The sequence below is a fragment of the Pseudoxanthomonas sp. SORGH_AS_0997 genome (assembly GCF_031453535.1).
GTDB lineage: Bacteria > Pseudomonadota > Gammaproteobacteria > Xanthomonadales > Xanthomonadaceae > Pseudoxanthomonas_A > Pseudoxanthomonas_A winnipegensis.
Genome location: NZ_JAVIZI010000001.1, coordinates 283,806 through 339,425, shown reverse-complemented (window position 1 = coordinate 339,425; position 55,620 = coordinate 283,806). Strand labels below are relative to the sequence as shown.

General features: G+C 70.6%; 51 protein-coding genes and 1 pseudogene (2 of these 52 running past the window's edge). 27 read left to right on the top strand and 25 right to left on the bottom strand.

From position 1 onward, the window contains the following. The 3 genes and pseudogenes from nadC to QE438_RS01535 all read left to right on the top strand — a co-directional run. Positions 1 to 721, top strand: a pseudogene (nadC, locus tag QE438_RS01545) (carboxylating nicotinate-nucleotide diphosphorylase); it begins 144 nt to the left of the window's first position. 84 nt (positions 722 to 805) lie between these two features. After that, positions 806 to 1,873, top strand: coding sequence for a DUF2272 domain-containing protein (locus QE438_RS01540; RefSeq protein ID WP_306993032.1), 1,068 nt, complete (start codon positions 806 to 808; stop codon positions 1,871 to 1,873). 43 nt (positions 1,874 to 1,916) lie between these two features. After that, positions 1,917 to 2,249: a DUF3301 domain-containing protein gene (locus QE438_RS01535; protein ID WP_130553893.1), complete on the top strand. Its 333-nt coding sequence runs from the start codon at positions 1,917 to 1,919 to the stop codon at positions 2,247 to 2,249. 33 nt (positions 2,250 to 2,282) lie between these two features. Here QE438_RS01535 and QE438_RS01530 read toward each other — a convergent pair whose 3' ends face one another. The 7 genes from QE438_RS01530 to QE438_RS01500 all read right to left on the bottom strand — a co-directional run bounded on the left by QE438_RS01530 (position 2,283) and on the right by QE438_RS01500 (position 7,737). Then, positions 2,283 to 2,522 carry a hypothetical protein gene (locus QE438_RS01530; RefSeq protein ID WP_306993035.1) on the bottom strand — a complete coding sequence of 80 codons (240 nt, stop codon included), beginning with the start codon at positions 2,520 to 2,522 and terminating at the stop codon, positions 2,283 to 2,285. 154 nt (positions 2,523 to 2,676) lie between these two features. Beyond that, complete coding sequence (locus QE438_RS01525; protein WP_130519878.1) at positions 2,677 to 3,120, bottom strand: ClpXP protease specificity-enhancing factor; 444 nt, start codon at positions 3,118 to 3,120, stop codon at positions 2,677 to 2,679. Positions 3,121 to 3,220: 100 nt separating this feature from the next. Beyond that, complete coding sequence (locus tag QE438_RS01520; RefSeq protein ID WP_130523470.1) at positions 3,221 to 3,850, bottom strand: glutathione S-transferase N-terminal domain-containing protein; 630 nt, start codon at positions 3,848 to 3,850, stop codon at positions 3,221 to 3,223. A 163-nt stretch (positions 3,851 to 4,013) separates the two neighbouring features. After that, positions 4,014 to 4,760, bottom strand: coding sequence for a cytochrome c1 (locus QE438_RS01515; RefSeq protein ID WP_130519873.1), 747 nt, complete (start codon positions 4,758 to 4,760; stop codon positions 4,014 to 4,016). Beyond that, positions 4,753 to 6,018: a cytochrome bc complex cytochrome b subunit gene (locus tag QE438_RS01510; RefSeq protein ID WP_130519871.1), complete on the bottom strand. Its 1,266-nt coding sequence runs from the start codon at positions 6,016 to 6,018 to the stop codon at positions 4,753 to 4,755. The genes QE438_RS01515 and QE438_RS01510 overlap by 8 nt, the downstream gene beginning before the upstream one ends. Next, on the bottom strand, positions 6,018 to 6,638 hold the full coding sequence (gene petA / locus QE438_RS01505) for a ubiquinol-cytochrome c reductase iron-sulfur subunit (RefSeq protein ID WP_306993040.1): 621 nt from the start codon (positions 6,636 to 6,638) through the stop codon (positions 6,018 to 6,020). Before petA ends, QE438_RS01510 begins: the two co-directional genes overlap by 1 nt. 187 nt (positions 6,639 to 6,825) lie before the next feature. Next, entirely contained in the window at positions 6,826 to 7,737 is a 912-nt protein-coding gene (locus QE438_RS01500) for a lytic transglycosylase domain-containing protein (protein ID WP_306993042.1), read from the bottom strand. Between the two features lie 200 nt (positions 7,738 to 7,937). On the opposite strand from QE438_RS01500, the gene miaB reads away from it, so the two are divergent. Then, the gene (gene miaB, locus QE438_RS01495; protein WP_306993044.1) at positions 7,938 to 9,368 is read left to right on the top strand and encodes a tRNA (N6-isopentenyl adenosine(37)-C2)-methylthiotransferase MiaB; all 1,431 of its coding nucleotides are present in this window, start codon (positions 7,938 to 7,940) and stop codon (positions 9,366 to 9,368) included. Then, positions 9,365 to 10,183, top strand: a complete 819-nt coding sequence (locus QE438_RS01490; RefSeq protein ID WP_306993046.1) for a shikimate 5-dehydrogenase — start codon at positions 9,365 to 9,367, stop codon at positions 10,181 to 10,183. The genes miaB and QE438_RS01490 overlap by 4 nt, the downstream gene beginning before the upstream one ends. Here the strand turns inward: QE438_RS01490 and QE438_RS01485 are convergent, their stop codons facing one another. Then, positions 10,184 to 10,960, bottom strand: a complete 777-nt coding sequence (locus QE438_RS01485) for a helix-turn-helix transcriptional regulator (RefSeq protein ID WP_306993048.1) — start codon at positions 10,958 to 10,960, stop codon at positions 10,184 to 10,186. Between the two features lie 121 nt (positions 10,961 to 11,081). On the opposite strand from QE438_RS01485, the gene QE438_RS01480 reads away from it, so the two are divergent. The 8 genes from QE438_RS01480 to QE438_RS01445 all read left to right on the top strand — a co-directional run bounded on the left by QE438_RS01480 (position 11,082) and on the right by QE438_RS01445 (position 18,698). Then, positions 11,082 to 12,488, top strand: coding sequence for an FAD-binding oxidoreductase (locus QE438_RS01480; protein ID WP_306993050.1), 1,407 nt, complete (start codon positions 11,082 to 11,084; stop codon positions 12,486 to 12,488). Between the two features lies 1 nt (position 12,489). Then, positions 12,490 to 13,410 carry a class I SAM-dependent methyltransferase gene (locus tag QE438_RS01475; protein ID WP_306993052.1) on the top strand — a complete coding sequence of 307 codons (921 nt, stop codon included), beginning with the start codon at positions 12,490 to 12,492 and terminating at the stop codon, positions 13,408 to 13,410. A 7-nt stretch (positions 13,411 to 13,417) separates the two neighbouring features. Then, complete coding sequence (locus QE438_RS01470; protein WP_306993054.1) at positions 13,418 to 14,392, top strand: PhoH family protein; 975 nt, start codon at positions 13,418 to 13,420, stop codon at positions 14,390 to 14,392. Positions 14,393 to 14,404: 12 nt separating this feature from the next. After that, the gene (ybeY, locus tag QE438_RS01465) at positions 14,405 to 14,902 is read left to right on the top strand and encodes an rRNA maturation RNase YbeY (RefSeq protein WP_130523466.1); all 498 of its coding nucleotides are present in this window, start codon (positions 14,405 to 14,407) and stop codon (positions 14,900 to 14,902) included. Beyond that, positions 14,899 to 15,483 (top strand): hypothetical protein, encoded by a 585-nt coding sequence (locus tag QE438_RS01460; protein WP_306993056.1) that lies wholly within the window; start codon positions 14,899 to 14,901, stop codon positions 15,481 to 15,483. Before ybeY ends, QE438_RS01460 begins: the two co-directional genes overlap by 4 nt. An 81-nt stretch (positions 15,484 to 15,564) precedes the next feature. Next, entirely contained in the window at positions 15,565 to 16,428 is an 864-nt protein-coding gene (locus tag QE438_RS01455; RefSeq protein WP_130519850.1) for a transporter associated domain-containing protein, read from the top strand. Positions 16,429 to 16,445: 17 nt separating this feature from the next. Beyond that, on the top strand, positions 16,446 to 17,615 hold the full coding sequence (locus tag QE438_RS01450) for a DUF4105 domain-containing protein (RefSeq protein WP_306996192.1): 1,170 nt from the start codon (positions 16,446 to 16,448) through the stop codon (positions 17,613 to 17,615). Positions 17,616 to 17,822: 207 nt separating this feature from the next. Next, entirely contained in the window at positions 17,823 to 18,698 is an 876-nt protein-coding gene (locus tag QE438_RS01445; protein WP_307184154.1) for a peptidylprolyl isomerase, read from the top strand. 60 nt (positions 18,699 to 18,758) lie between these two features. On the opposite strand, the gene QE438_RS01440 is transcribed toward QE438_RS01445, so the two are convergent. Next, positions 18,759 to 19,253, bottom strand: coding sequence for a DinB family protein (locus QE438_RS01440; protein WP_306993058.1), 495 nt, complete (start codon positions 19,251 to 19,253; stop codon positions 18,759 to 18,761). Positions 19,254 to 19,287: 34 nt separating this feature from the next. Continuing rightward, complete coding sequence (locus tag QE438_RS01435) at positions 19,288 to 20,199, bottom strand: DMT family transporter (protein ID WP_306993059.1); 912 nt, start codon at positions 20,197 to 20,199, stop codon at positions 19,288 to 19,290. Here QE438_RS01435 and QE438_RS01430 point away from each other — a divergent pair. Next, positions 20,198 to 20,320, top strand: coding sequence for a hypothetical protein (locus QE438_RS01430; RefSeq protein ID WP_307184040.1), 123 nt, complete (start codon positions 20,198 to 20,200; stop codon positions 20,318 to 20,320). The two genes, QE438_RS01435 and QE438_RS01430, sit on opposite strands and share 2 nt — an antisense overlap. Before the next feature lie 78 nt (positions 20,321 to 20,398). Further along, complete coding sequence (locus QE438_RS01425) at positions 20,399 to 21,334, top strand: LysR substrate-binding domain-containing protein (protein ID WP_130519842.1); 936 nt, start codon at positions 20,399 to 20,401, stop codon at positions 21,332 to 21,334. Between the two features lie 8 nt (positions 21,335 to 21,342). On the opposite strand, the gene QE438_RS01420 is transcribed toward QE438_RS01425, so the two are convergent. The 6 genes from QE438_RS01420 to QE438_RS01395 all read right to left on the bottom strand — a co-directional run bounded on the left by QE438_RS01420 (position 21,343) and on the right by QE438_RS01395 (position 27,988). Continuing rightward, positions 21,343 to 21,690 (bottom strand): GFA family protein, encoded by a 348-nt coding sequence (locus tag QE438_RS01420; protein WP_130533697.1) that lies wholly within the window; start codon positions 21,688 to 21,690, stop codon positions 21,343 to 21,345. A gap of 69 nt (positions 21,691 to 21,759) precedes the next feature. Further along, on the bottom strand, positions 21,760 to 22,980 hold the full coding sequence (locus tag QE438_RS01415; protein WP_130519839.1) for a GGDEF domain-containing phosphodiesterase: 1,221 nt from the start codon (positions 22,978 to 22,980) through the stop codon (positions 21,760 to 21,762). A 53-nt stretch (positions 22,981 to 23,033) separates the two neighbouring features. After that, positions 23,034 to 24,308, bottom strand: coding sequence for an HD-GYP domain-containing protein (locus QE438_RS01410; RefSeq protein ID WP_306993061.1), 1,275 nt, complete (start codon positions 24,306 to 24,308; stop codon positions 23,034 to 23,036). A 184-nt stretch (positions 24,309 to 24,492) separates the two neighbouring features. Next, positions 24,493 to 26,343, bottom strand: a complete 1,851-nt coding sequence (locus QE438_RS01405) for an ABC transporter ATP-binding protein (RefSeq protein WP_306996194.1) — start codon at positions 26,341 to 26,343, stop codon at positions 24,493 to 24,495. Positions 26,344 to 26,446: 103 nt separating this feature from the next. Then, the gene (gene rraA, locus QE438_RS01400) at positions 26,447 to 26,926 is read right to left on the bottom strand and encodes a ribonuclease E activity regulator RraA (protein ID WP_306993063.1); all 480 of its coding nucleotides are present in this window, start codon (positions 26,924 to 26,926) and stop codon (positions 26,447 to 26,449) included. A 24-nt stretch (positions 26,927 to 26,950) separates the two neighbouring features. Beyond that, on the bottom strand, positions 26,951 to 27,988 hold the full coding sequence (locus QE438_RS01395) for a lipid A deacylase LpxR family protein (protein ID WP_306993065.1): 1,038 nt from the start codon (positions 27,986 to 27,988) through the stop codon (positions 26,951 to 26,953). A gap of 150 nt (positions 27,989 to 28,138) precedes the next feature. Between QE438_RS01395 and QE438_RS01390 the strand changes: the two genes are divergently transcribed. Together QE438_RS01390 and QE438_RS01385 are read left to right on the top strand one after the other, a co-directional pair. Continuing rightward, positions 28,139 to 28,987 carry a DUF72 domain-containing protein gene (locus QE438_RS01390; RefSeq protein ID WP_306993068.1) on the top strand — a complete coding sequence of 283 codons (849 nt, stop codon included), beginning with the start codon at positions 28,139 to 28,141 and terminating at the stop codon, positions 28,985 to 28,987. Between the two features lie 41 nt (positions 28,988 to 29,028). Further along, positions 29,029 to 29,973: a DMT family transporter gene (locus tag QE438_RS01385; RefSeq protein WP_306993070.1), complete on the top strand. Its 945-nt coding sequence runs from the start codon at positions 29,029 to 29,031 to the stop codon at positions 29,971 to 29,973. A gap of 10 nt (positions 29,974 to 29,983) precedes the next feature. Here QE438_RS01385 and QE438_RS01380 read toward each other — a convergent pair whose 3' ends face one another. The 4 genes from QE438_RS01380 to ubiM form a co-directional block, all read right to left on the bottom strand. Beyond that, on the bottom strand, positions 29,984 to 31,057 hold the full coding sequence (locus tag QE438_RS01380) for a sensor domain-containing diguanylate cyclase (RefSeq protein ID WP_306993071.1): 1,074 nt from the start codon (positions 31,055 to 31,057) through the stop codon (positions 29,984 to 29,986). Between the two features lie 90 nt (positions 31,058 to 31,147). Next, positions 31,148 to 31,891, bottom strand: a complete 744-nt coding sequence (locus QE438_RS01375; protein WP_306993073.1) for a pseudouridine synthase — start codon at positions 31,889 to 31,891, stop codon at positions 31,148 to 31,150. Between the two features lie 360 nt (positions 31,892 to 32,251). Continuing rightward, on the bottom strand, positions 32,252 to 34,180 hold the full coding sequence (locus tag QE438_RS01370; protein WP_306993074.1) for a DEAD/DEAH box helicase: 1,929 nt from the start codon (positions 34,178 to 34,180) through the stop codon (positions 32,252 to 32,254). Between the two features lie 134 nt (positions 34,181 to 34,314). Beyond that, positions 34,315 to 35,469, bottom strand: a complete 1,155-nt coding sequence (gene ubiM, locus QE438_RS01365) for a 5-demethoxyubiquinol-8 5-hydroxylase UbiM (RefSeq protein ID WP_306993076.1) — start codon at positions 35,467 to 35,469, stop codon at positions 34,315 to 34,317. A gap of 156 nt (positions 35,470 to 35,625) precedes the next feature. Here ubiM and QE438_RS01360 point away from each other — a divergent pair, with 156 nt between their 5' ends. The 3 genes from QE438_RS01360 to QE438_RS01350 are packed head-to-tail and all read left to right on the top strand — an operon-like array spanning position 35,626 to position 37,106. Continuing rightward, positions 35,626 to 36,138, top strand: coding sequence for a sigma-70 family RNA polymerase sigma factor (locus QE438_RS01360; protein WP_309731561.1), 513 nt, complete (start codon positions 35,626 to 35,628; stop codon positions 36,136 to 36,138). A gap of 33 nt (positions 36,139 to 36,171) precedes the next feature. Next, positions 36,172 to 36,822, top strand: coding sequence for a hypothetical protein (locus tag QE438_RS01355; protein WP_306993078.1), 651 nt, complete (start codon positions 36,172 to 36,174; stop codon positions 36,820 to 36,822). A 59-nt stretch (positions 36,823 to 36,881) separates the two neighbouring features. Beyond that, positions 36,882 to 37,106: an RNA-binding S4 domain-containing protein gene (locus tag QE438_RS01350; RefSeq protein ID WP_130529011.1), complete on the top strand. Its 225-nt coding sequence runs from the start codon at positions 36,882 to 36,884 to the stop codon at positions 37,104 to 37,106. Between the two features lie 18 nt (positions 37,107 to 37,124). On the opposite strand, the gene QE438_RS01345 is transcribed toward QE438_RS01350, so the two are convergent. The 3 genes from QE438_RS01345 to QE438_RS01335 all read right to left on the bottom strand — a co-directional run bounded on the left by QE438_RS01345 (position 37,125) and on the right by QE438_RS01335 (position 46,440). Further along, the gene (locus QE438_RS01345) at positions 37,125 to 37,349 is read right to left on the bottom strand and encodes a hypothetical protein (RefSeq protein WP_131658437.1); all 225 of its coding nucleotides are present in this window, start codon (positions 37,347 to 37,349) and stop codon (positions 37,125 to 37,127) included. After that, a complete protein-coding gene (locus QE438_RS01340) occupies positions 37,346 to 45,997 on the bottom strand; it encodes a glycoside hydrolase family 94 protein (protein WP_307184041.1) in 8,652 nt (2,883 codons plus the stop codon). The genes QE438_RS01345 and QE438_RS01340 overlap by 4 nt, the downstream gene beginning before the upstream one ends. A 263-nt stretch (positions 45,998 to 46,260) precedes the next feature. Next, a complete protein-coding gene (locus QE438_RS01335; protein WP_130519816.1) occupies positions 46,261 to 46,440 on the bottom strand; it encodes a CsbD family protein in 180 nt (59 codons plus the stop codon). A gap of 188 nt (positions 46,441 to 46,628) precedes the next feature. On the opposite strand from QE438_RS01335, the gene QE438_RS01330 reads away from it, so the two are divergent. The 4 genes from QE438_RS01330 (at position 46,629) to QE438_RS01315 (ending at position 50,488) form a co-directional block, all read left to right on the top strand. Next, a complete protein-coding gene (locus QE438_RS01330; RefSeq protein ID WP_306993086.1) occupies positions 46,629 to 47,876 on the top strand; it encodes an ectonucleotide pyrophosphatase/phosphodiesterase in 1,248 nt (415 codons plus the stop codon). Between the two features lie 26 nt (positions 47,877 to 47,902). Beyond that, positions 47,903 to 49,435, top strand: a complete 1,533-nt coding sequence (locus tag QE438_RS01325; protein ID WP_309731550.1) for an AlkA N-terminal domain-containing protein — start codon at positions 47,903 to 47,905, stop codon at positions 49,433 to 49,435. Then, positions 49,432 to 49,944, top strand: coding sequence for a methylated-DNA--[protein]-cysteine S-methyltransferase (locus QE438_RS01320; RefSeq protein WP_130519810.1), 513 nt, complete (start codon positions 49,432 to 49,434; stop codon positions 49,942 to 49,944). The genes QE438_RS01325 and QE438_RS01320 overlap by 4 nt, the downstream gene beginning before the upstream one ends. Before the next feature lie 163 nt (positions 49,945 to 50,107). Then, positions 50,108 to 50,488, top strand: a complete 381-nt coding sequence (locus tag QE438_RS01315; RefSeq protein ID WP_306993090.1) for a VOC family protein — start codon at positions 50,108 to 50,110, stop codon at positions 50,486 to 50,488. A gap of 664 nt (positions 50,489 to 51,152) precedes the next feature. Here QE438_RS01315 and QE438_RS01310 read toward each other — a convergent pair. Both QE438_RS01310 and QE438_RS01305 read right to left on the bottom strand, forming a co-directional pair. Continuing rightward, a complete protein-coding gene (locus QE438_RS01310; RefSeq protein WP_130516098.1) occupies positions 51,153 to 51,320 on the bottom strand; it encodes a 30S ribosomal protein THX in 168 nt (55 codons plus the stop codon). A 122-nt stretch (positions 51,321 to 51,442) separates the two neighbouring features. Continuing rightward, complete coding sequence (locus tag QE438_RS01305) at positions 51,443 to 51,850, bottom strand: MerC domain-containing protein (RefSeq protein ID WP_130516096.1); 408 nt, start codon at positions 51,848 to 51,850, stop codon at positions 51,443 to 51,445. 99 nt (positions 51,851 to 51,949) lie between these two features. Between QE438_RS01305 and QE438_RS01300 the strand changes: the two genes are divergently transcribed. From QE438_RS01300 to QE438_RS01290, 3 genes are all read left to right on the top strand, one after another. Further along, on the top strand, positions 51,950 to 54,007 hold the full coding sequence (locus tag QE438_RS01300) for a TonB-dependent receptor (RefSeq protein WP_306993092.1): 2,058 nt from the start codon (positions 51,950 to 51,952) through the stop codon (positions 54,005 to 54,007). A gap of 318 nt (positions 54,008 to 54,325) precedes the next feature. Continuing rightward, positions 54,326 to 54,766, top strand: a complete 441-nt coding sequence (locus QE438_RS01295; RefSeq protein WP_306993094.1) for a MarR family winged helix-turn-helix transcriptional regulator — start codon at positions 54,326 to 54,328, stop codon at positions 54,764 to 54,766. Further along, a protein-coding gene (locus QE438_RS01290; protein ID WP_306993096.1) for an MFS transporter crosses the window boundary here: on the top strand, positions 54,763 to 55,620 show its 5' portion. The gene runs 372 nt beyond the window's last position; only the first 858 of its 1,230 coding nucleotides appear in the window; it begins with the start codon at positions 54,763 to 54,765; the stop codon falls past the right edge of the window. The genes QE438_RS01295 and QE438_RS01290 overlap by 4 nt, the downstream gene beginning before the upstream one ends.

The window sequence follows — 55,620 nt, the reverse complement described above, 5'->3', positions numbered from 1 at the left end:
CAGGAGGCGGTGATCTGCGGGCGACCGTGGTTCGACGCCTGCCATCGCCAGCTCGATCCGCAGGTCTCCATCGACTGGCGCGTGGCCGAAGGCCAGCGCGTGGCCGCCGGCACCGTGCTGGCCACCCTGCGCGGGCGCGCGCGCACGCTGGTCAGCGCCGAGCGCACCTCGCTCAACTTCCTGCAGACCCTGAGCGGCACGGCCACGGTCACCGCGGCCTTCGTCGCGGCCGTGCGCGGCACCGGCGCGCGCATCCTGGATACGCGCAAGACGGTCCCGGGCCTGCGCCTGGCGCAGAAGTACGCCGTGCGCTGCGGCGGCGGCGACAACCACCGCATCGGCCTGTTCGACATGGTGATGCTCAAGGAAAACCATGTACGCGCCGCCGGCGGCATCGCCGCGGCCATGCGCGCGGCCCGCGCCCTGTACCCCGCAGCTGCCGCTGGTGGTCGAGGTCGAATCGCTGGACGAACTGCGCCAGGCGCTGGAACTGCCCTGCACCCGGATCATGCTCGACGACTTCAGCCCCGAGCAGCGCCGCGAAGCGGTGCGCATCGCCGCCGGCCGCGTGCCGCTGGAGGTCTCCGGCATGGTCGATCTGGACACCGTGCGCGCCGTGGCGCAGGACGGCGTGGACTGCATTTCCATCGGCGCGCTGACCAAGCATGTGCACGCCGTGGACCTGTCGCTGAAGCTGGGCCCACCGCCGCACAGCGCTTGATCGGCGTGGGGTTTCACGCGTCCTGGCCTGTGACTCTGCCAGCGTACGTAGTGAGAACTCACCTTCATCAAGGATCCGCAGACGATGCCGTTTCGCTGGACGCGCGTCCTGGCCCTGCTGCTGTTGGGCATCGGCACCCGGGCGCAGGCGATCGAGGTCTGCGACGCCCCGCCGCGCTTCGGCCTGAGCCAGGCCGCGATCGCCATCGTCCGCGCCGCCTGCGAGGAGCACCGGCAGTGGATGCGCCCCTTCATCGACCGTCAGGGCCGGCTGGCCTCGCTGCGCGTCACCGAGGCCGAAAGCGGCAACCTGGCCGATCATGGCCTGGTGCCGTGGCAGCGCGTGGCCGGCTATTGGCGCGAGAGCGGCACGCTGTCGCAGGTCGCAGGCGAGCCCGGCGCGGCCAGCTGCTGGGCACCGCCGGGCAATCGCTTCACGGATAACGACTGCCGCGCGTTCCTGATCGATACGCCGTGGTCGGCGGCGTTCGTGTCCTGGGTCATGACGCGGGCCGGCGTCATGAACTTCACCCGATCGCCGCGCCACATCGACTACATCCGCGCGGCATTCCGCGACGGTGGCAGCGGCGGCCCCTACCGCTTCACCGATCCAACGATCGAGAAGCCCGCGCCCGGCGACCTGCTGTGCTTCATCCGCAACCGCCGCCAGGTGATGGGCTTCGCCGGCCTGAACGCCGCCCTGGCCTCCCGCGCCGGCGTGCCCAACCAATCCCATTGCGACATCGTGGTGGCGGCCAATGTCGGCGGCGACCGCACCCTGCACCTGATCGGCGGCAACGTGCTCAACGCGGTGACCATGCGCCAGCTGGACCTGGACCGCAGCGGCCGCGTGGTCCTGCCGCTGCCGCGCGTGAGCGAGGACGGCGGCGATGCCACCGGCCCGGGCGCCGAATGCACGCCCGCCCAACCCGACCAGTGCAACTTCAACCGTCAGGACTGGGCGGTGCTGCTGAAGCTGCAGGTGGCCGACCCGGCGCCCGCCGCGCCTGCTGCGCCGCCGCCCGTGGATCCGCAGCCCCTGCCCCAGGCCCCGCCTGCGCCGGAGGCGCCGGGCCAGGCCCCGGCCCCGAATGCGCCGCCGGCCGCGGCACCGCCGGTCGAGGCACCGGCGCCCTTGAAAAGCGGCGAGTGATCCACGCCTGCCGCGCAGGCCCGCGCACCGCTAAAGTCGCGCCATGACTCCGATCCTCATCCTGATCTTCGGCGCGGCCGTGTTCTTCTGGTGGAACGCCTCGCGCGCCGCGGCCGAACGCGCCACCCAGGTCGGTCGCAACGCCTGCGAGGCGGCCGGCGTGCTGTGGCTGGACCAGAGCGTGCAGGCCACCGGCGTGCGCCTGCGCCGCGGCGAGGACGGCAGGCTGGGGCTGGAGCGCAGCTTCCGCTTCGACTATTCCCACGACGGCGTCGAGCGCCACACCGGCAAGATGGTGCTGCATGGGCAGCGGCTGGTGTCCTTCGTCGGGCCCACGCGCCCGGACAACACCGCGCAGTTCCCCAGCCTGCACTGACGCCGGGGCTTCATTCGGCCGGCGCCGCGCGTCTCAACCGCGGCGCGGTGGCTCGCCCTTGAGCACGCAGACCAGCACCAGCAGCGCCGTCACCACGCCGATCACGATCAGGTGCGCCTGCGTGTGATGGCCGTGGCGGAACAGCACGCTCGCACCGACCACCACGCCCAGGTACAGGAACATCGTCAGCCAGCCCTGCCAGCGGCACGGCAGGCCCCAGCCGAAGCCGAAACGCTTGGCGGGGAACCAGTAGTCGGCGTGGGGATCGGGCATGGCGGCTTCCCGGCGGCAACGGTGCAGGCTTACGGCAAACCATAACTCCGTCATTCCCGCGAGAGCGGGAATCCAGCGCCTCTGGCCTTGCCGCGTGAAAGGCGCTGGGTTCCCGCTTTCGCGGGAACGACGGTAGAGATTTTCTCGGCGTCCCTTACTTCACCACGCGCAGATGTGGGCGCTTGGCCGGCGGCGGCGTCGGTTCGTCCGGGGCCGCGCCATCGGGCGAAGGCGGCTCATCATCGTCGTGCGGACCCTGCCCGGCGGCGATGTCCTCGGGCAGCGCCATGCCCTGGCCGGTCTCGCGCGCATAGATCGCCAGCACCGCCGAGATCGGCACGTTGACCGGATAGCTCACCCCGCCGAAGCGGGCGCTGAAGCTGACCGTCAGGTTGTCGATGACCAGGTGCGCGACCGCACGCTGGGCGATGTTGAGCACCACCCGGCCTTCCTTGACCGCGCTGGAGGGCACCTGCACCCCGGGCTGGGTCGCATCGACCAGCAGGTGCGGGGTCATGTCGTTGTCGGCGATCCATTCGGCCAGCGCCCGCAGCAGATACGGGCGATGGCTGGTCATCGGGGGCACGTCTTCAGTCATGCCCGCAGTTTAGCCAAGAGCGAGGAACGAGGGGGAGAAGACGGCGGCGCAAGCGCCACCTGCTCATCCACGCCTCAGCGCTTCGGGCTCACTCCTGCCTTCAGGCCGGCAGATCGCGCAGCTTCTTTTCCTGCTCGGTCAGGCTGCGCACGAAGCCCGGATTGCGGAAGATGCGGTTGCCGTAATCCTCGATCGCCTTGCCGTCCTTGGGCAGGCCGACGTCCAGCGACTGCAGGCGCCAGATGATCGGGGCCATGGCGCAGTCGGCCAGGCTCATTTCCGGGTTGAGGAAGAACTTGCTGGCCTTGAACAGCGGCACCGAGGCGGTCAGCAGCTCCTTCAGGCGCTTGCGGCCGGCGTCGGCCTGGGCCTTGTTGCCCAGCTGGATGGCCTGCACCTGCGGCACCCAGTCCACCTCGATGCGCAGCATCGCCAGGCGCAGGCGCGCGCGGGAGAGCGGATCGACCGGCATCAGCGGCGGGTGCGGGTAGCGCTCGTCCAGGTACTCGCTGACCACCGAGGCGGCGTACAGCGTCAGGTCGCGCTCGACCAGGGTCGGCACGGAGTGATAGGGGTTGAGGTCGATCAGGTCCTCGGGCGGATTCTGCGGATCGACCGGCACCAGGTCGTAGCTGACGCCTTTGGCGGCCAGCACCAGCCGCACGCGGTGGCACAGCACATCATCCACGGAGGAGAACAGCGTCAGGGTATTTCGCATGCGGGCACTCATCACCTTGTCGGGCTCATCCAGCGGCCGGCATCCACCGGCCACGCCTGTTTCTGCCAGGCTTCCTGCCTGGACACCGCGTCGCGGCATGCCGCGAGACGCGATGAACATGAACATAGCAGGCAGCCGCCGATTTGCGCACCCCTGCTGGAGGTCATGACCCCGCTTAGTGGACGTCCTTCCAGAACTCCTTCTTCAGCAGGAAGGCCAGGAAGGTCAGCCCCGCCAGGAACAGGATCACCCACACGCCCATGCTCTGGCGCTTGAGCGCGGCCGGCTCGCCGGCGTACTCGAGGAAGTTGGTGATATCGCGCACGGTGCGGTCGAACTCGGCCGGACTCTCGGTCCCGGGCGAGGCCAGCACCAGCGCCTCGACCGGCTTTTCCTTGGTCTGGGGGTCTTCCGGGCCGAACTTGGCGTGCTGCAGGCCCTGCAGCTCCCACAGCGGGTTGGGCATGGAGGCGTTGGGGAACAGCTTGTTGTTCCAGCCCAGCGGCCGGCTCTCGTCCAGGTAGAAGGACTTGAGGTAGGTGTAGACCCAGTCCGGGCCGCGCACCCGGGCGATCAGACTCAGGTCCGGCGGCATCTTGCCGAACCACTTGGTCGCCCCGTCGTGCGGCATGGCCACCTGCACCTGCTGCCCCACCGGCGCACCGGTGAAGTTGAGGTTGGCCATCACCTGGTCCTCGGTCAGGCCCAGGTCCTGTGCCATGCGCGAATAGCGCAGGTACTTGAGCGAGTGGCAGCCCGAGCAGTAGCCCATGAACAGTTTGGCGCCGCGCTGCAGCGAGGCCTTGTCGCTCAGGTCGTTGCCGGCCTGCAGCGTCGCGCCGCCCTCGGCGGCCAGCAGGCCGGTGCTCAGCAGCAGGCCAGCGGCGAAGGCCGCCAGCCGCGGGAGAAGGCGCTTAGTCATGCGTGCTCACCCGGTCGGGCACCGGCTTGGTGCGTTCAAGGCCGAAGAACGTGTACACCCACAGGAAGATGAAGAAGCCGAAGTAGCAGCAGGTCAGCACCCGGCCGATGTAGGTCTCGGTGATGTCCGTGCCGGGACCCGACCCGATCTTGCCCAGGTAGACGAAGCTGAAGGCGAAGATCCCCAGCGCGATCTTGTAGGCCAGGCCGCGGTAGCGGATCGAGCGCACCTTGCCGCGGTCCAGCCAGGGCACGGTGAACAGGATGGCGATGGCCGAGAACATCACCAGCACGCCGCCCAGCTTGTTGGGCACCACGCGCAACATCGCGTAGTAGGGCGTGTAGTACCAGACCGGCTTGATGTGCTCGGGCGTCACCAGGCGGTTGGCCTCGGTGAAGTTGTCGTGCTCCAGGAACAGGCCACCGAAGGCCGGCGCGAAGAAGATGATGAACGCACCGATCACCAGCAGGAAGCCCACGCCGACCAGGTCCTTGACCGTGTAGTACGGGTGGAACGGGATCGTGTCGATCGGCGCGGTCTTGCTCCAGCGGTTGCCCTTGGGCCCGTGCTTGGTGTCCACGCCCTGCGGGTTGTTGGAGCCGACCTCATGCAACGCGCCCAGGTGCAGCACCACCAGCAGCAACAACACCAGCGGCAGCGCGATCACGTGCAGGGCGAAGAACCGGTTGAGCGTGGCGTCGCTGGGCAGGTAGTCGCCCATGATCCATTCGGTCAGGCCCTGCCCGATCACCGGGATGGCGCCGAACAGCGAGATGATCACCTTGGCGCCCCAGAACGACATCTGGCCCCAGGGCAGCACGTAGCCCATGAAGGCCTCGGCCATCAGCACCAGGTAGATCAGCATCCCTAGGATCCACACCAGCTCGCGCGGCTTCTGGTAGCTGCCGTACATCAGCCCGCGGAACATGTGCAGGTAGACGACGATGAAGAACAGCGAGGCGCCGGTGGAATGCATGTACCGGATCAGCCAGCCCCACTCGACGTCGCGCATGATGTACTCGACCGAGGCGAAGGCCTCGGCCGCGCTGGTCTTGTAGTTCATCGTCAGGAAGATGCCGGTGACGATCTGGTTGACCAGGATCAACAGGGCCAGCGAGCCCATGTAGTACCAGAAGTTGAAGTTCTTCGGCGCGTAGTACTCGCTCATGTGCTTGCGGTACATGGGCATCAACCCGGGCGCCCGCGCCGTGACCCAGTCGAAGACCCCGTTGGCCGCTCGCGTGATGACGTTGGACATCAGGCAGCTCCCTGCGGATCGACGCCGATGATGATGGTGTTGTCGTCCTGGTAGTGATGCGGCGGCACCAGCAGGTTGATCGGCGCCGGCACGCCCTGGAACACGCGCCCGGACATGTCGAAGCGCGACTTGTGGCAGGGGCAGAAGTAGCCGCCCTTCCACTGCGGATCGAACGGCTCGGGCCGGATCTCGGCGATGATCTCCGGCGAGCAGCCCAGGTGCGTGCACAGGCCGACCAGCACCGAGATCTCCGGCTTGATCGAACGGAACTCGGGATTGCCCTTGAGGACGTAGGCCGGCTGCTGGTCCTTGTTGGTGCTCTCCGGATCGCGCAGGCGACCGTCCAGGCTCGGCAGCGCGTCCAGGATCGCCTTGGAGCGCTTGACCACCCAGATCGGCTGGCCGCGCCATTCCAGCACCATGCGCTGGCCTTCCTGCAGCCCGGTGATGTCGGCGGTCACCGGTGCGCCGGCGAGCTTGGCCCGGGCGCTTGGATTCCATGACTTGATGAACGGGACGGCCAGAAAGCCTGCACCCACGGCACCGACGACTGCGGTGGTGGCCGTCAGGAACCGGCGGCGCCCCGCATCCACGGGCATTGTGACCTCGTCGTTGGCCATCCCTTACTCCGCGAAAACATCTTGAGGTAGCTGTCTGGCTGCCAGTGATGGGGCCGGTGGAACGGCCTCATCGCAAGAGCGCGTCGGAGTCTAACTGAATAAAAATTTTCGCCACAACAATCCCTTTCTGATCAATCAGTTGGAAAAGGAAAACCCGGCCATTCCGGTACTGCAGCGCAACATCCGTTCAGCGAAGACCGACCGTTCCCAGGTTGGCCCGGTAGCGTTCGGCCAGCACGCCCACGCGCTGCACGTAGCGCTGGGTCTCGGCATAGGGCGGCACGCCGCCGTTGCGGTCCACCGCGCCTTCGCCGGCGTTGTAGCCGGCTGCGGCCAGGGTCAGATTGCCCTGGTAGCGCTTGAGCAGCCAGGCCAGGTACTGCACGCCGCCGCGGATGTTCTGCGTGGCGTTGTAGGCATCGTCCACGCCGAAACGGCGCGCGGTGGCCGGCATCAGCTGCATCAGCCCCATCGCGCCGGCGCGCGAGAGCGCCAGCGGGTTGTAGGAGGATTCGGCATGGATGATGGCGCGCACGATCGCCTCTTCCACGCCGAACTCGCGCGCGGCCGAGGCGATCTCGCTCTCGTAGGCGACCGTGTTCAGCCGCACCGCGCCGAAGTTGAGGTTGGGATTGCCGCAGGCGTAGCAGGTCTCGATGAAGCTGTACTTGATCGTGCGGATGTCGGCGCTGGCCATCCCGCGCGGGCGAGCGCTGGTGTAGTTGCGCACCCCGTCCTTGATGAAGGAATAGACCTGGCCGCTGACCACGCGGCGCGGCGGCACGGCGGCGGGCTTGGCCACGGCGGCGGTCGGCGGCGGCGGGGCGGCCGGGACGATGGCCGTCGAAGGCCGCGACTCGACGCTGGGCGCCACGATGGCGGCAGGCGCAGGAGGTCTATGTGTCGGCGCGCTGGCCTGGGCGCGGCGCGCCGGCTCGGCCCGGTACTGGCTCACCACCGTGCAGGTGGCGCCGGAGACACGCTTGCTGACGTAGGCCGGGATCCCGTCGGCGCCGAAGCACTTGTACAACGTGCCGGCGCTGGCCGGCAGCGCGACCAGCGCGGCAGCGATCATCCCCAGTCGCAGCAGCCCCCTCATGGGCGCGAGTGTCCCAGCTTATCAATGACTTAACAAGCATTCGGCGCGCGGTCGGCAGGGCGACGCGCCGCTGGGACGCGGCACAGCGTTTGCCCTCCTCGGCCCCCGCGCGCGACTGCCCGGTGCGCCTGCCGTCCGGCGCAAGCCGCCAAGCCGCTAAACTAGTCGGCTTCCCCGCCCACCCGACTGGATTAAGCGCCATGACCGGGACGCCAGACGTCACCCTGCCCACCTCGGGCGACACCTCGCTCATCCCGCTGCCCTTCGTCGCCACCCGGCCGGCGCAGGTGCGCGGCAAGCTGTACATCAAGACCCACGGTTGCCAGATGAATGAGTACGACTCGGCCAAGATGGCCGACGTGCTCGCCCAGGCCGAAGGGCTGGAACTGACCGACCGGCCCGAGGAGGCCGACGTCATCCTGGTCAACACCTGCTCGATCCGCGAGAAGGCGCAGGAGAAGGTCTTCAGCCAGCTGGGCCGCTGGAAGGAATTCAAGACCGGCGGCCGTGAGGTCATCATCGGCGTCGGCGGCTGTGTGGCCTCGCAGGAAGGCGAGGCCATCGTCAAGCGCGCGCCCTACGTGGATCTGGTGTTCGGCCCGCAGACCCTGCACCGCCTGCCCGAGCTGATCCGCGCGCGGCGCGAACAGAACCGCCCGCAGGTGGACATCAGCTTCCCGGAGATCGAGAAGTTCGACGCCCTGCCCGAACCGCGCGCCGAGGGCCCCAGCGCCTTCGTGTCGATCATGGAGGGCTGCGGCAAGTACTGCAGCTTCTGCGTGGTGCCCTATACCCGCGGCACCGAGGTGAGCCGGCCGTTCGAGGACGTGCTGGTCGAGGTGGCGCAGCTGGCCGCCCAGGGCGTGCGCGAGATCAACCTGCTCGGCCAGAACGTCAACGCCTACCGCGGCCCGTACGGCGAGGGCGAGATCGCGGATCTGGGCATGCTGATCCGCACCATCGCCCAGATCGAGGGCGTGGGCCGCATCCGCTTCACCACCTCCCATCCGCTGGAGTTCTCCGACACGCTCATCGATGCGTATCGCGACGTGCCGCAGCTGGCCAACTACCTGCACCTGCCGGTGCAGGCGGGCAGCGATCGCATCCTCAGCGCGATGAAGCGCGGCTACACCGCGCTGGAGTTCAAGTCCAAGATCCGCAAGCTGCGCGCGGTGCGGCCGGACATCTCGATCAGCTCGGACTTCATCGTCGGCTTCCCCGGCGAGACCGATGCGGACTTCGAGAAGACCATGAAGCTGATCGAGGACGTAGGCTTCGACCAGAGCTTCTCCTTCATCTACTCGCGCCGTCCGGGCACGCCGGCGGCCGACCTGGCCGACGACACGCCCAGCCAGATCAAGCACGCGCGCCTGGAGCGCCTGCAGGCGCGCATCAACGCCTTCGCCGCGGAGATCTCGCAGAAGATGGTCGGCAGCGTGCAGACCGTGCTGGTCGAGGGCCCGTCGAAGAAGAATCCCAACGAGCTCACCGGCAAGACCGAGAACATGCGCTCGGTGAACTTCCCCGCGCCGCAGCGCCTGATCGGCCAGTTCGTCGATGTGCTGATCACCGAGGCGCTGACCAACTCGCTGCGCGGCCGCGTGGTCACCGACACGGAGCGGGCCGCATGACCGCGCGCATCAGCCGCGACACCCAGCTGTGCATGTCGCTGTCCGGACGGCCGGGCAACTTCGGCACGCGCTTCCAGAACTACCTCTACGACGCTCTCGGCCTGGACTACCTGTACAAGGCGTTCACCACGACCGACCTGGAGGGCGCGATCGCCGGCATCCGCGCGCTGGGCATCCGCGGCTGCGCGGTGTCGATGCCGTTCAAGGAGGCGGTGATCCCGCTGCTGGATGGCCTGGAGCCGTCGGCCAAGGCGATCGATTCGGTCAACACCGTCCTCAACACCGAGGGCGTGCTGCGCGGCTACAACACCGACTACACCGCGGTGGCCACGCTGATCGCCGACAGCGGGCTGTCGCCGGACACGCCGGTGGCGCTGCGCGGCAGCGGCGGCATGGCCAAGGCCACCGCGTGCGCGCTGCGCGACGGCGGATTCGCCCGGGGCTGGGTCGTGGCGCGCAACGCGGTGGCCGGCCAGCGCCTGGCGCGCACCGCCAGCTGGCAGTGGTCCGAGGACATGCGCGGCGTGACCGCCGGTCTGCTGGTCAACGTGACCCCGATCGGCATGGAAGGCAGTTCCGATGCCCAGTCGCTGGCCTTCACCGAAGCGGAAGTCGCCGCGGCGCAGCTGGTCTTCGACGTGGTCGCCATCCCGGTGGAAACCCCGCTGATCCGGCTGGCGCGCGCCCTGGGCAAGCCGGTGATCACCGGCGGCGAGGTGATCGTGCTGCAGGCGGTGGAGCAGTTCGTCCTGTACACCGGCGTGCGGCCCGAGCCCGAGCTGGTCGCCCGCGCCGCCGCGCACGCGCTGGGCTGATCAGCGCCGCGCGCGCCTGCGCGGATCGCGGGCAGGCGGCGCGCTTTCCGCACGCAGGCTGTCGACCAGCGAAAATACCCACGGCCTCAGCGCGACCAGCATGCCGACGCTGCGCCGTCGCTCCGGCGGCAGGCTGATGTCCAGCTCGGCCGCCTCCTTGAAGTCGACCACCAGCTTGTCCAACTTGCGCCGCAGCGCGGCGACCGACGCCTCGCCGAGTTCGCCGATTTCCAGGGCCAGGTGCGCCTCGGCCGCGGCGAAGTCGTCCTTGAGGAATTCGTGGCTGGCCATCTGCAGGTAGCGGGCGCGCACCGGCCCGTCGTCGCGCCATGAGAAATCGCGCGGCACGCGCAGGCGCACGTGGTTGCCCGGCAGCAGGTCGAGCAGGCGCAGACGATCGAGCTGGGCCAGCAGCCGCACCAGCTCGGGCGGCTTGAGTCCGAAGCCTTCGCCGATCGCCGCGGTACGCCAGCCCTGGCATAACAGGTGGAAGACGGTCATCAGCCGCGGCTCGGCCGCCAACGACCGCTCCTGGTGCAGGGTGAGATGGCGGCGCGACTCGCGCGCGCCGCGGGCCGTGCGCGCCAGCTCGAAGAAGTCGATGTCCAGCACCTCGCAGATCTGCTCCAGGCGCGCCAGGTCCATGCGCCCGCTGGACAGCACGCGCTTGATCGTCGGCTCGGACACCCCCAGCGCCGCGGCCAGGTCGGCATAGCGCCAGCCGCGTTCCTTGAGCAGGCGCTTGAGCGCGGTGAGCAGGCGTTCGCGGTCGGCCATGGCGATGGAGGAGTGTCACAGGAGGATGGACGGGATCATATTCCGATACTTGTCCGAACTTGTTTGCGGATCTTGATCCGCAGCGCGCAGGGTGCGCTCACCTCTCCAGCCAAGCATGCGCATGCCCGCCCTGCCCGCTCCAGCCTGTCGGCCCGCCGAACTGCTCAACGATGTCCATGCCCGCCTCAATCCCACACGGGCGCACGTGCTGCGGCCCGGCTCGGTGGCCGAGGCCTGCGCCGCGATCCGCGCCAGCGCGCGGGCCGGATCGCCACTGATCGCCGCCGGCGCGCGGCATGCGATGGGCGGCCAGCAGTTTCTCGCCGATGGCCAGGTGCTGGACACCGCCGCGCTGGACCGCGTCGTGGACTTCGACCCGGTGCGCGGCCTGATCACGGTCGAAGCCGGCATCCGCTGGCCCGCGCTGCTGGCCTGGCTGGCGGCGTGCCCGGGCAACACGGCGGGCTGGACGATCCGCCAGAAGCAGACCGGCGCCGACGACTTCAGCCTGGGCGGCGCACTGGCCGCCAACATTCATGGGCGCGGGCTGTGCCTGGCCCCGTTCGTGGAGGACGTGGAGGCGCTGGTGCTGATCGATGCGCAGGGCCAGCGGGTACAGGCCAGCCGCGGCGAGGGGGCCGAGCTGTTCGCCCTGGTGGCCGGCGGCTACGGGCTCTTCGGCCTGGTGGTGGAGATGACGTTGCGGCTGACGCCCCGGCGGACGCTGCGCCGCCAGGTGTCGCTGGCCCGCATCGGCGGCGTGCAGCGCGCGTTCGAGGACGCGATCGCCCAAGGCTGCACGTATGGCGATTTCCAGTTCGCGATCGATCCGCGTAGCGAAGATTTCCTCGATCTGGGCGTGCTGTCCTGCTATCGCCCGGTCGATGGCGTCGAGCCCGACGCGCCGCGCCATCTGCAGGCCGAGGACTTCGGCCGGCTGCTGTGGCTGGCCCACCACGCGCCCTCGCGCGCCTTCCAGGAATACGCCGATTTCTATCTGTCTACCGACGGCCAGCACTACGCCAGCGATGCGCAGCAGACCGGCGTGTATCTGGAGGACTATCACGCGGCGGTCGATCGCAGCCTGGGCCACCGCGGCTCGGAGATGATCACCGAGCTGTACGTGCCGCGCGGCGCGCTGGCGGGCTTCATGGGCCGCGCCGCCGACAGCCTGCGTCGCCACCACGCCCAGCCGGTCTACGGCACGGTGCGCCTGATCGAACGCGAAACGACCAGCGTGCTGGCGTGGGCACGGCAGGACTGGGCCTGCGTGGTGTTCAACCTGCACGTGCAGCATGGCCCGGCCGGCGTGCAGGCCGCGGCCGTGGCCTTCCGCGCGCTGATCGACGATGCGCTGTGGTTCGGCGGCAGCTACTACCTGACCTATCACCGCTGGGCCACGCGCGAGCAGGTGCAGGCAGCGCATCCGCGCTTCGCCGAATTCCTCCGCGCCAAGCACGCGCTCGATCCGCAGGGCCGCTGGCAGAGCGACTGGTATCGCCACCACGCCGCGCTGGTGACGCGCTGACATGGCCGGCCTCAGCACCTCGATGCTGCTCGCCGCCGCCGCGGTACGCGAGGCGCGGACGGATCGCACGCCGCCCGCGCAGCGCAACGCCGCCATCGCCCGTGCCTGCCTGCAGCGCGCCGGGAGCGGCGGCGATCGCCTGCTGCGCGCAGTCGATACGCGGCCTGGACGCGGCCTGCTGCGGCTGCTCGAGGCCGCCTGCCTGCCTGGCATCGGCGCGCACTACGCCTGGCGCAAGCGTCGGATCCGGCGATGGGCGCAACGGGCCTGCGCCGAGGGCGTGCAGCAGGTGCTGATCCTGGGCGCCGGCTTCGACGGGCTGGCGCTGGCGTTGCTGGACCAGGCGCCGGCGCTGCGCGTGTTCGAGGTCGATCGCGAGGCCACGCTGGCGATCAAACAGGCCGCGCTGCGCGCGCTGCGCCTCGACGATACGCGCCTGCGGCTGTGTCCTGGCGAACTCGGGACGGTGCCGCTGGCGCGCTGGCTGCGCGGATTGCCCGGCTTCGCGCCGGACCTGCCCACGCTGATTGTCGCCGAGGGCCTGCTGATGTGCCTGCCGCTGGACACGGTGCAGGCCCTGCTGCGGCAACTGGCCCGCGCCCTGCCCGATGCACGCCTGATCGCCACCGCGATGACGCTGCGCCACGACGGCGCGCCCGGCTTCGTCCGGCAGCGCCCCTGGGTGCGGCGCTGGCTGGGGCGGCGCGGGGAACCCTTCCGCTGGGGCGCGACGCGCCCGGCCCTGCCGACGCTGCTCGGCCAAGGCGGCGTACGGATGGACGGAATCGCCGACACCGACGATGCGGATGATCCCGACCCCGCGCCTGGGGAATGGCTGTTCCACGGCCGCCTGCTGCATCCGGACCACAGCGTTGCGGCCGCCTCTCCACACAGCCGACTCAGGGCCGCCGCGCTACCCTAGGCGGCCTATGACGACCCACCATCACGATTTCACCCTCGACCCCTACGACACCGAGCAGCTGGCCAACCTGGCCGGGCCGTTCGATGCGCATCTGCGCCAGATCGAACTGAAGCTGGGCGTGGAGATCTCCAACCGCGGCAACGTGTTCCGCGTGCAGGGCCCGGACCGGGCCGTGGCGGCGACCGAACAGCTGTTGCAGACGCTGTACGCCGAAGCCGCGACCGAGACCTTCGACGCCGATGCGATCCACCTGCGCCTCAACGAGGCCAACCTGGAGCATGTCGCCGCCGGCGGCTACGCGCCGCAGGACGTGGCGATCAAGGTCAAGCGCGGCACGGTGCGCGGCCGCGGACCCAACCAGGCCGCCTATCTGCACGCCATCGCCACCCACGACATCAACTTCGGCATCGGTCCGGCCGGCACCGGCAAGACCTTCCTGGCCGTGGCCATGGCCGTGGAGGCGCTGAACGAGGCGCGCGTGCAGCGCCTGGTGTTGGTGCGCCCGGCGGTGGAGGCCGGCGAGAAGCTCGGCTTCCTGCCCGGCGACCTGAGCCAGAAGGTGGACCCCTACCTGCGCCCGCTCTACGACGCCCTGTACGAGATGCTGGGCGTGGAGAAGGTGGCCAAGCTGCTGGAGAAGAACGTCATCGAGATCGCGCCGCTGGCCTACATGCGCGGGCGCACGCTCAACGATGCCTTCGTGATCCTGGACGAGGCGCAGAACACCACCGTCGAGCAGATGAAGATGTTCCTGACCCGCATCGGCTTCGGCAGCACCGCGGTGGTGACCGGCGACATGAGCCAGACCGACCTGCCCAAGCACATCCGCTCCGGGCTCAAGGACGCGCTGGAGGTGCTGCGCGGCGTGGACGGGATCTCCTTCAGCTTCTTCGGCGCGCGCGATGTGGTGCGCCATCCGCTGGTGGCGCGCATCGTGCGGGCTTACGATGCGCGCGACGACAAGGCCGCCGATCCGGCGTGAGTTGAAACCGACATGACCCAGGGTCCGATCCATCTGCAGGTCGCGGTCAGCTATGCGCTGCCGCGCGCCGGCCTTCCGTCCGCGGTGAGTTTCCGCAAGTGGGTCGCCGCGGCGCTCAAGGGACGCATCCGCGAGGCCGACCTGGCCATCCGCCTGGTCGATGCCAAGGAAGGCCGCGCGCTCAACCGGCATTACCGCGGCAAGGACTACGCGACCAACGTGTTGTCCTTCCCGGGCGAGCTGGACGAGACGATCAAGCTGCCCAAGGGCGTGACCATGCCGCTGCTGGGCGACCTGGTGATCTGCGCGCCGGTCGTGGCGCGCGAGGCGCGCGAGCAGGACAAGGCGCTGCTGGCGCACTACGCGCACCTGACCGTGCACGGCACCCTGCACCTGCTGGGCTGGGATCACGAGGACGACACCGAGGCCGAGGCGATGGAGCAGCTGGAACGCGAGATCCTGGCCGAGCTGGGCATCGACGATCCCTACGCGGCGGACGGCGCCGCATGAGCCGGCGCGCGCTCGCCACCGCGCTGCTGCTGTGCGCGCCGTTCGCCCTGCCGCGCGCGCATGCGGCCGAGGCCACGCCGATCGCCAAGCCCGACCTGGCCGCGCTGATCGAATGCCGCAAGGAGGTCCCGGACTTCCTCGCACTGGCCCCGGCCGTGAGCGACCCGCTCAAGGCCGTGGCGCTGGGCTGGAAGCCGCTGCCGCAGGTCAACCAGTTCATGACCGAATTCCAGCTGGCCGCGCCGATCACCGTCTTCGGCCATGCCACCGACCGGATCGCCTTCGCCGGCGACAGCATCATGGCGATCCTGGACCTGCCCGACCCGCGGCCGCTGGCGCACCAGCTGGAGCTGGAGACCGGCATCGACACGCCGGAGAAGGCCATCTTCGGCAAGCAGCTGCGCGCGACGACACGGACCGATCCGGCCAGCGGCCAGACCCTGATCCAGGCCATCATCCTCAATGTCTCCAACGTCGCCTCGCACCCGGGCAAGACGCTGGCCGGCTGCAGCTACAACCTGGACACCGAAGGCCCCGATCCGGCCCCGGCGGCGCCCGCCGCCCAGGCTCAGGCCCACTGAACGCGGCGTCAGCCGGCGCTCGAAACCGTTCTGCTAGACTGCCGGCCACGCCCGCGATTGCCGGGTGCCGTCCACCCCCCAATGTCTGAAGACGACAGTACAACCGCGTCGGAAATCCCTGAAAAACGACGCAGCTGGCTCGAACGCCTGAGCCAGGCGTTCTCCGGCGAACCGGAATCCCGCGAAGACCTGCTCGCGCTGCTGCGCGACGCCCAGCACAACGGCCTGCTCGAGGCCGACACCGTGACGATGATGGAAGGCGCCATGTCGGTGGCCGAACTCACCGTGGGCGATGTGATGGTCTCGCGCTCGCAGATGGTCTCCCTGGCCGTGGATACGCCCTTCCTGCAGCTGATGCAGCAGGTGGTCGAATCGGGCCACTCGCGCTTCCCGGTGCACGGCGAGAACAAGGACGAGATCCTGGGCATCCTGCTGGCCAAGGACCTGCTGCGCGGCGTGGTCGCCGACAACGGCCCGGGCACGGTGCGCGAGCTGCTGCGCCCGGCGGTGCTGATCCCCGAATCGAAGAAGCTCAACCTGCTGCTCAAGGAGTTCCGCCTCTCGCGCAACCACATGGCGCTGGTGGTGGACGAATACGGCGGCGTGGCGGGCCTGGTCACCATCGAGGACGTGCTGGAGCAGATCGTCGGCGAGATCGACGACGAGCACGACGAGGCCGAGGACGAGGCCTCGCGCATCGCCGCGCAGGCCGATGGCCAGTACGTGGTCGACGCGCTGACGCCGATCGAGGACTTCAACGAGCGCTTCGGCGCGGACTTCCCCGACGACGAGTACGACACCGTCGGCGGCCTGGTCACCGACGCCATCGGCCACCTGCCCGAGACCGGCGAGGAGCTGACGCTGGGGCGCTTCGCCTTCCGCGTGGCCAAGGCCGATGCGCGCCGCGTGCACGCCTTCCACGTCGGCGTATTGCCCGAGGATTGAGCTTGAAGACCACCGGCCTGCTGGCGCGCCTGCTGTGCGCGCTCGTGTTCGCGCTGCTGGCCTGTGCCGCGCCGGCCGCGCCGCGCATCGGCGTGATGACCATGCAGCCGGGCGAGGTATTCTTCGAACGCTTCGGCCATGACGCGCTGGTGGTCGCCGATCCGCAGACCGGCCAGGCCACCTCGTACAACTTCGGCTTCTTCGATCCGGACGAGCCGGGCTTCGTGCGCCGCTTCATCGACGGCAAGATGCTGTACTACTTGGTGGCGCTGCCGCTGCAGGAGGACCTGCAGAGCTATCGGGCCGAAGGCCGCGGCGTGTCGATCCAGTGGCTGGACCTGACCCCGCAGCAGGCGCAGGCGCTGGCCGATTCGCTGGCCTGGCGCGCGCGTCCGGAGAATGCGCGCTATCCCTACGACTACTTCACCAGCAACTGCGCCACGCAGGTGCGCGATGCGCTCGATGCGGCCATGGGCGGGGCGCTGAAGAAGCAGCTGGCCGGCCGTTCGCGCGGCAACACCTACCGCAGCGAATCGGTGCGCCTGGCCTCGCCGGCCTGGTGGATGTGGATCGGCTTCGACCTGGGCTTCGGCCCCTACGCCGACCGCCAGCTCTCGCGCTGGGACGAGGCCTTCGTGCCGATGCGCCTGGCCGATGCGCTGACCCAGGTGAAGAACACCCAGGGCCGCCCGCTGGTGCAGTCGACCCAGCAACTGCTGCCGCACCGCATCGCGCCCGAGCCGCCGGAGACCGCGCGCAGCTGGTGGCCGTGGCTGCTGGCCGGCGTGCTGGTGGCGTTCGCGCTGGTGTGGCTGGGCACGCGCGCGCGGCGCCTGGTCGGCGGCGTGGCGCTGGTGTTCTGGCTGGTGTGCACGCTGGCCGGCGCGCTGATGCTGTTCATCTGGTTCGGCAGCGGCCACGTGGCCGGCTGGGCCAACCGCAACCTGCTGCTGCTCGATCCGCTGTGCGTGCTGTTGCTGCCCGCGGCGGTGCAGGTGCTGCGCGGCCGCGCGCTGGCGGCGTGGTCGCGCTGGCTGCTGCGCCTGGTGGCGGCGCTGTCGGTGCTGGCGTGGATGCTGCACTGGTTCCCGTTCAACGTGCAGGCCAACATCGCCTGGGTCGCGCTGCTGGTGCCGGTGCATCTGGCGCTGGCCTATGTGCTGACCGCACAGCGCGCGACGCGCTGATTCCACGCGTTTGCAGGCCCGCGCGGGCCTGCGCCGGCGTCGGGTTCCGCTTCCCGCCTGTCTTGCCGGAGCGCGCAGGCGCGCGCCTAGCTGGCGTGGCGCGGGGCGCCCGGTCAGAATCGGGCTCATCCCTTCCATGCCACGAGTCGCCACATGCCCGCTCCCGCCCGCCTCACCGCCGCGCTGCTGCTCGCGCTGTTGCCCGCCATGGCTGTGGGCGCGGCCGCGCAGGCCAAGAAGCCGTACCGCAGCGGGCAGCAGATCCTGGACGCATCGCCGGCCAGCGACTGGCGCACGCTCGACCCGGCGCGCACGCTTTACCTGGAGCTGGCCAGCGGCCGGGTGGTGATCGAACTGGCGCCGGCGTTCGCGCCCGAGCATGTGGCCAACATCACGACCCTGGCCCACGAGCACTTCTGGGACGGCACCAGCATCTACCGCTCGCAGGACAACTTCGTGGTGCAGTTCGGCGATGTGGATGGCGAGGATCCGGCCAAGGCCAAGTCGCTGGGCAGCGCGAAGACGCATCTGCCGGCCGAGTTCCACCGCAGCGCCAAGGGCCTGGACTTCCAGCCGCTGCCTGACCGCGATGGCTGGGCCAGGCAGGTGGGCTTCGTCGACGGCTTCCCGGCCGCGCGCGACGGCGCCGACGGCAAGGCCTGGCTGGCGCACTGCTACGGCACGCTGGGCGCGGGCCGCAACAACGCCGACGACAGCAGCATCGGCGCCGAGCTGTATGTAGTCATTGGCCAGTCGCCGCGCCAGCTGGACGACAACATCACCGTGGTCGGCCGCGTGGTGAAGGGCATGGAGCTGCTGAGCACGATCCAGCGCGGCCCAGAGCCGATGGGCTTCTATACCGACCCGGCGCAACGCACGCCGATCAAGTCGATCCGCCTGGCCAGCGAGGTGCCCGCCGCCGAGCGCACGCCGCTGGAGCTGCTGCGCACCGACAGCCAGACCTTCCGCGACGTGGTCGAAGCCAAGCGCAACCGCGTGGACGACTTCTACAAGCGTCCGGCCGGCCACATCGACCTGTGCAACGTGCCGCTGCCGGTGCGGACGCCGGGCGGCAAGAAGTAAGCGAGGCGCGGGGGACCCCCGCGTCAGCGCCGCGGGACGTGCCGACGCGATCCGCGCGTCCTAGACAATTCCTTGGCGCCGCCCCGGTTCGCTGGCATGCAGATAGCGGGTGAAGGTGTCGCTGGGGCGATCGCAGCCGCACTCGGCCAGCACCATCCCCACGTTGCCGCGATGGTAGGCGCCATGCGCCAGCACGTGGAACAGGATCTCCGCGCGGGTCATGGTGCCCGCTTCGCCGTCGGTGAAGGAGAAGGAGACCGGCGCGTGCAGCGCGCCGGCTTCCAGCGTGGCCACGTACTGCCGGTACCAGGCGTCGGATGCGGCGACGTCTTCGCGCAAGGCTTCGAGGGTCGGCGTGTCCGGCGTGTTGGTCGCCTGGTAGGCGTGAGCCGCCCCCTGCAGATGGGCGGCGAAGATCCGGTCCACCACGTAGGCGTGATTCATCAGCCGCACCGCGCGCTTCCACTGCGCCGGATGCTGCTGCGGATCGATCGTGGCCAGCGCCTCGAACATCTCCGCGTTGGCCCATGCCTTGTAGCCGAACTGCTTCTCCATCCGCTTGCTCCCAAAGGTCAGGTCCGAGGCCGCGTCAGCGCGGACGCCCGGCAGCGGCGCGTTGGCTGACCGCGACGCTGCCCAGGATCAGCACCGCCGCCAGGAGCATCGTCCAGGTCAGCGGTTCGCCCAGGATGGCCCAGGCCAGCAGTGCGCCGAACACCGGAATCAGGTAGGTCACCGTGGCCGCGCGGGCCGGACCGATGCGCTGGATCAGGCGGTAGTACACGCGGTAGGCCAGGCCGGTGCACACGATGCCCAGCGCGCCGGCGCAGGCCCAGGCCACACCGGGCACGGGCGCGGTGGGCCAGTGGGTCACCGCCAGCGGCGAGAGCAGCAGGGCCGCGCAGCCCAGCGTCGCCGCCGCCGAGCTGGCCGGCGGCAGATCGGCCATGTGCCGCTTCACCAGGTTGTAGCCGATGCCGTACAGCAGCGACGCGGTCGCGCCGGCCAGCGCCGCCGGACCCACGCTCAGGCCGCCGGCCTTGCCGGTGGCCAGCACCAGCACGCCGACGAAGCCGACCAGCAGGGCGACGGCGCGGCGCGCGCCGATCTTCTCGCCGAAGAACAGGAAGGCGATCAGCGCGGTGAACAGCACCGTCATCGCATTGGTGATGGCGCCGATCGCCGCCGGCGCGTGCTGCGCGCCCCAGGCGAACAGCAGGAAGGGCAAGGCTGAGTTCAGCACGCCGATGCCGGCCAGCACCGGCCAGCGCCTGGCCGGAAACTGCGCCCGGTCGCGCCACAGGAAGGGCAGCAGCACCAGCGCGCCCAGGCACAGGCGCAGCTCGACCAGGGCATAGGCGCCGAAATGCGGCGCGGCCACGCGCATGAAGAGGAAGGAGCTGCCCCAGATCACGCCCAGCACGGCCAGCTCGATGGGCGTGCGCCAGTCGCGGGCGGTGTCGGTGGGCGGGCAGGCGGCCGAAGGCGAGGCATGGGACATGGCGCGGTTCCACATGGAAATCGTGAGGGAAGGTGCGGACGGCAGCGCGCCGTCGGCAGGCGCCACCAGCCTGCGCGATGCGGCGGCGGCGCGCTGGCCGGTTCCGGACATCGCAGCGTGATTGCATGGTCCGGCGCGCGGCCCGGCCCTACAAGCGCGTAGTATCGGCGCCTGCCACAAATCTGATTTGTGCCTCGCCATGCACCTGCGCCCGACCCTGTTGCCCTCCCTCGGCGTGTTCGCCGCGGCCGCCCGCCACCAGAACCTGGCCCACGCCGCCGAGGAGCTGCACCTGACCGCCAGCGCGGTCAGCCACCACGTGCGCAAGCTCGAGGCGCTGCTGGGCGTGAGCCTGTTCCAGCGTCACGCGCGCGGGGTCAAGCTCACTCCGGAAGGCCGCCAGCTGGCCGATGCCGCCACCGCCGCGCTGGCCGACGTGGCCGCGGTCGCCGGCGCGCTGCATCCGCAGTCCGAGGTGGTGCCGCTGAAGGTGACCACGCTGCACTCGCTGGCCTACTGCTGGCTGCTGCCGCGCCTGCCGCGCTTCTGCGCCGCCTATCCGCGGGTGCGGGTGGAACTGGACTCCAGCCCGGCGATGGCGCGCTTCGACGACAACGGCCCGGAGGTCGGCATCCGCTATGGCAGCGGCGACTGGCCGGGCATCACCGCGCATCACTTGATGGACGACGAGCTGTTCCCGGTCGCCTCCCCTGCGCTGCACGGCATCGGCGAGGTGACCACGCCGGCCCAGATCGCCCGGCTGCCGCTACTGGCCGACCTGGGCCTGCAGGGCTGGCGCGAGTGGTTCCGCGAAGTCGGCGTGCACGGCGCACAGCTGCCGATCGCGCATGTGTTCAGCGACAGCACCGACGTGATGCGCGCGGCGGTCTACGGCCTGGGCGCGGCGCTGGCGCGCAAGCACATCGCCCTGCCCTATCTGCAGCGCTATGAGCTGGTGCGGCTGCCCGGCCCGGCCATCCGCGCGCGCTTCGCCTATTACGCCGTGCACGCTACGCATCGCCCGCTGTCGCCGGCCGCGCGGCTGTTCATGGACTGGCTCAAGGAACAGGCCAAGGACACGCGCACGCCGATGCCGGCGGTGCCCGACGAGCTGCTCGGCCGCGCACCGGGCTGAGCGCCGCGTCAGCGGCCCGCGCCGTCGTAAGGAAGGATGGTCAGCGAGGCCAGATCCAGCTGCGGCAGGCAGCGCACGTTGATCGCGACCATCGCCGCGCCGTCCGGCCCGGTGCCTTCGCTGTAGGGCGCGATCCCGCAGGTCGCGCAGAAATGGTGGCGCAGTGTGTGCGAGTGAAAGGTGTAGGTCTGGACCGCGCCTGGATCGCTGCGCAGCGAAAACGCCGCGCGCGGCGCGAACCAGAGTAGGCCGCCGCGGCGCCGGCACAGCGAGCAGTTGCAGTCGATCACCTCGCGTACCTCACCGGTCACGGTGAAGTCGATGGCGCCGCAGTGGCAACTTCCGGCATGGTGCATGGCGAGCGCTCCGCGCGTTGGAAGCGCCAGTCTAGGACATCGCCCGGCGCGTGCGGGCCGGTGGCGCCTTCAGTCGACGAACTGCGCCAGGGCCTCTTCCGCCGGCGCCGGGCGGCCGGGGTAGTAGCCCTGGCCCAGGTCGCAACCGATCTCGCGCAGCCGGCTCCAGACCGCCGAGCTCTCGATGCCTTCGGCCACCACCACCGCTTCCATGCTGTGGCCCATGTTGACGATCGATTCGACCAGGCGGCACATGCGCCGGCTGTCGATGACGTCGCGCACGAAGCTCATGTCGATCTTCAGCTCGTCCACATGGAAGTGGCGGAAGTAGGACAGCGAGGAATAGCCCACGCCGAAATCGTCCACCGCGATGCGCAGGCCCATCTCGCGCAGACGCGTGAGCGCCTGGCCGATCTGCTGCGGGTTGTCGACGAAGGCGGTCTCGGTGACTTCCAGCATCACCTGGGCGGGGTTGACGTTCCAGATGCGCAGAGCCGAGGCCATCTGTTCGACGAAGCCACCGGCGGTCAGCGCGATCGGCGACACGTTCAAGCCGCACTGCAGGTCCGGATGCTCGGCGAACACCGGCGCGCAGTGGCGCAGCGTGGCGTTGATGCTCCAGCGGGTCAGGCCGTCGATCAGGCCGGTCTGCTCGGCGGCGACGACGAACAGGTCCGGCCGCACCGGACCCAGCACGGGGTCGTGCCAGCGCGCCAGCGATTCGAAGCCGCGCAGGGCACCGCTGTCCAGGGCGAAGATGGGCTGCAGGTGGACTTGCAGCGCATTGTGGTGGATCGCGCGGTGCAGGTCTTCGTAGCCCACGCTGGCCGGCATCTGCCCCGCATACAGCGCGTGGTGCTCCGGCCGCTGGGCGGCGCTCGCGCAGGCCACGTCGGCGTGCCGGCACAGCTGCTCGGCGTCGGCTGCGTTGACGGCCATGGCCACGCCCACGGCCACGGTCACCCGGGAAGGACGGCCGCCGGCTTCCAGCGGATAGCGGAAGGCGCGCGCGATCTTGCCCGCGGCCAGCATGGCCAGGTTCTGGTCGCGCACGCCGGGCAGCAGCACGGCGAAATCGCACTCGCCGATGCGCACCAGCGCATCGACCTCGCGCAGGCAGTCGCCCAGGCGCGCGGTGAAGGCGGCGATGAGCGCATCGCTGGCGCCGTAGCCGAACACCGCCTCGTACTCGCGCAGCCGCTGCATGCGCACTACCAGCAGCGCGCCGCCCGCGGCCGGCTCGGGGACCAGGCGCGCGATGGTGTCGAACAGGATTTCGCGGTTGAGCATCTGGCCGTCCTAGCGCCCTGCCTGGCGCAGCGTCATGCTGGCCCGTGCACATCTCACAGATAGAGTTCCTTGGGATCGAGCCCGTAACTGCCGGGCTTGAGCCCCTTGCGGATGCTGATCTGGCGGTTGTCGTGCGCGCCCCAGGTGTCGCGCAGGTCCAGCGGCTCGAAGGCCTCGCGCCGCTGCTTGTCGGCATCGGTCAGCAGCATGACCTGCGGGAACAGCCGGCGCACCGGGTTCTGCTCGACCACGATGGCGACCTCGCCGGTGGACAGTTCCACCAGGCTGCCGGTCGGATACACGCCCAGGCACTGCACGAACTGCTCGACCAGGTCGGGCTGATAGGACGCGCCGCGCTGGCGGTAGAGCGCCTGCATGGCCTCGTAGCGCGACAGCGGCTCGCGGTAGGGCCGCGGGCTGGTCATGGCGTCGAACGAGTCGACGATCGCCGCGATCCGGCCGAACAGCGGGATCTGCGAGCCGGTCAGGCCGGCGGGATAGCCAGAGCCATCCTCGCGCTCGTGATGGGTCAGGATCATCTCGCGCACGACGGTGTTGGAGGCGCCGGAGGCGTCGTACAGGCGCAGGCTGTGGCCGAGGTGGCTGCGCAACAGCTCCAGCTCTTCGGCGGACAGGGCGCCATCGTGTTCCAGCAGCGACTCGGGCAAGGCGGTCTTGCCGATGTCCAGCAGCAGCCCGGCGGTGGCCAGGTCGTGCAGGGCCTCATCGGGGAATCCCAGATGCCGGCCGAAGGCGGCCATGAAGCCGCAGCAGTTCACCGCGTGGCTGTAGGTGTAGCCGTCGTGCTGACGCAGGGCCTCCAGCCAGAAGAACGCATCGGGATTGCGCACGATGCTGTCCACCACCGGCGTCACCGCCTCCTCGACCGCCTCAACGTCCAGCCGGCCGCCGTTGCGCAGCTCGGCGATGATGCCGCCGGCGGCACGGTCCACCGATTCCAGCGCCTGGCTGGCACGCGGCACCTCGTCCTGGACGCGCGACAGGATCGGGCGCGGATTGGCGGTCAGCGTGGCCAGTTCGGGGATCACGTAGGGCTTGCGCCGCTTCGCCGGCGCCGGCTCCGGGTCGCCCACGACCATGGGCGCGGCCGCCGGCTTGCGCAGGGCGGCGCGCACGAAGCTCTCGCTCTTGATCACATCGACGGTGACCTTGGCGCAGTACTTGGCCAGCTCGGCGATATCGGCCGGGCTTTCGATCAGGAATCCTTCCAGCATGTACGGCGTGCCCAGCCAGTCGCGGTCGAGCCGGCTGACGTACATCCCCGGGAGCAGCTCGCCCACCTGCAGCTCGCGTTCCTCGATCCACATCCGTTGATGCCCGCCCCTCGCAGTACTTGCAGCCATCGCAGCCATCGCAGTCCCTGCCGTTCTCGCAGTCGCATCAGCGAACATGCTCCCCATCCCTTGCACGCATCATCCCTAGACCCCAGCCGGCTTTCAAGGAAAGACGGACTGAGCAGCGTAACGGCAGGACGACGGCTTTCTTTAGCGACTAGCGCGTGTCCCCGACGAGCGGGTCGGCGGCCACGAATCCCCCCGTCTGCCGCTGCCACAAACGCGCATAGAGCCCCCCCTCGGCCAGCAGCTCGGCGTGGGTCCCCGTCTCCACGATCCGCCCCGCATCCATCACCACCAGCCGGTCCATCCGGGCGATCGTAGACAGCCGATGCGCAATGGCGATGACGGTCTTGCCGCGCATCAGCACGTCCAGGCTGTCCTGGATGGCCGCCTCGACCTCCGAATCCAGCGCCGAGGTGGCCTCGTCCAGCAGCAGGATCGGCGCATCCTTCAGCAGCACCCGGGCGATGGCGATGCGCTGGCGCTGGCCGCCGGAGAGCTTGACCCCGCGTTCGCCCACGTGGGCATCGAGTCCGGTGCGCCCCTCACCATCCACCAGCGTATTGATGAAGCCATCGGCACGCGCCTGGGCGATGGCCGCCGCGACCTGCTCGGGCGTCGCCTCGGGACGGCCGTAACGCAGGTTATCGAGGATCGAGCGATGCAACAGCGAGGTGTCCTGGGTGACCACGCCGATCTGCCCGCGCAGGCTGGCCTGGGTGACGCCGGCGATGTCCTGGCCGTCGATCAGGATGCGCCCGGCCTCCAGGTCGTAGAGCCGCAGCAGCACGTTGACCAGGGTCGACTTGCCGGCGCCGGACGGACCGACCAGGCCGATCCGCTCGCCGGCGGCCACGGTCAGATTCAACCCGGCGATCACCCCGCCGCGCTGGCCATAGTGGAAGTGGATGTCCTCGAAGCGCACCTGCCCGGCCGTCACCCGCAGCGGCGGCGCGCCGGGACGATCGGTGACGGTATGCGGCCGGGCGATGGTCTCCATGCCGTCCTGCACCGTGCCGATGTCCTCGAACAGGCCGTTGACCACCCACATGATCCAGCCGGACATGTTCTCGATGCGGATCACCAGCCCCGTGGACAGGGCGATGGCGCCGACGGTGATCGCCCCGCGCTGCCACAGCCACAGGCCCAGGCCGGCGGTGCCCACGATCATCAGGCCGTTGAGGACGGCGATGACCACGTCCATCGCGGTGGTCATGCGGGTCATGCGCTGCACGCTGCCCAGGTTCTCGCGCACCGCCTCGGCGACGTAGTCGTCCTCGCGCCGCGGATGCGGGAACAGCTTGAGCGTGGCGATGTTGGTATAGCCGTCCACCACCCGGCCCATCAGCCTGGACTTGGACTCCGACGCGCGCCAGGAGCGCTCCTTCACCCGCGGTACGAAATACGCCAGCGCCGCCACGTAGGCCAGCAGCCAGGCGATCAGCGGCAGCATCAGCCGCCAGTCCGACTGGGCGAACAGCACCAGCGCGCTGCCGGTGTACACCGCCACGTACCACAGCGCATCGATCAGCTGGGTGGCCGACTCGCGCAGCGAGGCGCCGGTCTGCATGATCCGGTTGGCGATGCGTCCGGCGTAGTCGTTCTGGAAGAAGGCCAGGCTCTGCCGCACCACGTGCCGATGCTGCTGCCAGCGCGTGCGCGCGGTCAGCGCCGGGGTCACCGACTGGTGCATCAGCAGGTCGCCCAGGGCCATCAGCAGCGGCCGCAGCACCAGCGCCACGCCCGCCATGCCCAGCAGCTGCGGGCCGTGGCGGTCGAAGAAGCCGGACGCCGTCTCGTCCTTGGCCAGGTCCACCAGCTTGCCGAGGAAGTCGAACAGCGCCACTTCCACCAGCGCCACCGCGAAACCGACCACGAACATCGCCGCCAGCACCCAGCCGCCCGGCCGCAGATAGTGCAGGTAGAAGCGCACCAGCCCGCGCGGCGGCGTCGCCTCGTCGGGACGGCCGAACACGTCGATCAGCGATTCGAACCAGCGGAAGATCATGGGAGCAGGCGAAGTCTAGAGGAGTCCGGCGTGAGCGGCGGCGAAGACAAGGACGGCGCCGTCCTTGCCCGCTCCTCAACCGCTTCGCCTGGGCCTGGTCTCAGGTCAGTGCTTGCTCGGCCACGATCACCCCGTTGGCATCGGCGTACAGCCACTGCCCGGGCACGAAGGACACCCCGGCGAAGCGCACCGGCACATCGACCTCGCCCAGGCCGCGCTTCTCGGTCTTCATCGGCACGGCGGCCAGCGCCTTGATGCCCAGCGGCAGGTTGGCCAGCACTTCCACATCGCGCACGCAGCCGTGCACCAGCACGCCGGACCAGCCGTTGGCCACGGCTTTCTCGGCCAACATGTCGCCCAGCATCGCGTGGCGCAGCGAGCCGCCGGCCTCGATCACCAGCACTTTGCCGGTGCCGGCCTGTTCGACCTGCTCGCGCACGCGCGAGTTGTCCTCCGGGCAGCGCAGGGTGACGATCGTGCCGCTGAAGGCCTGCGCGCCGCCGAAGTCGCGGAACAGCGGCTCGGCCACCTGCACCTCGGGATGGGCATCGCACAGGTCGGGCGTACTCCACTGGGGCATTGGCGTTCTCCGCTTGGGACGGGACTACAGCGCCCGGCTGATGGTGAAGCTGCCGAACACCGGCGGCTCGCTCTGGCCGTCGAACTCGCGGCTGGAATGGTAGCGCGCCACGGCGAACTTCCAGCGCCCCTTCATGACCGCCACGCCGTAGCCGATGTAGCCCACCACATTGCGCTTGTCCACGCTGTGGCTGTCCTTCCAGGTGTTGCCGTCCAGGGTGATGTCGCGCAGCACCCAGCGCACGTCGGTGGTCAGGAAGGCGTGGAAGCGCCATTCGCCGCCCGGACGGGTCTGGCTGGCCGGGGCGGTGTTCTCGCCGGCCGGGCGCAGCGGCGTGCTGCCGAAGTCGTCGGGCAGGTGGCGGCCGAAGCGCAGCTCGGCGCCGCCGTTGGCGAAGGTCTGGTAGTTGCCCAGCGCCGCGCCGTAATGGGTGATCGCGTCCCAGGTCCACAGCCCCGAGCCCCAGGCGAAGCGATGCATGCGCTCATGGCGCAGCAGGAACAGCGGCTCGTCGCGCAGCTGGTTGTCCCAGCCGCGGAACTTCTTGTCGCTGAGCACCCGGTGCACCGCCTCCTGGATCTGCTTGCCGCGCGCCGAGGGCCCGACCCAGCCCAGGCCGATCTGCGTGGTCTGCAGCGCATCGCCCTTGCGCGCGTTGTAGCCGAAGGTGGCCATCAGCACGCCGGCATAGGGTCGGTCGTCCGGGATCAGGTCGCTGCGGGTGTTGTCCTTGGGCGTGTACAGGGCCTGGCCGAGGTTGAAGACCATGTTCTGCTCATCGAAGCCCTCGGGCTGGATCGCGCTGAGGTAGCGATTGACCAGACGCGCCATCGGCGACAGACACGGATCGTCCTGGTAGTACTTCAGGTTGGCCGAGACCCAACCCAGCTCCACACCGCTGGTATAGCCCTGGTCCTGGTGATCGCCGCCGAACAGGTCGTTGTCGACGCGGAGGCTGACGGCCTTGGGGATGTCGGTGCGGGTGGGACATTGCTCCGACGTGACCGCCTGCGCGCTGCCGCTCGCCGTGGCTGCAACCAGCAGCCAGCCTGCCTTGGACATGGGATTCCCGCGTGAAAGTTGAGTGCAGGGAATCATGAACGGCTCAGTACTGAAATTGGTGTGAAGGCATGACACGCAGCGTCGCGATGGCCGGTCTTGCCAGCCCGCCCGGCTATGCTCACCGACCCTCGTCCTTGCCGGAGCACCGCGATGGCCAAACGCAGCGCCGCACCGCCCGACGCCGATCTGTTCCAGACGTCCGCCGCCCCGGAGGGCATCCGCGTGGGCATCGGCGGCTGGGTGTATGCGCCCTGGCGCGACAACTTCTATCCGGCCGGCCTGGTGCAGCGGCTGGAACTGGAATACGCCAGCGCCCGCCTCACCGCGATCGAGATCAACGGCACCTACTACGGCACCCAGCAGCCGGCCACCTACGCCAAGTGGCGCGATGCCACGCCGGAGGGGTTCATGTTCTCAGCCAAGGCGCCCAAGCGCATCACCCAGTCGCGCAAGCTGACCGGCACGCGCGCGCAGGTGGAGGATTTCATCGGCGGCATCAGCGAGCTGGGCGACAAGCTCGGGCCGCTGGTGTGGCAGTTCGAGGCCGGGCGCAGGATCGATGCCGAGCAGTTCGAAGGCTTCCTCGACCTGCTGCCGAAGAAGGCCGGCAAGCGCGCGCTGCGGCACGTGCTGGACGTGCGCGATCCGGACTTCATCACGCCCGACTTCCTGGCCCTGGTCCGCGCGCACGGCATGGGCACCGTGTTCTCCGAATCCACCGAATACCCCTCCTTCGCCGATATCACCGGGGACTTCGTCTATGCGCGCCTGATGGCCAGCCGCAGCGACGAGGCCACCGGTTATCCGGCCGCCGAACTGGACGCCTGGGCGCGCCGCGCGCGCGCCTGGCGCGCCGGCGAGGACCCCGAGGAGCTGCCGCACGTGGGCCCGACGCCGGCGCCCAAACAGCCGCGCGAGGTCTTCGTGTTCTTCATTTCCGCGGCCAAGGAACGCAACCCCGCCGCGGCCATGGCCTTGCTGGAACGCTTGCGCAAATAATCGTTTCGCCACGGGAGGGCGGCGCGGCGATAATTGCGGCCATGCCCATGTCCGCCCGCCGCAAGGCCCACCTGCAAGTGCACCTGTGCGTGCTGTTGTGGGGATTCACCGCCATCCTCGGCAAGCTCATCACACTGCCCGCGCTGCCCCTGGTGTGGTGGCGCATGCTGCTGGTGGTGCTCGCCCTGGCCCTGCTGCCGGCGGTCTGGCGCGGCCTGCGCGCGATGCCGGTACGGCGGCGCTGGGCCTATGCCGGCATCGGCGCGCTGGTGGCACTGCACTGGCTGACCTTCTACGGCGCGATCAAGCTGGCCAATGCCTCGGTCGCGGCGACCTGTATCGCGCTGGCGCCGGCGTTCACCGCGATGATCGAACCATGGGTAACGCGCCGGCCGTTCGATGCGCGCGAGCTGTTCTTCGGCATCGCCACCCTGCCCGGCGTGGCGATGGTGGTCGGCGGCGTGCCGCACGAGATGCGCGCCGGGATCGCGGTCGGTGCGCTGTCGGCGCTGCTGGTGGCGGTATTCGGCTCGCTCAACAAGCGCATGGTCGAAGGCGGCGAACCGCTGACCGTTACCGCCCTGGAGCTGGGCGCCGGCACCGTGCTGCTGACCGCGCTGGCGCCGCTGATGGCGCTGGTGCCCGGCTTCGGCGGCGCGCTGCTGGTCCTGCCTGGCCTGCACGATGCGGCGCTGCTGGTGGTGCTGTCGCTGGTCTGCACCCTGCTCCCCTTCGCCCTGGCGCTGGTGGCCCTGCGCCAGGTCAGTGCCTACGGCATGCAGCTGGCCACCAACCTGGAGCCGGTCTACGCGATCCTGCTGGCCATCGTGCTGCTGGGCGAGCAGCGCGAACTCACGCCGATGTTCTACGGCGGCGTGGCGATCATCCTGGTCGCGGTCTTCGCCCACCCGGTGGTGGCCCGGCGCAGCCCAGCCGCACATCCGGAGCTGCTGGTCACCGCCGAAGCCAAGAGCGTGGCCGACTGAGCCTGCCCGCCTAGGGCGCCAGCACTACACGGTCGCGGCCGCCGCGCTTGGCCGCATACAGCGCCTGGTCGGCGCGGCGGAAGGCGTCCTCGGCCGTGTCGTCGCGGCGCCGGCATTCGGCCACGCCAATGCTCACCGTCACCGCCAGGTCCACCGGCAGCGAGGTGGCCGCGGTGCGCAGGAACTCGCACTGCGCACGCGCCTGCTCGCCGGTGCTGTCCGGGAACAGGATCACGAACTCCTCCCCGCCGTAGCGCGCGGCCATGCCGTCGGCGCTGTGCGCGCGCAGCGTGTCGGCCAGCGCCACCAGCACCTCATCGCCCGTGGCGTGGCCGTGCACATCGTTGATCACCTTGAAGTGGTCCACATCGACCACCGCGACGCTGACGCCCTTGCCGCGCCCGGCCGCGTGCTGTTCCAGCGCCATGTCCAGCGCCATGGTCAACGCGCGGCGATTGGGCAGGCCGGTCAGCGGGTCGGTGCGGGTCTGCGCGGCCAGGTCGGCGTTCTGGACTTCCAGCTCGTCCTGATACTGGCGCAACTGCTGCTCGTACCAGTCGCGCTCGGCCATCTGCGTGGCCAGCGCGCCGGAGATGCGCCGCAGCTCCAGCAGATACATCACCTGGCGCGCCAGCGCGCGCAGCGCCTCGGCCTGCCCGGGGCTGAGCGTGCGCGGCTTGCTGTCCAGCACGCACAGCGCGCCCAGCGCCTGGCCATCGGGCGTCACCAGCGGCGCACCGGCGTAGAAGCGCACGCCCAGCGCGCCGGTCACCAGGGGGTTGTCGAGGAAGCGCGCATCGGTACTCGCATCGCGCACCACCGTCGTTTGCTCGGGCGCCAGGATGGCGTGGCCGCAGAAGGAGATGTCGCGCCCGGTCTGCTGCGCTTCCACGCCCTTGCGCGACTTGAACCACTGGCGATCCTCGTCGATCAGGCTGATCGCCGCGATCGGCGCATCGCAGATGCGCGCGGCGATGGTGACCAGATCGTCGTAGGCCTGTTCGTTCTCGCTGTCCAGGATGTGATAGCGCGCCAGGACGGCCTGGCGTCTGGCTTCGTCGTGCGGATGCGGGGGACTTGGCATGCGGCGAACTTAGCCAGTGACCGTTCGTCGGACCAATCGAGGAAAGCTAAAACCACGCACCCTGTCACAGGGTGACTCAGTGGCGCGTGCTTACCACTGCGTCAGATCGGGCAGCAGGCCGCGCAGCTCGGCATCGGTGAGATTGCGCCAGCGGCCCGGCTTGAGCGGGCCCAGCTTGACGTTGTCGATCCGCACCCGGCGCAGTTGGGTGACGCGATAGCCGAAGGCCGCGGCCATCAGCCGGATCTGCCGGTTCAGCCCCTGGGTGAGCACGATGCGGAAGCCGAACTTGGCGATGCGCCCGGTGCGGCACGGCAGCGTCATCTGGTCGTGGATGCGCACGCCCTTGGCCATGGCGCGCAGGAACTCCTCGGTCACCGGCTTGTTGACCTCGACCAGGTACTCCTTCTCGTGGCGATTCTCGGCGCGCAGGATCTGGTTGACGATGTCGCCGTTGCTGGTCATCAGGATCAGCCCTTCGGAGTCCTTGTCCAGCCGCCCGATCGGGAAGATGCGCTGCTCGTGGCCGACGAAGTCGACGATGTTGCCCTTGACACTGGCCTCGGTGGTGCAGGTGATGCCGACCGGCTTGTTCAGCGCGATATAGACGTGGCGCCGGCCGCTCGACTTGGACACCGTCCGCGTCCGCAGGGGCTGGCCATCGACCAGGACCACATCCTCCGGCCCCACCACCGCGCCCGCGCCGGCCGGATGCCCGTTGACCGTCACCCGCCGCTCCCCGATCAGCCGATCGGCCTCCCGCCGCGAGCAGAAGCCGGTCTCGGCGATGTGCTTGTTGAGGCGGGTGGGGGTGGGGGGGGAGGTGTCGGTCATGGAGGCGGTTGGGGATTCGGGATTCGGGATTCGGGATTCGGGATTCGGGATTCGGGATTCGGGATTCGGGATTCGGGGATTCGGGGATTCGGGGATTCGGGGATTCGGGGATTCGGGGATTCGGGGATTCGGGATCGGGATTTGGCGGTGGCGGTGGCGGCGTCGCCTCAGACCGCGTGATCCGCCCCCTCCCTTGCGCGCAGCGCAGGGGAGGGTTGGGGAGGGGTCAGCTGTTGCGGTTGCTCTTGCTGTTGCCTTGAGCCCAGACATCGCGCGAGGGGCAAAAGCACCCCTCCCCCCTCAATCGCTAGCCGCGATTTCGAGCTCCCCTGCGCTGCGCACAAGGGAGGGGGGCGGAGCTCAGTCCTTCGGCGGGCCCTTGCGGTGCGGCTTGGCCGCCGGCTTGAAGCCGGGCTTGCCGCCGGGGCGCGGCTTGCCCGCGCCGGGGCGGGCCGAGGCCGGGCGGAAGCCGCGCGGGGCCTCGTCGCCGGCGTCCTCGCCGACCTTGTGGATCTTCAGCTGCTGGCCCGACACCCAGACCTTCTTCAGATGGGTCAGGGTCTCGCGCGGCATGCCCTCGGGCAGGTCCAGGATCGAATACTCGTCCTGGATGTCGATGCGGCCGATGTAGCGGCTCTCCAGCCCGGCCTCGTTGGCGATGGCGCCGACGATGTTGGCCGGCTTGACGCCATGGGCGTGGCCGACCTCGATGCGGTAGCGCTCCATGCCGACCTCGGCCTCGCCGGCCGGCGTGCGCCGCGGGCGTTCGGCCGGGGCCTCGTCGAAGGACGCATGGGCCGGCCGCTCCGGGCGCGCGCGTTCGCTCCGCTCGCCCGGCTCGAAACGCGGCGGACGCTCGCCGCGTTCAGCGCGCTCGGGGCGCGGCGCACGCTCGTAGCGCTCGCTGCGCTCCGGACGCGCGGCGCGCTCGGGACGCTCGCCGCGCGGCGCGCGGTCGGCGGCCGACAGCAGCAGCGGCGTGTCGCCCTGCAGCAGCCGCGCCAGCGCCGCGGCGATGTCCACCGCCGGCACGTTGTGCTCGCGCTCGTAGGTCTCGATCAGCGCGCGGTACTCGCCCGCCTCGCCGGTGGCCAGCGTATCGGTGATGCGCGCCAGGAACCGCGCCACGCGACGGTCGTTGACCGCCTCGACCGTGGGCAACTGCATCTCGGTGATCGGCTGGCGCGTGGCGCGCTCGATCGCGCGCAGCATCGACTTCTCGCGCGGGGTGACGAACAGGATCGCCTCGCCGCTGCGCCCGGCGCGGCCGGTGCGGCCGATGCGGTGGACGTAGCTCTCGGTGTCGTAGGGGATGTCGTAGTTGAGCACGTGGCTGATGCGCTCCACGTCCAGCCCGCGCGCGGCCACGTCGGTGGCCACCAGGATGTCCAGCTTGCCGTCCTTGAGCTGGGCGATGGTCTTCTCGCGCTGCGCCTGCTGCATGTCGCCGTTGATCGCGGCGGCGGCCAGGCCGCGGGCCTGCAGCTTCTCGGCCAGCTCCTCGGTGCCGGCCTTGGTGCGGGCGAAGATGATCATGGCATCGAAGGTCTCGGCCTCCAGGATGCGGGTCAGCGCGTCGAGCTTGTGCAGGCCCGAGACGAACCAGTAACGCTGGCTGATGTTGGCCGACGTAGTGGTCTTGGACGCGATGGTGACTTCGGCCGGATCGTTCAGATAGGTCTGGGCGATGCGGCGGATCTGCGCCGGCATGGTCGCCGAGAACAGCGCCACCTGGCGGGTGGGCGGCGTCTTCTGCAGCACGGTCTCGACATCGTCGATGAAGCCCATACGCAGCATCTCGTCGGCCTCGTCCAGCACCAGCGTGGTCAGGCCGGACAGGTCCAGCGAGCCGCGCTCCAGGTGATCGATCACCCGGCCCGGAGTGCCGACCACCACATGCACGCCGCGCTTGAGCGCCTGCAGCTGCGGGTAGTAGCTCTGGCCGCCGTAGATGGGCAGGACGTGGAAGCCGGGGATCTTGGCTGCGTACTTCTGGAACGCCTCGGCCACCTGGATGGCGAGCTCGCGCGTGGGCGCCAGCACCAGCACCTGCGGCTTGCCGGCCGACAGGTCCAGGTTGGACAGCACCGGCAGGGCGAACGCCGCGGTCTTGCCGGTGCCGGTCTGCGCGGTGCCCAGCACATCGCGCCCGGCCAGCATCGCCGGGATGGTGGCGGCCTGGATGGGCGAAGGCGACTCGTAGCCGACGGCGACCAGGGCGGCCTGGACCGACGCGGACAGGCCAAGGGCGGAGAACGGCACCGCGGGTGCGGCAGTTTCGGAAGACATGATGCAGCTCGCTTGAAGACGCGTAACGGCCGCCTATTGTGCGCCCTGGCGGCCCGACGCGCTTTGAATGGCGCTTTCCGCCGGATTCGGGCCCCAACCCGCCCGGCCGGGTTCGCGGCGCCGGGACCGGCGCACTAGTGCTGCAGATGGTGCTGCAAGGCCTGCCGGAAGGGCGGCACCGCCGCGGCCAGGCGCAGCGCGCCGCCGCGCAGCAGGCGCGCGCCCGGGCGCTCGTCCGCGTAAAGCCGCGCCACCAGCTGGGTGGCCGCGTACAGCGGCCAGGTCGCGCGCCGGTGGGCGCGGGCGTAGGCCTGCAGCGGCGCCGGATCGCCCGCATCCGCGTGGCCGTCCAGCGCATCGGCCAGGCGCCCCACCCCGCCCAGGCCGAAGTTGAAGCCGTGCGCGGTCACCGGATGCATGCCCACCGCCGCGTCGCCGGCCAGGGCGAAGCGGGCCCCGGCCAGGCGCCGGGCGTAGCTGGACACGAGTGGATAGACATGGCGTGTGCTGGCCAGGCGCATCGCGCCCAGGCGGCCTTCGCACAGGCGCGAGACCTCGGCCGAGAAGGCGGTCTCGTCCAGCTGCAGCATCGCCGCGGCGCGCTGCGGGCTCAGGGTCAGCACCAGCGAGGACACCGCGCCGGTCAGCGGCAGCAGCGCCACCGTCGCCCCGTAGGCGAACCACTCCAGCGCCACGCCGTGGTGCGGCTGCGCGTGGGCCACGTGGCAGACCAGCATGCTGCGGCCCAGCTCGTGCAGCTCGGCGCCGACGCCCAGCTGCCGGCGCAGCGCGGACAGGCGCCCGTCCGCGGCCACCAGCAGGTCGGCCTGCAGGACCAGGCCGTCGTCCAGCGTGGCCTCGACCCGGTCGGGATGGCGGCGCAGGCAGGTCACGCCGGCGCCGTCGAGCAGGGTCACGCCCGGGTGCGCCAGCGCGGCCTCGAATGCCGCCTGCCGCAGGCGGTGGTTGGCCACCAGCCAGCCCAGCGGCGCCTCCTGGCCTTCCCCGCCGCCGATGTCCAGGGCGAACGGCGACACGCCGTCCTGCACCCGCGCCTGGCGCAGCGGCGAGATCGTCCGCGCGTCCAGCCGCGGCCAGACCGACAGCGCCTCCAGCACCTGCCGCGAGGCATGGGTCAGGGCGATCTCGCGGCCGTCGAAGGCGGGCGCTTCCAGCGCCGCGCGCGGCTGGCGATCGACCACCGCGACGCTTCGCCCCTGCGCGGCCAGCGCGCGCGCCAGGCACAGTCCGACCGGGCCCGCCCCGCCAATGACCACGTCGAACCGCATGTGCGCACCTGTCGAGATGAGAATGGCTCGCATCCTAGCGGGATCGGTGCGCGCCGCATTGATCTGGCGCAAGGCCGGCTGTGACAAGCGGCGCGTCGGCGCGAATCACCCTGGCATCGACGCACACTGCCCTCTTATTCCATGGACGACCTCGCCATGCCCTCGGCCACCGCGCCTGACCCCGCTGCCCAGACGCGCTTCCAGTCCCTGCTGGAGGCCCATCGCGGCATCGTGCTCAAGGTCGCGGCCAGCTACGCCTTCCATCCCGAGGACCGGGCCGAGCTGGCGCAGGAGATCGCCGCGCAGCTGTGGCGCGCGTTCCCGCGCTACGACGGCGACCGCCCGTTCTCGACCTGGATGTACCGCATCGCGCTGAACGTGGCGATCTCGCAGGTGCGCGGCCACGCGCTGCGCCAGCGCCACGCCTTGCCGATGGACGAGGACCTGCACGACCTGGCCGATCCCAACGCGGCCGATCCCGAACGCGACCAGCAGCTACGTCTGCTGCGCGACTTCATGGCCCGCCAGCCGCCGCTGGAGCGCGCCCTGCTGGTGCTGTACCTGGAAGACCGCCCCACGCGCGAGATCGCCGAGATCCTGGGCCTGACCCAGACCAATGTCACTACCAAGATCGCGCGGCTCAAGCAGCGCATCCGCGCAGAACTCTGACCGCTGCCACCCTCTCCACCCTGGACTTCCCACATGGACCACATCATGGAACCCGACGAACTCAAGGCCGCCTGGCAGACCCTGGGCCGCCGCATCGAACATTCCGACACCCTGACCCGGCAGCTGCTGCGCGAACGCGGGTTGGACCGGGTGCGCGGCAACATGCGCTGGATGTATGCGGGCAAGATCGCGCAGATCCTGTTCGGCGATGCGCTGATCTACTTCGGCATCACCACCGGCCTCAAGCACCTGGCCACGCCGCACTTGCTGGCCTGCAGCGTGCTCATGCTGGCCTATGGCGTGCTGACCCTGGTGCTGGCCGGCCTGACGCTGAGCCGGATCTCGAAGATCGACTACGCCGCGCCGGTGCTGGACATCCAGCGACGCGCCCTGGGCCTGATGCGGCTGCAGAGCCTGGCCAACCGGTGGCTGGGACTGCCGTGGTGGTTCCTGTGGATCGCCATCTTCGTCCTGGAGGTGAAGGCCAATCTGGGCGTGGACCTGTTCGTCACCGCGCCGGCCTTCATCTGGGTCAGCGCCGCCGTCGGCGCGATCGGCCTGATCGCGACCCTGGCGTATCTGCGCCGCCGCGACGCCCGCCTGGGCGAGGGGAACGACGCGCCGCGCAGCCTGCGCGACGCCCGGCGCACCCTGGACGAGCTGCACGCCTTCGAACGCGAATGAGCGCCGCGGCCCGGGGCGGGGCCTGTCATCCGTCCCCGGTCGGGCCCTAGACTGCGCGCATGCAGATCCTCGAATTCGATCTCGACGGCGAATACGTCGAACTCCACATCCTGCTCAAGCTGTGCGGCCTGGTCGACAGCGGCGGCATGGGCAAGCAAGTGGTCGCCAGCGGCGTGGTCAGCGTCGATGGCGCCCAGGAGCTGCGCAAGACCGCCAAGATCCGCGCCGGCCAGGTCGTGCGGGTCGACGATCAGGTCGAGATCCGGGTGATGGATCCGGCCTGAGCCTGACGGCGCGGGCCATCAGGCCTGGCGTTCGCTTCCCGGTGCGTGGCGGGCAAGGATGACGCGGATGCGGCCCTGCGCGTGTTCCGCATCCTCAGGCGAGGCCTGGGACACGATGTCCGCGCACAGCGCATCGAACTGCTTGCGGAAGATGCGCGGCTCGCGCAGATGCGTGACCCACTCGGCCACGTCGCGTTCCAGCCGATCCAGTGCGGCGTCCAGCGCCTGGCGTGTCAGGGTCATGGCGAACCTCCCGGCAGATCGATCTGCACCTGGTGGACCGCGCCGTCGTCGTGCAGCGCGAAACGGTTGCCCGGCTGGCGCACGCCGTCCACCGACAGCGACGGTGCGGCCGCCTCCCCGTAACGTACCGTGATGGCATAGGTGGCCTGGCCTGCGGCGTACTGCAGGCTGAAGGTCTCCCAGCCGGCCGGCACGCGCGGTTCCAGCGTCAGCATCTCGCCCTCGCGCCGCAAACCCAGCAGCGATTCGAGCAGCAGCCGGTACATCCAGCCGGCCGAGCCGGTGTACCAGGTCCAGCCGCCGCTGCCGGCGTGGTCGCCCACGGCGTAGACGTCGGCGGCCATGACATAGGGTTCGACCCGGTAGCGCGCCACGCCTTGCGCATCGCGCGCGTGGTGGATGGGATTGATCATCTCCAGCAGCTGCCAGGCGCGTTCGACCTGCCCCAGCTCGGCAAAGGCCATCACCGTCCACACCGCGGCATGGGTGTACTGGCCGCCGTTCTCGCGCACGCCGGGCACGTAGCCGCGGATATAGCCCGGGTCCGGGCCGTGGCGATCGAACGGCGGATCCAGCAGCTGGATGATGCCCGCCTCGGGCTTGACCAGATGCGTGTCCAGCGCGGTCATCGCCTGCTGCACGCGCTGGGCCTGGCCGGCGCCGGACAGCACCGCCCAGCTCTGCGAGATCGAATCGATCCGGCATTCCTGCGCCTGCGCCGAGCCCAGCGGCGTGCCGTCGTCGAACCACGCGCGCCGGTACCAGCCGCCGTCCCAGGCGTGCTCCTCGATGCGCGCGGCCAGCGTGTCGGCCTGCGCCTGGCACCAGTCCGCGAACGCGCTCTCCCCGCGCCGCTGCGCCACCGGGACGAAGGCCTTGAGCACGTGGATCAGGAAGAAGCCCAGCCACACGCTCTCGCCGCGACCGTGCTCGCCGACCTTGTTCATGCCGTCGTTCCAGTCGCCGGTGCCCATCAGCGGCAGGCCACGCTCGCCGAGCAGGCGACAGCCGCGGCGCAGCGCCAGCACGCAGTGCTCGTACAGGCTGGCATCGCCGGCCGAGACCACCGGCAGGTCGTAGTAGGACTCCTCGTCGTCGTTGACCAGGCGGCCCTCGACGAAGCGCGCGCGCGCCTCCAGCACGCCCCAGTCCTGGGTGACGTCCAGATAGCGACAGGTCGCCAGCGGCAGCCACAGATAGTCGTCCGAGCAGCGCGTGCGCACGCCGCGTCCGGTCGGCGGATGCCACCAGTGCATGGCATCGCCCTGCGGGAACTGCTGGGCGGCCGCGCGCAGCAGGTGTTCGCGGGTGACCTGCGGCAGGGCATGGACCATGGCCATGCAGTCCTGCAGCTGGTCGCGGAACCCCCAGGCGCCGCCGGACTGGTAGAAGCCGCTGCGGCCGAAGTAGCGGCTGGCGATCACCTGATAGAGCAGCCAGCCGTTGACCAGCAGGTCGAAGGCCGGATCGGGCGTGTTGACCCGGATGCCGCCCAGCACGCCGCGCCAGTGGATGCGCACGCGGTCCAGCGCATCGTGCGCCGCGCCTGCGCCGCGCGTGCGCCGGGCGAGTTCGAGCGTGGCGCCGACATCGGCCGCCATGCCCAGCCGGAAGGTGGTCTCGAAGCTGCCGCCGGCTTCCAGCGCGATCGGCACCTGCAGCGCGGCGCAGGCGTCCAGTCCGGGACCGAAGCGGCCCGACAGCCCCTCGCGCCGCAGCCCGGCCGGCGCGGCCAGGCTGCCGTTGCGGCCCAGGAACTCGAGCCGGTCGGCGGTGAACTGGCGCAGCAGCGTGCCGTCTTCCGGATTGACCCCGGCATCGACGTCGAAGAACGCGCAGCGCCCCTCGAAATCGCCGTTGAAGGGATTGCGCGCGGTGAGCACGCCGCTGGCGATGTCCACGTCGGTGATCAGATGCATCTGCGAGCGGCTGCGCAGGTCGGCCAGCACCCATTCGACATAGCCGGTGGCGCTGAGCCGGCGCGCGCGGCCGGACAGGTTGCGCAGCCTGAGCACGCTGTACTTCACCGCCAGCTCCGCATCCACGTACAGCCACAGCTCGCTGTGGATGCCGTCCTCGACGTGCTCGAACACGCTGTAGCCGAAGCCATGACGCACCCGGTACGCGCCGCTGCCCGGGCACGGCAGCGGCGTGGGCGACCACAGATGGCCGCTGTCCTCGTCGCGCAGGTAGAACGCCTCGCCGCTGCTGTCGCACACCGGGTCGTTGTCCCAGGGCGTGAGGCGGTATTCGTGGGCGTTCTCGCCCCAGCTGTAGCCGGCGCCGGATTCGGTCACCACCGCGCCCAGCACCGGGTTGGCCAGCAGGTTGGACCACGGCGCCGGCGTCGGCCGGCCGGGCGCCACGGTGATCACGTACTCGCGGCCATCGGCGCTGAAGCCGCCGGTGCCGTTGTCGAACTGCAGCGGCCCGGCCTGCAGCGGCTCGAACGGCCAAGGATCCTCGTCGGCCGGATCGGTCTGCACCGCGGGCGGCAGCCCGGCAACGGCGCCCTCGCCCGCCCGCCAGGCGGCCGGTCGCGGCGGCGGCGCCGGCAGCGGCGCGGGCGGCTCGCGCTCCAGCACCGGCAGGCGATCGACCTGCTCGGCCAGGGTGCCGGCGCGGTCGGTCAGCACCACGCGTGCCACCGACAGCAGCAGCACGCGGTCCTCCTGGCCCAGCTGCTGCACGGCGCGCACGAAGATGCCGCCGCGCCGCTCAAGCACCTCGGCGCGCTGGTCGCGCGCCAGCAGCGCCAGGATCTGCTCCTGCAGCTGCTGGCGGTAGCCGGCCTGGCTCTCGTTCCAGATCACCAGGTCGGTCTCCAGGCCCTTCAGACGCCAGTACTGGTGCGCCTGCACGACCTGTTCGACCAGCGGCAGGTGGTCCACGTCGGAGACCTGCAGCAGCACGATCGGCAGATCGCCCGAGATCGCCTGCGCCCACAGCGCCGGCTGAGCGCGGCGGTTCTGGCGCAGAGTGTCGGCGTCGGCGCGCAGCACCGGGTCGGGCTGCAGCACCAGCGCGGCCAGGCGCTCGTAGACCTGTACGTCGGCCTCGTGCGCGTTGATCTGGCGGTGCACGACCTGGCTGTGGGTCCAGGCCAGGTCGAACACTCGGTCGGCCAGGCGCCGGTCACGGTACTTCTCGATCAGCGCATCGCAGGCGGCCTCGTCCTCGCCCACGCCGGTGACCAGGTCGAGCACGGCCTGCTGGCCGGGCTGCAGGGTGATGCGCACGCGGATGGCGACGATCGGGTCGAGCACCGAGCCTTCGCTGTTGTCCAGCGCCAGGCGCTCCATCGCCAGCGGCCGCGCCGCGCTGCGCCCGCGGCCGATGAAGCGGGCGCGGTCGGTCTCGTAGGAGATCTGTTCGATGTCGCAGTCGTGCGCGGCCACCAGGTGCAGCAGCTGCGGCGGCCGCTCGCCGGCCTCGCGCGCGCGGCGCCGGCAGACGATGGCCTGCTTGGCCGCCAGGATGCGGGTCTGCACGAACAGGTTGCCGAAGGCCGGGTGCGCCTCGTCGGCGCGCGGCGCCTGCAATACGACCTCGGCATAGGTGGTGACCTCGACGGTGCGCGGATGACGCGCGCGGTTCTTCAGCCGCAGGCGGCGCAGCTCGATGTCGTCCTCGGCCGACACGGCGATCTCCAGATGGCTGTCGATGCCGCGGTGGCGCACGCGGAACTCTGCCTTGGCCTGGGAGAAGATCGCCTCGAAGTGCTGGGTGCGCACGCAGGTGGGCTGATACGCGGCCGACCAGTACTCGCCCGATTCGGCATCGCGCAGATAGCAGAAGCTGCCGTAGGCATCGCGGGTGGGATCCTCGCGCCAGCGGGTGAGCGCGGTGCCTTCCAGGCGCGTATAGCCGCCGCCGGCCACGGTGAGCATGGCGTGGTAGCGCCCGTTGGACAGCAGCTGTACCTCCGGACGCGGGCCGTCGGGATCGCGCAGGATGCGCAGCTGCGGGCCGGCCGCGGCCGCCGCGCCGTCGGCCGGGCTGGGCGCCTCGGACTCGTGCGCCGGCACCACGCCGGCGGCGGGCATGCGCTCCTGCAGCAGCAGCAGGGCCGCGCGCAGCGCCGGGTCGGCGGCGAAACGCTTCTGCATCGGCTGTTCGACCAGCAGATGGTCCAGCGACAGCAGCGCCATGCCCTGGTGATGGGCCATGTAGGAGCGGATCACCACGTGGCGTTCGCCGCGCGGCAGGCGCTCGGCGGTGTAGTCCACCGCCTCGTACATGCCGAACGCGCCGGAGAAGCCCTGCGCGGCCATCGCCTGCAGGTTCTCCAGCGCCGCCGGCGGATGCACCATCAGCGCCATCACCGTGGCGTAGGGCGCGATCACCGCGTCCTGCGCCAGGCCGCGCTTGAGCCCCAGTCCCGGCACGCCGAAGGCGCGGTACTGGTAGTTCATGTTCACGTCCACGGCGTTGTAGCCGGACTCGGACACGCCCCAGGGGATCTGCCGCGCCTGGCCGTATTCGATCTGCGCCTGGACCACGCCGTGCGCGGTCTGGTCGAGCAGCGAGCCGGGGTAGCTGGGCATCACCAGCTGCGGCATCAGGTACTCGAACATCGAGCCGCTCCAGGACACCAGCACCGGCTCGCCGCCGCCCTCGGTCAGCAGCCGGCCCAGGGCGAACCAGCTCTCCTGCGGCAGCTGGCCCTGGGCGATGGCCACGAAGCAGCCCAGCCGCGCCTCGGAGGCCAGCAGGTCGTAGAAGCCCGCGTCCAGGCGGCTCTCATCGACGTTGTAGCCGATCGACAGCATTCGCTGCGCCGGGTCGTAGAGGAAGCGATAGTCCTGCTCGGCATGCCGCGCGGCCAGTTCGGCCAGCGCTTCCAGCTCGTCCAGCTGGCGCGCCGCGAGGCCGCCGGGCTCGGCATCGGCCATCGCGCGCAGCGTGGCCGGCGCGGCCTGCTCGCCGGCCGGCAGGGGGCCGGCCTGTTCCAGCATCGACAGCGCGGACTGGCAGGCCTCCAGCAGACGCGCCGGCCAGTCGATGGGCGCACGCGGCAGGGCGGCCTGCGTGGCGGCGGCGTCCAGCGCCTGCGCGCGTTCGAGCAGCGTGCGGACCTGCGGCGCAGACGCTTGCTCACCGGTGCGCAGCGGCTGCAGCGCGTCGGCGAAGGCCTGCAGCGGGGCGGCCAGCGCCTCGCCCAGACCGGCGCGCTGGGCATCGTCTTCCAGCGCGCCCGAGGTGTCGGCCAGGCCGTCGAAGGTCTTGGGCGCCAGCAGCGGCGCATCGGCCAGCTGCAGCAAGCCCTGGCGCAGGGTGAGCAGATGGCCGGTGAGGTTGCCGCTGTCCACGGTGGACACGTAGCGCGGCGCCAGCGGGCGCAGCGTGTCGGTGGTGTACCAGTTGTAGAGGTGGCCGCGATGGCGTTCCAGCCGGCCCAGCGTGTCCAGCGCGCCGCGCACGCGCGTCAGCACGCCGGGCAGCTGCAGATAGCCCAGGTCCCAGGCCGAGAGGTTGGCCAGTAGCGACAGGCCGATATTGGTGGGCGAGGTGCGCCGGGCCAGCACCTGCGCCGGATGTTCCTGCAGGTTGTCCGGCGGCAGCCAGTGCTCCTGCGGGCCGACCCAGGTCTCGAAGAACGCCCAGGTGCGCCGCGCCAGCTGGCCCAGGAAGCGGCGCTGCGCGTCGTCCAGATGGGTCGAGGCCGCCGGCGGGCGCCGGCCCAGCCAGCCCATCAGCCAGGGCGAGGCCGCCCACAGCGCCAGGCATGGCACGGCCGCCGGCAGCGCCCACGGTTGCAGCAGCGCCACGGCCGCCAGCACCCCCACGGCGAACACCGTCACCGGCCACATCAGCGCCACTTCCGGCATCTCGCCGCGCACGCTGCGCTCGACATCGCGCGAGACGTTCCACTGCAGCAGGTGCCGGCGCGAAACGGCCAGGCGCCACAGCGTGCGCACGATCGCCAGCGCGTTGCTGCCGGCCTGGTGCGGCAGGCAGGCGAAGGTCACCGCCGCCCGGCGCAGCTCGCGCAGGGTGCGCGTGCGCAGCAGCGACAGGTGCGCATCCAGCGGCAGTTCGCCCGGGCCGGCCAGCGCATCGCGCAGCGCCGCCAGCAGCGGCGGCAGCCACCACGGGCACAGCAGCCACAGCGTCCACACCAGCGGCGCGGGCACCGCGCACCAGCCGGCCACCAGCAGGGTCAGCACGGCGATCGGCACCAGGCTGCGGCGCAGGTTGTCGGCCAGCTTGCCGCGCGAGAGCCAGGACAGCGGGCTGCGCTCCCAGCCGCGTGCGGTCGGCACGCGCGGCAGCAGCCACGGCAGCAGCTGCCAGTCGCCGCGCACCCAGCGCTGGCGACGCTTGGCATCGGCGAAATAGCGCTCGGGATAGTCCTCGTACAGGCGCACCTGGCTGACCAGCCCGGCGCGCGCGTAGCAGCCTTCCAGCAGGTCGTGGCTGAGGATGGCGTTGTCGGGCATCCGCCCGGCCAGCACCTGTTCGAACGCCTCGACCTCGTAGATGCCCTTGCCGACGAACGAGCCCTCGGCGAACAGGTCCTGGTACACGTCGGAAATGGTGCGCGTATACGGGTCGATGCCCGCCTCGCTGCCGAACATGCGCGCATAGCGCGAACGCAGCGCCATCGCGCTGCCCAGGCCCGGCTGCAGGATGCCGTAGCCGCGCACCACCGTGCGCGTGTCCGGATCGACCACCGGCCGGTTGAGCGGATGGGCCATGGTGCCCACCAGCGCGCGCGCGGACTCCAGCGGCAGCTGGGTATCGGCATCCAGGGTGATGACATAGCGCACCCCGCGCAGCGCCTCGGTGCGCCCGACGATGCAGCTGAACGGCGCGGCGTCGCCCTCGCGCAGCAGCGCGTTGAGCGCGGCCAGCTTGCCGCGCTTGCGCTCCAGGCCCATCCAGCGGCCCTCGTGCGGATTCCACTGGCGCGGGCGGTGGAACAGGTAGAACAGCTCGCCTTCGGCCGCATCGCGGCCCTGTCCGTGGCGGGCGTTGAGCGCGGCGATGCGCGCCTGGGCATGGGCCAGCACGGCCGCGTCCTGCGGCAGGTGTTCCTGCGCGGCATCGGCGAAGTCGGTCAGCAGGCCGAAGTGCAGATGCGGCCCGCGGTTGGCCAGGAACCGCACCTCCAGCGCATCGACCAGTTCATCGACCGCCTCGGTGTCGGGGATCATCGAGGGCACGATCACCAGCGTGCGCGCCTGCGCCGGGATGCCGGCCTGGTAATCCAGGCTGGGCAGCGGATGCGGCGTCGCCAGGTTGCTCGCGGTCCAGTTGACCAGCGCCACGCCCAGCTCGCTGAAGGCCAGCAGCGCCAGCACCGCCGCGCCGGCCACCCAGCCCCAGGCCGGCACGGAGGGGGCCAGGGTGCTGGCCAGCAGGCCGGCGGCGAACAGCGCGGCGAACACCGCGATCGGCCCGACATAGGCCAGCAGCGGCACCGGCCGCACATCGGGCAGCAGCCGGCGCCAGCCGCGGCCGGCCAGGGCGCGCGCGATCTCGCGCGCGCCGTCGCCCAGCAGCCACCAGCCGACGTGGCCGTGGCCCTCGGGCGCACCGGCCGCGGCCGCGCGCGCGCGTTCCAGCACCATCGCGGCGATCTCGCCTTCCGGCCGCCCGGCGCGCCGGGCCACGGTCTCGACCACCCGCCGGTACTGGTCGCGGCTGGCGAAGTCCATGGCCGGATAGGTGCCGTCCGGGTCCTGGCGCAGCAGGTGTTCGATCACGCTGCAGCGCTCGACGAAGCCGCGCCAGTCCATGCTGGTGATGAAGCGCAGGCTGCCGATGCTGTTGCGGATCGAGGCCTGCGCGGCGGCCTGGCGAATGCTCTCGCGCTGGACCACGGCCTCGAGCGAGCGCCCGCTCTCGGCCACCCACTGCTCCACCCAGTCGATCGGCATGTGCGTGGCGAAGTTGCCGCCGCGCAGGTGGCGCAGCAGTTCGGACACGAAGGCCCCGCGCACCGGCGGCTGCGAGCGCAGCATGTCGGCCAGCACCAGCACCACGTCCTTGGGCGCGCGCTGGGCGGCTTCGGCCATGCGCTTGGCCCAGGCCTGGGCCAGGCGGTGATCGCCGACGTCGCGGGTGATGCGCGCGGCGATGCGGCGCAGGTTCTCGATCACCGCCAGGCGCAGCATGATCGGCACGGCCCACAGCTCGCCGATGCTCAGCGCCTGCTCCTGCTGGTAGCCGCTGACCAGCCGCTCCATGGTCTCGGCATCGACCTGGCCATCGCCGTGGGACACCGCCTGCATGGCCAGGTCGTAGACCCGCGGCAGGCCGGCCGACGGCCCGCTGGCCAGCGCCGGCAGCGCCCGGCTGTAGCCGCTGGGCAGGTGGCGCCGCGCCAGCCGCACCTGCTCGTCGATCAGGTAGTAGTTGTCCAGCAGCCATTCGCCGGCCGGCACCATCGGCAGCTTGTCGCGGGCGAAGGCGTCCAGGGCCTGGACCGCGCCCTCGAGCACCGCGCCGTTTTCGGCCAGCCGCGCCAGCATCCGCTCCGGGCCCTGCCCGGCCTGCAGCGTGTGCTGCTGGGACAGGCGCCGGCCCAACTGTTCCATCTGGGTGGCGTTGAACAGCTGGGCGCGCAGCGGCGGCTCGGGTGTGGCGGTGCGGACCGCGTCGCGGTGGCGCTGCCGCCAACGCGCCAGCAACCGCCTCAAGATCCTCCTGCCCCGCCGCCGCCACCCTGCACGCATCTGACATCCCGTTGATCAGTGGAAGGAAGGCGCGCACCTCTTGCCTGGCAACGATGCGCGACCGCTGCCTTGAAGAGACCGAGCGCCTTCCGGAGATCCTTGATCCCCCGCCCACGCCCTGGGCAGGGAGCCAAAGACAAACAGGCCGAAGCGAATGCCTCGGCCTGTCAGCTGATACGCCAGCACGCGTGATCGCCCCGTGGCGGACGCGTCGGGCCTGCCCGCACTCAGTGCTTGGGGCGACGGGCCGCGTCTGCCGCCTTGCCCACGTCCTGCTGGACCTTGCCGGCGTTCTTCTCCAGCTTGCCGGCCGCTTCCTTGGTCTTGTTGCCGGTCAGCTTGCCGGCGGCTTCCTTCAGGCCGCCCTTGACCTGGTGCTTGGCACCTTCCACGCGATTCTTGTCCATCGTGCGTACTCGCTCGAGCTCGCCACACATGTGGCGCAGACCGTGTAGACCCGCGCGCGCAATGCAGGAGTGAAAGAAGTGCACGGACGCCTTCACGCGCACCGATGGATCGGCGTGCGGCACCGGTCCGCCGTGCGCCGGTCATGGCTTTCTGCCAAGCTCGAAGGCCCTCATCGCCTGTGTCCCGCATGTTTTCGTCTGCTTTTCGGGCCGCGTGGCTGGCCGGCCTGTTGCTGCTGTCGGCCTGCGCCTCCGCGCCGACCCGGCCCGCGCCCCCCGACCCGGTCCTGCTGATCTCCATCGACGCCCTGCGCGCCAGTTACCTGGGCCGGGGCGACACGCCGCACCTGGACGCGCTGGCGCGCGACGGCGTGCGCGCGCAGTGGATGACACCCTCGTATCCGTCGCTGACCTTCCCCAACCACTACACCCTGGTCACCGGCCAGCGCCCGGACCACCACGGCGTGATCCACAACTCCATGCGCGAGGCGGGCCTGGGCGAATTCAAGGTCGCCGACACCCAGGCCACCGGGGATGCGCGCTGGTGGAGCGAGGCCACGCCGATCTGGGTCACCGCCGAACAGCACGGCCTGAAGACCGCGATCTGGGCCTGGCCCGGCAGCAGCGCGCCCATCGGCGGCGTGCGCCCCAACGAATACCGCCTGTTCGACACCGCCATCCCCGCCGCCACCCGCGCCGCCGACGTGGCCGGTTGGCTGACCGGACCGGTCCAGGCGCGGCCGGCGCTGGCCGCGCTGTACATGGAGGACGTGGACGAGGAGGGCCACAACCACGGCCCCGATTCGCCGCAGGTGCGCGAAGCCCTGCGCCGTGTGGACGCCGCCGTGGGCGCGCTGCTGGACACGCTGCGGGCGCACGGCCAGCTGGAGCGCACCAACATCGTGATCGTCTCCGACCACGGCATGGCCACCGTCGCCCCCGAGCACGTGGTCGCGGTGGAGGACATGGTCAGCAAACAGGAGGCGGTGGTGGTGTCGGTCGGCCAGGTGGTCGGCGTGCAGCCCAATCCGGGCTTCGAGGCGGCGGTCGAGGCCCGCCTGCTCGGCCGCCATCCGCCCTACACCTGCTGGCGCAAGGGCGAACTGCCGGCGCGCTGGCATTACGGCAGCAACGCGCGCATCCCGCCGATCGTGTGCCAGATGGACGAGGGCTGGGACGCCCTGCCAGCCGAACAGGCCGCGCGCCGCCGCCTGCTCGGCCACGACCGCGGCTCGCACGGCTACGACCCGGCGCTGGAATCGATGCGCGCCATCTTCATCGCCCACGGCCCGGCGTTCCGGCGCGGCGTGGTGCTGCCGGCGTTCGACAACGTCGATGTTTATCCGCTGCTGGCGCACCTGCTGCAGGTGCCGCCCCAGCCCAACGACGGCACGCTGGCGCCGCTGCAGGCAGGACTGCAGCCGCCCGCGCATTGATGTCCGAAAACGGCCAGTAGGGCCGCATGGCCGGTGCTAGCCTGCCGGCCATGACCTCGCCCCTGCCCGATGCCGCCCTGTGCGAACGCGCCCGCCTGAGCCGCGATGCGCGCTTCGACGGGCTGTTCTTCACCGCCGTGTCCAGCACCGGGATCTATTGCCGCCCGGTGTGCCCGGCGCCGGCGCCGCGGCGCGAGAACGTCAGCTACTTCCCGTCCGCCGCCGCGGCCGAGGCCGCCGGCTACCGTCCCTGTCTGCGCTGCCGCCCCGAGCTGTCGCCCGAGCACGGCGCCTGGCGCCGCGGCGACGATGCGGTGGCGCGTGCGCTCAAGCTGATCGACGCCGGCCTGCTGACCGATGCCCCACTGGCGGCGCTGGCGCAGCGCCTGGCCTTGAGCGAACGCCAGCTGCGGCGGCTGTTCGCCGATCGCCTGGGCACCTCGCCGCTGGGCGTGCACGCCACGCGCCGTCTGCTGTTCGCCAAGCAGCTGCTGACCGAGACCGCCCTGCCGATCACCGATGTGGCCATGGCCGCCGGCTTCGGCAGCCTGCGGCGCTTCAACACCGTGTTCAAGGAGGCCTATCACATGGCCCCGCGCGAGCTGCGCAAGCGCGAGGTGCCGGCGGCGGCCGACGAGACCCTGGTGCTGCGCCTGGGCTATCGCCCGCCGTACGACTTCGGCGCGATGCTCGACTTCCTGCGCGGGCGCGCACTGCCGGGCGTGGAGCATGTCGATGCGATCTCCTACGCGCGCGTGGTCGGCCCGATCGAATCCCCGGGCTGGCTGCGCATCAGCGCCTGGCCCCGCGGCGAACACGCACTGCGGCTGGAACTGCAGCGGATCGCGCCGGCGCGGATGCTGGGCGTGGTCGCGCGGCTGCGTCGCATGTTCGACCTGGACGCCGATCCGCAGGCGATCGCCGCGGCGCTGGGCCACGACCCGCGCCTGGCGCCGCTGCTCGAACGCCGGCCCGGCCTGCGCATCCCCAGCGGCTGGGATGGCTTCGAGATCGCGGTGCGCGCGGTGATCGGCCAGCAGGTCAGCGTGGCCGCCGCGCGCACCTTCACCGCCCGGCTGGCGCAGGCCTTCGGCGCGCCGCTGCCCGAGCCGCTGCGCAGCGAGGCCCACACGCATCTGTTCCCCACGCCCGAGGCGCTGGCCGACGCCGATCTCACCGCGATCGGCCTGACCCAGGCGCGCGCGGCCACGGTGCGCACGGTGGCGCAGGCGGTGCTGGACGGGCGCGTGGATTTCCGCCCGGACGCGCCGCTGGACGACTTCGTCGCACGCTGGGTCGCCCTGCCCGGCATCGGCCCGTGGACCGCGCACTACCTGGCGCTGCGCGGGCTCGGCCATCCCGACGCCTTCCCGGCCGAAGACCTCGTCCTGCAGCGCGCCCTGCCCAACGACGGCACGCGCCTGAGCGCGCGCGCGCTGGCCGCGCATGCGCAGGCCTGGCGCCCCTGGCGCGGCTATGCCGTGCTGCACCTGTGGAAGGACGCCATGCCGGCCACGCCCACCCCATCGCCCGAACGCCCTGCCAAGGACCTGCCATGACCATCTTCGAACGCCACTTCCCCAGCCCGGTCGGCCCGCTGCGCGTGGCCGCCAGCGATGCCGGCCTGCACGGCATCGAGTTCCCGGAGAACCGGCACCCGGTCAAGCGGCTGGAAGCCTGGGAACAAGGCGATCATCCGCTGCTGCGCGAAGCCCAGGCCCAGCTCGACGCCTACTTCGCCGGGCGCCTGCAGGCCTTCGACCTGCCGCTGGCGCCGCACGGCACCGCCTTCCAGCGCCAGGTCTGGCTGGCGCTGGCGCAGATCCCCTTCGGCGCCACCTGGAGCTACGCGCAGCTGGCCCAGCGCGTCGGTCGCCCCGGCGCCAGCCGCGCGGTCGGCGCGGCCAACGGCCGCAACCCGCTGCCGATCGTGCTGCCCTGCCATCGGGTGATCGGCGCCGACGGCGCGCTGACCGGCTTCGGCGGCGGCCTGCCGACCAAGCAGTTCCTGCTGCAGCTAGAGGGCGCGCTGCCGCCCGTGCCGCAGCGCGCCGGCCTGTTCAACTGACCAGGCGCGCCTGCCGGCTGTCTCGCAGGCTGGCCATGGATCGCCACGCGCGGCGCGCTACCATGCGCCTGCCTGCGGACACCGCTCCGCTCCTGCGCGCACGCCAGCCCCCCGGGCACCGCCCCGCCCCTGGCCGCTGCGCGATCGAGCTGGAGTTCAATGCATGTCCCTGACCTCATCCCCGCACCCCTTCGCCTTCGGCCGGATCGCCCCGACGCTGCCGGTCGCCGACATCGCGCGGGCGCTGGCGTTCTACGTCGGCGTCCTGGGCTTCGCCAAGACCTTCGAGAACGGCAGCCCGGTGGGCTTCGTGATCCTCAAGAAGGATGCGGCGGAGCTGCACCTTTCCCTGGACCGGTCGCACAAGCCGGACCGGCGCAACCTGGCGCATCTCCTGGTCGACGACGCGGCCGGGCTCTACGCGCATCTGCAGCAGGCCGACACCCGCATCATCAAGGCGCTGCGCGACGCGGACTATGGCCTGCGCGGCTTCGTCTTCGCCGACCCGGATGGCAACCGCATCGACGTCGGCCAGCGGCTTTAGCGGCTGAAGCGGATACGGAAGAGGCGCTACTCCTGATCGAAGGATCTCCGTGCATCTTCGTGCGCGAGCTTCTCGACTTCGGAGGGGCAGCGGTCCGGCGGGCAGTGGCCGCTTCTCCCTCGATCAGGGCATCCTGCCCTGACTCGGGCGCTCGGCTCCTGCCTCGCTAGGCGCGGCCACTGCCCGCCGGCCCGCTGCCTCGCGCGTCAAGTCGAAAGACTGCGGGTCGAAGAAGTCCTGACCTTTCCTCTCTCGGAGCGCCGACCCGATCCATGTGGGAGCCGCCATGGCGGCGATGGGGCCTTCCCGGTAAAGCCTCATCGCCGCCATGGCGGCTCCCACCTGTAGAGCGGAGCTTGCTCCGCTGGGGCTTGCCGATGATCCAGCCGAAACGCAGCGGAGCAAGCTCCGCTCTACAAGAAGGCCGCGGCTTGAATTGGCCGCGGCTTGAACTGAGAGACAGTTGCTCCCACCGAAGCATGCGGCGCCGTCAGTCCTTTCCCATCCCGGTGTCGGCAGACCGAGCCGAGAAACCACGCCTGACCGGGTCGGGCTGGCCGGCGAAGTCCGCTTCACCGACCTCGCACGCCAGCCGAAAACCCAAAAGAAAACGCGGCGCCCAAAGGCGCCGCGCTTCTGTCTGCAGAGCGATGGAAGGCGGCGATCAGCCGGCCTTGGCCACCGTCTTCTTCGCCACGGCCTTCTTGGCCGGCGACTTGGCGACCGACTTGGCGGTCACCGGCGCGGCGACGGCGGCGCCGTGCTTGCGCGAATTGCCATAGCTGGCGTTGTAGCGCTTGCCCTTGGCGGTTTTGCGATCACCCTTGCCCATCTGCGTACTCCTCGTGTTGGTGGCCCGCCGGTTGCGGCGAGTGCGCGGCCGACGTGAAGGCCGGCGCGCAGGGCCGGAGAGGCTACCACAGCCCCGCGGGGCACCACAGGCCGGCCAGGCCCTCAGTGCGCGCAGCGCGCGTCGTGGACGTGGCCGTGGTTCAGCCGCAGATTCACCAGATGCGCCACGCCCACCAGCGTGCCGCCGAAGGTCATGGCCACCGCATGCGGCACCAGACTGTGATGCAGCGGCGGGTACAGCACCGCGACCCACAGCACCGCCAGCCCGACCAGCAGCACGCCCAGCGCGCGCAGCACCCGATGCCGGCGATAGCCCGCGGCCAGACTGAACACCCCCAGCAGCGAAGCGAACACCACGAAGATCCGCTCGAAGCCCTCGCCCAGCCAGGCCGACAGCCCCAGCGCCGGGAGCAGCGCGATCAATAGCGGCAGTACCGCGCAGTGCACGGCGCAGACCAGGGAGCCGGTGGCGCCGATGCGGTCCAGCCAGGAACGGAAGGGAGAGCTCATGCGGGTGGAGTATGACTTTCGGGCCAGGCACCGAGTTGATGTCGATATATTATAACGTTAATGTTTCCTGATGACCTCCCTCCCCAGAAGTTGCCATTTATGACGCGATCTTCCTTCCGCAGCGCCGGTGTGTCCGCGCTGTCACGCGCCCCGCTCGCCGCCGCCCTCGGCCTGGCCCTGATCGGCTTCGGCGCCCATGCCCAGGAGGCGGCCACCGCCCCGTCCAGCGACAGCCGCCACGGCCGCGCCGAGCATCTGCATGCCAAGGACCTGGACGCGATCAAGGTGACCGCCGACCCGTTCCGCAGCGCCGCCGACGACCTGAGCCAGCCGGTCAACGTGCTGGCCGGCGAGCGGCTCGACGAGGCGCGCGCCTCCAGCCTGGGCGAGACCCTGCAGGGCATCCCCGGCGTGCAGTCGTCCAACTTCGGCCCCGGCGTGGGCCGGCCGATCATGCGCGGCCTCGACGGCCCGCGCGTGGCGGTGATGTCCGACGGCATGATCACCCAGGACGTGTCCACCGTGAGCCAGGACCACTCCCCGGCGATCGAGCCCTTCCTGGCCGACCAGATCGAGGTGCTCAAGGGCCCGTCCACCCTGCTCTACGGCAACGGCGCCATCGGCGGCGCGGTGAACGTGGTCGACGGCCGCATCGCCGAGACGCCGGTGCAGGGCGTCACCGGCCGCGCCGAGACGCGCGTGGACTTCGGAGACAAGGACGGCCAGACCAGCATGGCGCGCATCGACGCCGGCAACGGCGGCCTGTCGATCCACGCCGACGGCGTCTACCGCAACGCCAAGGACTACGACACGCCCAAGGGGCCGCAGGCCAACACCTTCCAGGACACCAAGACCGGCTCGTTCGGCGCGTCGCTGTCCGGTGACTGGGGCTTCTTCGGCGCCTCGATCTCGCGCTTCAACGACAGCTACGGCAACCCCGGCGAGCCGGGCGACCTGGCCCAGGGCGAGCGCGGCGTGCACCTGGAGCTGCACCAGGACCGCTTCGACGTGAAGGGCGGCCTCAACGATCCCTGGGGCGCCGGCAGCGGCCTGCGCTACAGCTTCTCGCACACCCGCTACGACCACACCGAGTTCGAGGGCGAGGAAGTCGGCACCAGCTTCTTCAAGCGCGCCAACGAGGGCCGCGTGGAAGCGACATTCAGCGCCGACAGCGGCTGGCAGAGCGCGATCGGCCTGCAGGGCACCGACAGCACCTTCCGCGCCGTGGGCGAGGAATCCTTCGTGCCCAAGACCGACACCAAGTCGGTCGGCCTGTTCGCGGTGACCAAGAACGCCTGGGGCCGCTTCTCCACCGAGCTGGGCGCGCGCATCGACCGGGTCAAGTACGAGACCGACACTGGCCTGTCGCCCGACTTCAAGCCGACCAGCTTCTCGGCCAGCTTCGGCTTCGGCCTGGCCGAAGGCTGGCGCCTGACCGCCAACCTGGACCACTCCGAGCGCGCGCCGGTGGAAGAGGAACTGTTCGCCGACGGCCCGCACATCGCCACGCTGGCCTACGAGATCGGCGATGCGACCCTGGACAAGGAAAAGGCCAACCAGGCCGAGCTGGGCCTGCAGTACAGCAACGACTGGATGGATGCCAAGCTCTCGGCCTACTACAACCGCTACAACAACTTCATCTACGTGGCCGATACCGGCGGCCAGTGGTACCACGAGGAGGACGACGACTACCTGCCGATCCGCCAGTGGACCCAGGCCGATGCGACCTTCCACGGTTTCGAGGGCGAGGCCGATTTCCACCTGGCCAAGTCCGACACCGCCGGCGACTGGGATCTGCACGTGTTCGGCGACACCGTGCGCGCCCGTCTGAACGATGGCGGCAACGTGCCGCGCATTCCGCCGGGCCGTTTCGGTGCGCAGCTGCGCTGGCAGGCCACCAACTGGCGCGCCTCGCTGGGCGCCACGCGCTACATGAAGCAGGACAAGCTGGGCGCCAACGAGACCGAGACCGCCGGCTACACCATGGTCGATGCCCACCTGGCCTACCACATCGACACCGGTTCGACCGCGTGGGAAGTGTTCCTGGACGGCAACAACCTGCTCGACCAGGACGCGCGCGTGCACACCTCCTTCCTCAAGGACGATGTGATGCTGCCCGGGCGCAACGGCACCTTCGGCGTGCGCGTGTTCTTCTGATCCAAGACAGAGCGCGTCCCCTCCCACCGGAGGGGCGCGCGCTACAAGCGCACCCCGTGCGTGGCGCATCTGCTCTCTCCCCGCGCTGCCGCACGGGATTGCGGGCCGGAAGACGTTCCCCTGTCTTCCGGCCCGTTTTTTTTTGCACGCATCACAAGCGGGACTGAGGTCGCTTGGGTAAAGGCCTGATCCGCCAGCGGCGCTGGCGCGACGTCGCCGGACCCGCATGCGCGTGGAATCCGGCGTTGCGGAAAGTCGGATTCCAGAATGCGTGCATATGCATGCATCATGCGAGCCGACACCCGCCGGAGCCCCGTCATGCCCCTGCCCCCGGACACCGCCTGCACCTGCTTCCAACTGCGCCGCGCCGCGCGCCAGGCCTCGCAGCTCTATGACCGCGCCCTAGCGGCGATCGGCCTGAGCCTCAACGAGTACTCCATCCTGCGCCGCGCGCAGAAGGGCACGCGCACGCTGGGCGAACTGGCCGAGGTCTGTGGCATGGACCGCAGCACGCTCACCCGCAATCTCAGGCCGCTGCTCGCCCGTGGCCTGCTGCGCGAGGCGCGCGGCGAAGACGCGCGCCAGCGCCTGATCCAACTCACGCCCAAGGGCGAGCGCGCCATCGCCCAGGCGATCCCGCTGTGGCAGCAGGCCCAAGCGCAGATGACCGCGCTGTTCGGCGCCGGCCCGATGCGGCGCCTCAACGACGACCTGGATGCCCTGCATGCGGCGCTGCGTCCGCTGCGGGAGGCCGCATGAGCACGACCGCCCCGCGCACACCGTGGCTGCTGCTGGCGGTGGCCTCGACGATGCTGCTGCTGACCATGGGCGTGCGCCAGACCACGGGCCTGTTCGTCAAACCCATCGCCGCCAGCACCGGGATCGGCATCGCCTCGATCAGCTTCGCGCTGGCGATCGGGCAGTTGGTGTGGGGCGCGGTGCAGCCGGTGTTCGGCGCGATCGCCGACCGCCACGGCCCGGCGCGCGTGCTGGTGTTCGGCGGCCTGCTGATGGCCGCCGGCTGCGCGCTGACCCCGTTCATGACCAGCCAGGCCGGCCTGATCCTCAGCCTGGGGCTGATGGCGGCGGCCGGCGCGGGGGCCGGCAGTTTCTCGATTCTGATCGGCGCCACCGCCCGGCACATCCCGGCGGCCCGGCGCTCCTTCGCCTCCGGCGTCATCAACGCCGGCGGCTCGCTGGGGCAGTTCCTCTTCGCGCCGCTGGTGACGCTGGGCATCAGCGTGGCCAGCTGGTCGGCGGCCATGTTCGGCCTGGCCTTCGCCTCGCTGCTGACGCTGCCGCTGATCGCCCCGCTGCTGAAACCGCGCCGGGGCGACCCGGCCGCGGCCATCGCCCACGCCGCCGAGGCCGCCCACCTGACCCTGCGCGAACAGCTGCGCCTCGCCCTGCACGACCGCAGCTACTGGCTGCTGCATCTGGGCTTCTTCACCTGCGGCGTGCACATCGCCTTCCTGGTCACGCACCTGCCGGGCGAAGTGGCGCTGTGCGGCCTCTCGCCGAGCGTGGCCGGCACCTCGATCGCCCTGATCGGCCTGTTCAACGTCGCCGGCAGCCTGACCGCCGGCGCGCTCGGCCAGCGCATGCCGATGAAG

Coding starts and splice junctions, on each gene's coding strand:
- QE438_RS01540 (WP_306993032.1), top strand. CDS start 806: ATGCCGTTTCGCTGGACGCGCGTCCTGGCCCTGCTGCTGTTGGGCATC.
- QE438_RS01535 (WP_130553893.1), top strand. CDS start 1,917: ATGACTCCGATCCTCATCCTGATCTTCGGCGCGGCCGTGTTCTTCTGG.
- QE438_RS01530 (WP_306993035.1), bottom strand. CDS start 2,522: ATGCCCGATCCCCACGCCGACTACTGGTTCCCCGCCAAGCGTTTCGGC.
- QE438_RS01525 (WP_130519878.1), bottom strand. CDS start 3,120: ATGACTGAAGACGTGCCCCCGATGACCAGCCATCGCCCGTATCTGCTG.
- QE438_RS01520 (WP_130523470.1), bottom strand. CDS start 3,850: ATGAGTGCCCGCATGCGAAATACCCTGACGCTGTTCTCCTCCGTGGAT.
- QE438_RS01515 (WP_130519873.1), bottom strand. CDS start 4,760: ATGACTAAGCGCCTTCTCCCGCGGCTGGCGGCCTTCGCCGCTGGCCTG.
- QE438_RS01510 (WP_130519871.1), bottom strand. CDS start 6,018: ATGTCCAACGTCATCACGCGAGCGGCCAACGGGGTCTTCGACTGGGTC.
- petA (WP_306993040.1), bottom strand. CDS start 6,638: ATGGCCAACGACGAGGTCACAATGCCCGTGGATGCGGGGCGCCGCCGG.
- QE438_RS01500 (WP_306993042.1), bottom strand. CDS start 7,737: ATGAGGGGGCTGCTGCGACTGGGGATGATCGCTGCCGCGCTGGTCGCG.
- miaB (WP_306993044.1), top strand. CDS start 7,938: ATGACCGGGACGCCAGACGTCACCCTGCCCACCTCGGGCGACACCTCG.
- QE438_RS01490 (WP_306993046.1), top strand. CDS start 9,365: ATGACCGCGCGCATCAGCCGCGACACCCAGCTGTGCATGTCGCTGTCC.
- QE438_RS01485 (WP_306993048.1), bottom strand. CDS start 10,960: ATGGCCGACCGCGAACGCCTGCTCACCGCGCTCAAGCGCCTGCTCAAG.
- QE438_RS01480 (WP_306993050.1), top strand. CDS start 11,082: ATGCCCGCCCTGCCCGCTCCAGCCTGTCGGCCCGCCGAACTGCTCAAC.
- QE438_RS01475 (WP_306993052.1), top strand. CDS start 12,490: ATGGCCGGCCTCAGCACCTCGATGCTGCTCGCCGCCGCCGCGGTACGC.
- QE438_RS01470 (WP_306993054.1), top strand. CDS start 13,418: ATGACGACCCACCATCACGATTTCACCCTCGACCCCTACGACACCGAG.
- ybeY (WP_130523466.1), top strand. CDS start 14,405: ATGACCCAGGGTCCGATCCATCTGCAGGTCGCGGTCAGCTATGCGCTG.
- QE438_RS01460 (WP_306993056.1), top strand. CDS start 14,899: ATGAGCCGGCGCGCGCTCGCCACCGCGCTGCTGCTGTGCGCGCCGTTC.
- QE438_RS01455 (WP_130519850.1), top strand. CDS start 15,565: ATGTCTGAAGACGACAGTACAACCGCGTCGGAAATCCCTGAAAAACGA.
- QE438_RS01445 (WP_307184154.1), top strand. CDS start 17,823: ATGGCTGTGGGCGCGGCCGCGCAGGCCAAGAAGCCGTACCGCAGCGGG.
- QE438_RS01440 (WP_306993058.1), bottom strand. CDS start 19,253: ATGGAGAAGCAGTTCGGCTACAAGGCATGGGCCAACGCGGAGATGTTC.
- QE438_RS01430 (WP_307184040.1), top strand. CDS start 20,198: ATGGCGCGGTTCCACATGGAAATCGTGAGGGAAGGTGCGGACGGCAGC.
- QE438_RS01435 (WP_306993059.1), bottom strand. CDS start 20,199: ATGTCCCATGCCTCGCCTTCGGCCGCCTGCCCGCCCACCGACACCGCC.
- QE438_RS01425 (WP_130519842.1), top strand. CDS start 20,399: ATGCACCTGCGCCCGACCCTGTTGCCCTCCCTCGGCGTGTTCGCCGCG.
- QE438_RS01420 (WP_130533697.1), bottom strand. CDS start 21,690: ATGCACCATGCCGGAAGTTGCCACTGCGGCGCCATCGACTTCACCGTG.
- QE438_RS01415 (WP_130519839.1), bottom strand. CDS start 22,980: ATGCTCAACCGCGAAATCCTGTTCGACACCATCGCGCGCCTGGTCCCC.
- QE438_RS01410 (WP_306993061.1), bottom strand. CDS start 24,308: ATGTGGATCGAGGAACGCGAGCTGCAGGTGGGCGAGCTGCTCCCGGGG.
- rraA (WP_306993063.1), bottom strand. CDS start 26,926: ATGCCCCAGTGGAGTACGCCCGACCTGTGCGATGCCCATCCCGAGGTG.
- QE438_RS01395 (WP_306993065.1), bottom strand. CDS start 27,988: ATGTCCAAGGCAGGCTGGCTGCTGGTTGCAGCCACGGCGAGCGGCAGC.
- QE438_RS01390 (WP_306993068.1), top strand. CDS start 28,139: ATGGCCAAACGCAGCGCCGCACCGCCCGACGCCGATCTGTTCCAGACG.
- QE438_RS01385 (WP_306993070.1), top strand. CDS start 29,029: ATGCCCATGTCCGCCCGCCGCAAGGCCCACCTGCAAGTGCACCTGTGC.
- QE438_RS01380 (WP_306993071.1), bottom strand. CDS start 31,057: ATGCCAAGTCCCCCGCATCCGCACGACGAAGCCAGACGCCAGGCCGTC.
- QE438_RS01375 (WP_306993073.1), bottom strand. CDS start 31,891: ATGACCGACACCTCCCCCCCCACCCCCACCCGCCTCAACAAGCACATC.
- QE438_RS01370 (WP_306993074.1), bottom strand. CDS start 34,180: ATGTCTTCCGAAACTGCCGCACCCGCGGTGCCGTTCTCCGCCCTTGGC.
- ubiM (WP_306993076.1), bottom strand. CDS start 35,469: ATGCGGTTCGACGTGGTCATTGGCGGGGCGGGCCCGGTCGGACTGTGC.
- QE438_RS01360 (WP_309731561.1), top strand. CDS start 35,626: ATGCCCTCGGCCACCGCGCCTGACCCCGCTGCCCAGACGCGCTTCCAG.
- QE438_RS01355 (WP_306993078.1), top strand. CDS start 36,172: ATGGACCACATCATGGAACCCGACGAACTCAAGGCCGCCTGGCAGACC.
- QE438_RS01350 (WP_130529011.1), top strand. CDS start 36,882: ATGCAGATCCTCGAATTCGATCTCGACGGCGAATACGTCGAACTCCAC.
- QE438_RS01345 (WP_131658437.1), bottom strand. CDS start 37,349: ATGACCCTGACACGCCAGGCGCTGGACGCCGCACTGGATCGGCTGGAA.
- QE438_RS01335 (WP_130519816.1), bottom strand. CDS start 46,440: ATGGACAAGAATCGCGTGGAAGGTGCCAAGCACCAGGTCAAGGGCGGC.
- QE438_RS01330 (WP_306993086.1), top strand. CDS start 46,629: ATGTTTTCGTCTGCTTTTCGGGCCGCGTGGCTGGCCGGCCTGTTGCTG.
- QE438_RS01325 (WP_309731550.1), top strand. CDS start 47,903: ATGGCCGGTGCTAGCCTGCCGGCCATGACCTCGCCCCTGCCCGATGCC.
- QE438_RS01320 (WP_130519810.1), top strand. CDS start 49,432: ATGACCATCTTCGAACGCCACTTCCCCAGCCCGGTCGGCCCGCTGCGC.
- QE438_RS01315 (WP_306993090.1), top strand. CDS start 50,108: ATGTCCCTGACCTCATCCCCGCACCCCTTCGCCTTCGGCCGGATCGCC.
- QE438_RS01310 (WP_130516098.1), bottom strand. CDS start 51,320: ATGGGCAAGGGTGATCGCAAAACCGCCAAGGGCAAGCGCTACAACGCC.
- QE438_RS01305 (WP_130516096.1), bottom strand. CDS start 51,850: ATGAGCTCTCCCTTCCGTTCCTGGCTGGACCGCATCGGCGCCACCGGC.
- QE438_RS01300 (WP_306993092.1), top strand. CDS start 51,950: ATGACGCGATCTTCCTTCCGCAGCGCCGGTGTGTCCGCGCTGTCACGC.
- QE438_RS01295 (WP_306993094.1), top strand. CDS start 54,326: ATGCCCCTGCCCCCGGACACCGCCTGCACCTGCTTCCAACTGCGCCGC.